The sequence below is a fragment of the Mesorhizobium sp. A556 genome (assembly GCF_054489545.1).
The window spans coordinates 112,303-168,638 of record NZ_JBTMXA010000009.1; the positions used below are offsets into that span (position 1 = coordinate 112,303).

A 56,336-nucleotide genomic window follows, 5' to 3' on the forward strand; every position below is an offset into this window, starting at 1 on the left:
GTCGTCGGCCGGGCGGACGCCATCGCCACAAGCCCCGACCGGCAAAGCGTGACTGTCGCGGAATTCGGCGATGTGAGCGCGCGGCTGGTCGTGCTGGCGACCGGCATGGGCGACATGCTGCGCCGCACGGTCGGCATCGAGCGCCAGGTCATCCACCAGCGGCAGTCGCTTACCTTCGGCTTCGATGTCAGATCGCTGGCCGACAGCGGCTTCAGGCACCCCGCCTTGACCTATTATGGCGAACAGGTTTCCGACGGCATCGATTATCTCAGCCTGTTTCCCGTGGGCGGCGCAACCCGCGCGAACCTGTTCACCTTCCGCGAGGTCGGCGACCCCTGGGTAAAGGCGTTCCGGCAGAACCCGAAGGAGACGCTGGCCGCAACCCTGCCCGGATTGGCTGGCGTTTTCGGCGATTTCGAGATCGTTTCCCCGGTGCAGAACTGGCTGATGGACATAGCCGTGTCGGAAAATTGCCGGCAGGACGGCATCGTCCTGATCGGAGACGCCTACCAGACATCCTGTCCGGCCGCCGGCACCGGCGTGGCGCGCCTGCTCAACGACGTCGAACGGCTGTGCACGGCCTGCGTCCCGGTCTGGTTGTCGACGCCTGGAATGCCGGCCGCCAAGATCGGCGAATTCTACGACGACGAGCAAAAGCGCGGGGCTGACGCCCACTCCCTGGAGCTGGCGCAATACCGCAGGAGCCTGACCACCGAAACGAACCTTCGCTGGCGCGCGCGCCGGCTGATGTCGTTTTCGAAACGCCGGACATTCTCCGGCCTGGAACGCTACGTTCCATCTGTGGTGGCGGCTCTGGTGGCGGTCCTGCAAAATGTTCGCGGTGAACGTTTCATCTGATTGTCTTTGCGCCGGCAGGCCGGAAAAGAACGCTCAGTCCGCCGACGGGGCGCGGTTGAAGATGCGGCGCGCAAGCTTCTTGACCGCCGGCAATCTCTCTACCGCCAGGCCCGCGGCATAGCCGAGCAGGCTGCCGTGGCGGGAAATCTGCCACATGGCCGATGGTTCCGAGCCGAAAGTGAGCTTGTAGGGTTCGTCGCCGATGGTGAAATCGAGGAAGCTCTCACCCCGCTCGATGCAGTCCCGGGCAACCTGTTCGAACATCAGGCTTCCGATCGACATGTTCTTGAAGTCGAAATCGAAACCGCCAAGGATGACGAGCAGCGAGTTGCGGTGCGCGAGGCCAAGCGCGACGGCGATGGGCTTTTCATCGAGCCACATCGCATAAGTGCGCGCCGAGCCGTCGCGTCCCGCCATGGCGACGGCAGTATAGAAATCGTAATAGGGCGGCAATTGCAGCAGGTCGCCGGTGCCGTCGCGGTACTTGAACCGCTCTCCGCGATAGACGCGCATCGCCTGGAACGCTGTCGCCATGGCATCCGGGTCGGTGACGCATTCGAAGCGAACCTCGCCGCGACGATGCAACTGCCGGGATTTCTTGGCGATTTCCTTGCCGTAGGACTGCGTTATCCGTTTTTCCCGCCATTCGGGAAACGATGCTTCGAGCTTCGAGGCGTAGGCGCTCATGCCCATGTCTTCGCGCGCGTCGATGCCGAGCAGCTTTTCCAAGCGGAGCGAGCAGTCGGCCAGTTTGCCGATCCGCAGCAGGTCGTAGGGTTTCAGCAGGCGCTGGATGGCCGCGACGCTGGCACTATCGGCGACAATCGCGTCGAATGTCTTGGCATCGGCCACGGGCGAGGCGTAGTCCGACACGCGCAAATCCGCGAACTCGATGACCCGCAGCCCGGCGTAGCGCCGCCGCACAAGCGGCAACACCAGCGCCAGACGCTTGTCTGCCTGAATGCGGACAACGATGATCAACGGGGCAGCCGAATTCGGCCCCATCAGCTTTGCGTAGAGCGATGAAAGCCAGTGCGGGTGCTGAAAGGCCGAAGCCTCTGATTCATCGAACAGTTTTCGATATTCCGAAGACTGGAAATCGAATGAATTTTCAACGGCTACTTCGAACATGATCTACCCGGCGCTTCTCAAGTGAGATGGTCTCCCAACCGACCTCTTACCCCTTGTCCTATGCGTATCAATGGTTTGTTACTAAATTCGCCCTAGTCTGGAGGCGGTGAGGGGAAATAACAGTGACGGCAGTTGAAGTAATCGTTCCGCACCCCGGACCGAGGCTGTGGCACCGCATCGTGATCGAACGGTTGCGGACGGATGGGCATGGCGTGTCGGTCGTACACCAGCCCGGTGCCGGCCAATGGCCGCCGTCGATGAAGGCTGCGTTGCGCTTCGAACGACGCCTCTTTCGCAGGCACGAACCGGGATTGGCTTCCATCCTGCCGGAAATTTCCGAAATGTCATCGGCTACTGCACCGAACCTGCGCGTAGACCTGTCGGGCGCAGCACCTAACGGTTCCATACCGACGCTCCGGCTGGCGTTTGACGGAGCCTGTTCGGACGCTGCCATGGTCGTCGCCATTGCCAATGGCCGCTTGCCGGAAATCGAAGCCGTGCTGGACGCTGACCGCGTGGTCGGCAGAGCATTTCCGATGCTGGACAAGCGCGAGTCCACCGCGCTCGGCTCCGACGACGTGCTTGCCCGCGCCGTGACGCTGGTTCTGTCGATGGTCAAGCGCTTCGATGGTGGCTGGAGCGCCGATACCGGCAAGGCTCGCCCGCGTATCCTCGGCACCGCAGGCGATTTGCGTTTCATGTCGGCTTACGCCTGCAAGGCCTTGCCGCGGCTTGGCCGCGAAGCCCTGCGGCGTAGCCGCTACCGCCACGCGCATTGGCGCGTCGGCTACCGCTTTATCGACGGCCCCGGCATCGCCCAAACCGGCGCGTTGGGAACCGGATGGGCGCGGATTGCCGATCGGGGTGATCGTTTCTATGCCGATCCGTTCGCTTTCGAATGGCAGGGAAAGCCCTATATTTTCGTCGAAGACTACCCGCACGCCACTAAAAAGGCGGTGATCTCGGTCGCGGAATTCGATGCCGGCGGCGTTGCGCAAACTCCCGACCCCGTGCTGGAGGAGCCTTTTCATCTTTCCTATCCGCAGGTCTTCCACTGGGAAGGCGAGGTCTGGATGCTGCCGGAGGGGAGCGCCGGCGGCGGGCTGACGCTTTACCGCGCGGCGGAATTTCCGCGACGCTGGGAAGCCCATTCCACGCTGCTCGAGGGTGAGATTTCGGACGCCACCCTGCTGGAGCACCAGGGGCGCTGGTGGCTTTTCGCTACACAACGCGACGGCCATGGCAGCACCTCCGATACGCTGGTCGTTTTCCAGGCGCCCGAGCCTGTCGGGCCGTGGACGCCGCACCGGTTGAACCCGATCCTCATCGACCGCCGCACGGCGCGGCCCGGCGGCGCGTTCATTCGCACGGACGGCAAGCTTCTGCTGCCGGTGCAGGATGGCACGCTTGGCTATGGCGGTGGTCTTGGCCTGGTCGAGCTTCTTGAACTGAACGACGAAAATGTCCGGCTTTCCGCGCCGGCCGCGATCTCGGAAACCGGCGATTGGCCCTATCCGCAAATCCACACGCTCAACCGCGCCGGCCGTCTGGAAGTCATCGACGGCATCGCCGCCGTGCGGAAATAATCAAGAACCGAGAAGCAGGTTCTCGTAGCCGACGCACATGGTCATCGGGGAATAGCGGTCGCCAAGACCACGCCCCGTCACTGAAAGTCTTTCGGCAAGGCCGGGCTCATCCATGACGCGGGCAAGTGCCGCGACGACATTTTGGGGCGCGGTTGCATCGACAAACAAGGCTGCCGGCTCGCCGTCGTCGGCCGTCAGCACCTCGCGCAGCACGGGAAGCCCGTTGGCGATAATCGGCAAGCCGGCCATCGCGGCTTCGACCGCAGCCAGGCCGAACGTTTCGTTGACCGACGGGAAGACATAGGCATCGCCCGTCGCCAGGAATTCGAAGATTTGCGTGGGCAATATTTCGCCGACGAGATGCAGGCGCGCCGTCGTGCCTTGTTTGGCGGCCAGCGACAGGAGCGCCTCGCGTTCAGGTCCGGCCCCGGCGATGGCGACATGCAGCGATGGCAGTTGGCCAAGCGCTGCTACCAGCGCGCGATGGTTCTTCTGTTCGCTCAGGCGCCCGGTGCTTATCGCGATGAAGGCATCGCCGGGTAGTCCGAACCGTACGCGCGCGGCCATTTTGGCGTAGGGCCGGTCCGGGCTCGCCACGCCATGGTCGATGCGCCGTATGCGCCGCCGGTAGGCCGCCGGATAGGCTGCGAATTGCGCTTCGGTCCAGCCGGAATTGACGACGTTCCATTGATAGGCGCCGACGGTGCCCATTGCCTTGTCGATCCGGCTGAGCATGCCCATCACGCCGCTCGATTGCGGTGCGCCGCTCTGGTTGGCGACAATGTGGTGAACACCGGCAAGGCGCGCGCCCAGCGTGCCGAAGATATTACCGTAGTGCTGGTAGGATATGACGGCGTCCGGGCGCGCCCTTCGCAGGTAGCGTATCAGCCCGAATGCCGCCATGGCTTGGCCGGAAAGCCCGCGCGGCCGATCCTTCAGGACGAAATCGGCGTGGGCGTCACGGTCGTATATGTCGGTCTTGCGGTACATGAACACGGTGCGCACGTCGTGACCGCGCGCCCGCAGCCCTTCGCCGACCATGTCCGAAACGCGTTGCGCTCCGCCTGCTTCCGCCTGGGTCTGAACCTGAACGATCTTCATGCGGCGGTCTGGCTGGCGGGATCGATTCCCGAAGGGTGGCGTCCGGCAAACAGTCCCATGATCGACGGGTTGATGCCGATGGCGCGCCATGAGATCGAAACGCCGATGATGTTCCAGGTGATGACGGTGCCGGTTATGCCCACCGCCGACCCGACCGGGCCGAACAGATAGGTCATCGCGGCAGTTACGGCCAGGCCCACCACATTGACCACGATCAAAAGCTTGAGCAGCGAATTCTGCAAGCCCGTCAACTGCATCAACAGTTCCAGCGGCCCGCAGGACGCCACCACCGTTACCCCGATGCCGAAGACAATAAGCACGGTGTGCATGGTCGGCGTGGCATAGGCATGATCGAAGATGCCGAGGAGTTGCGCCCCGAAGACGAAGAACACGGCAACGGTGGCGATTGCGACGGCGCTGCTGGCCAATGCCGTCAAGCTGGTCGTGCGTTGGACGTGCGCCTTGTCGCCGCCATAAAAGGCGCTTGATATTTCGGGCGCAAGCGCCTGGTTGATGCCGCTCAGCGCCAACGCGGCCAGCCGGGTGGTGCGGTCGGCGACGAACACCGCGCCGGCGATTTCCGGACCGAGGATCGCCGCGACCAGAAGCGTGCTGACTTGCCCCAGCGCCGGCGGCAGCGAGGTTACGCCCCATAGACCGAGCGTCACGCTGGTGAATTCGGATTTCTGCGCCTGTGAAAGCGGCTGCCGCTCTGCCCCCAGCGTGTCGCGCAGCAGCACCGCCGTTTGCGGCAGCACCACCAGGATGAGCAGGACGGCCGTTATCAGCGTCGCGGAAACCGCAGTCAGCCCCACGTCGAGATACCACAGCAAACCGACGGCTGCGATGGTCGCTGCGCGCCAGATCACGTCCCTGGGCAGCAGGCCCGAAATAAGCGCGCCTTTCGCCCGGAAGGCGCCGGAAGCGAACTCCGACCAGGCAAGCGCCAGCGAAAGCAGGGCCGCCGATGCGCATAGCGGCAGCCATTCGGGCGTGCCACTGCCGACATAGGGCGCGAAGCCGACCGCAAGCACCAACAGGCTGGATACGATGACGCCGGCCAGGGCAACGAAAATGGCGCGGTGCATCAGACCATGGGCGGAAGACAGGTCGTTGGCTTCGGCATATTGCGGCCAGAACCGCAGGACCGTGCTTTGCTGGCCGACACTGGCAAAGAACGAGACGAGGCTCGCGCCCGCATAGGTCGTGCTGTAGAGGCCGAACTGGCGCGCGTCGGTGATCGTTGCGATGATGACGAACATCAGGAAGGACAGGCCGGCGCTGCTAAGCTTGATGGCACCCGCAATCGCGCCGCTTCGGGCCAGCACCGCAATCGACATGCGGCCTGTGCCGTTGGTATCGGCGGCCGGCAGGGGAGAGGTTTCTCGGTCTTTCATCGGTCCGGTGCCGGAGGCTCTGGAAAAATACATGCGGGCGTCCTGTCGACGGCATCGCCGCTGCGTCGCCTGTGGCCTGCCACGGGATGAACGCGCCCACCCATAGTCCAAACACGCGGGCTTGCGCCACAAGGAACCGCGACCATGGTTAGCACCTGGATACTGCCCCCAAATCTCCGCCTTGACTGCATCCATATAGGGCCGCGCCGCTGCCGGCACGATTAAGGCCGACATTAAAATTCCGATAACCTTAACCAACTGCTAACGTTGATTGCGCATGGTGTGTTTCTAAGATCGGGCTCGCGTGCCCTCGATAAGGAACCTTGCTCGATGAGCCCAGCCATCGCAGACGATCGCGATCTTCCGCCCTTGTTCGATATCGGCGCTGTGCTGAAGACCCTGTGGGATCGCCGTATCCTGATCCTGGTTACCGTCGGCGCTGCCGTCATGGTGGCCGCGCTTTATCTTGCCGTCACCAAGCCGGTCTACACGGCTACCGCTTCGATCCTCGTCGACCCGCGTGATTCGCGCGCGACCAGTTTCGACAATGTCTTGCCGGGCATCGGCGCGGACAGCGCGGCAATCGCCAGTCAGGTTGCCGTCATCAATTCGACCGACCTGCTCAATTCCGTGTTCGACTCCGAGGGCCTGAAAGACGACCCGGAATTTTCGGGCGGCGGCCTGTTTTCGTTGTTTCGGGCGAGCCGGCCTCTGGACCGGGACGCTATTTTCCAGCGCTTCCGCGGCAATGTTTCCGTCGATCGCGAAGGGCTGACCTACGTCATCGATATCAGCTTCAAATCGGAAGATCCTGAAAAGGCGGCGCGCATCGTCAAGGCTATCGTCGCGCGCTACAAGGCCAGCCGTTCCGGCGAAAAGGAAACGGCAAACAGCGAAGCCAATACGATGCTGACCGACAAGATCGGTGGCATGCAGACCGCCGTCAGCAACGCCGAGCGCGCGATCCAGGATTTCAAGTTCGAGAACAATATCTTCGACGCCAATGCGGGCGGCACGCTGCAATCGCAGATCGACCAGTTCAGTTCGCAGCTTGTCGCCGCACAGGATCTGGCCGATCAGGCGCAGAGCCGCTACGATCAGGCGGTGGCCGCCGGAACGTCGCCTGAGGGCTTGAGCAGGCTTTCCGCGATCCTGAGTTCCAGCACGGCGGAAAAGCTGAGGCAGGATTATAACGATCGCGCCGCCAGCCTTGCCAGCGCCCAGGCCGACCTCGGCCCGAAGCATCCCACGATCGCCCGGCTTTCGGCTGAACTCGCCAAGATGCACAGCCTGATGGTCAGGGAAGCCCAGCGCATCACCCAGGAACTGAAGGCCAGCCGCGACATCGCTGCCAAGAATGTCAGCCAGTTGCGGGCCAAGCTCAATGGCCTGCGCGGCAATTCCAACGAATCCAATCTCGCGCAGGTGCAGTTGCGCCAATTGCAGCGCAACGCGGACGCGGCGCGCGCCGTGCTCGACGATTTCCTGAAGCGCTCACAGGAAACGCTTCATATGCAGGGCATGCAGATTTCGCAGGTGCGCGAGATCTCAGAAGCGGTGCCACCCCTGCAGCCGACCTGGCCGAAGCCCAAGCTGCTGCTGGCGGTAAGCGGGGTTCTGGGGCTGATCATCGGTTGCGCGCTTGCGCTGATGCTGGGGCCGGTGAAAGTGGGCTCGAAAGGCTTGCTCTCGCGCGCCCACAAGGCGCCGGATAACAAGAATCCGGGCGGTTCGCCGAAATTCGGGAGGCGTCCTACCGTCGCCAGGGCGTCGGGCCTTGTCGATTTGGGCGCCTATGCGGTGCCTGCGACGCCGGACGGGACCGCGCGGGGCGGGGTTCATGCCATTGCGCTCAAGGTGCGGCAGTTCGACAGCACGCCGTTTTTGCTTTCCATGCAGCACGTGCTGGTCCAGGTCACCAATCGCTTGAGCGAGCACCCGAAGCCCTACGTGCTGTTTTTCTCTTCGATCCAAAAGGGCAGCGAGCGCAATCTTGCCGCCGCGCTGATCGGCATCGGGCTTCAGCACATAAAGGAGCGGGTGCTTGTCATCGAAATCGCCGGACAGTCGCGCCAACTGCCGGCCTTGCGCAGCAGAAGGCCGATGATCGACCCGGCCAGCGGCCTGCCGACAGTGCTGGTGGACGCGACCGTCATGGGCAAGAACGGCCCGATGGACAATTCGGGTGCGATCTCCGCCATATTGGCCGAGCAGCGGGGCGCTTTCGATTTCGCGCTGGTTGTCGGTCGTCCGATGGCCGATCCGCTCTACAGCCCGGCTCTGGCGAACGGCGCCGATATGGCGATTTTTGCGCTGACGCCTGCCCAGCGTGGCAACGGCGCGGCGTGGTTGCGGCAAAGGCTTGCCCCCCCAAATGTCGCCCGGACGGCAACGCTGGTGATCGAGCAGGTCCGCGATCGTCCAGCGATGGGCGGCGCGCAAGCTCGACCCGTCGCCGCCAACGAAAGTCCGCGCCGGAAAACCGTCGCGGCGCAGGGGTGACGAAGCGTGTCCGGTCGCGAGCGCCAGCAAACGACTTTGCCATCGGCGATAACGCGTCGCCAGCTAGGCAGCGGATTGGCCGCAATCCTTGCCGCGCAATCCTTGCCGGCCTTCGCCTCGCAAGGCGCCGAACCTGTCGCGCCGAGCCGCGGCTTCAATCTACCCGGCTGGGTCGATCGCGAGGACGGTGCGGCTCCGGCCAGGGCGACACTCGAAAAGCTTCAAGGGCTGGGGTTTGAGACGGTCCGCCTGCCGGTCGCCGCCGATCCTCTTTTGTCGGGAATCTCGGCGCGTGCGGTCATGCTCGGACGGATCGCCAGCGCCGTTTCGCAAATGACCGCCCTGGGTTTTTCGGTGATTGTCGACCTGCATCCGGCCGACAAGTTCGCATCCGCATTGCGCAGCGGTTCACCTGAAGGCGAGCAGCAGGCAGTCGAGGCGTGGGAAGCGCTTGCGCCGATGCTGGCGGATACGCCGGCCGGCAAGGTCTATGCGGAACTGTTGAACGAACCGCCGATGGAGCCGGCTTCATGGCTGCGCCTGCGCGACCGGCTTGCGCAAACCGTTCGCGCCAGATGCCCCCGCCACACGATCGTCTGGGGGACGGCTCCGTATCAGGGCATATGGGAACTGGCCGATACGCCAAGGCTTGCCGACGACAACGCCGTCGTTGCGGTGCATTACTACACGCCGATGGGCTTTACCCATCAATGCGAGAATTGGGACGCCTCGCCGCTTGGCCGTCTCGCCAATCTGCCGTTTCCAGCCACCGTGGATACGCCGCAGGTCAAGGCGCTTTTCGACAAGCTTGGCCAGTCCGGCGACGAGGCAGCAACCGCCTTCCTGAAGGAGCAATTTTCCCACCCGTGGACGACCGCGAGCATCGCCGCCGATTTCGCCACGCTCGGTCAATGGTCGGCCAGCAACCGCTGCCCGGCAATTGTTGATGAATTCGGCGTTCTCGATTTCTGCGTCGATCCGAAGAGCCGCGCGACCTGGGTGCGGGCGGTGCGGCAGGCAGCCCAGGCGAACGGCATCGGCTGGGTCTATTGGGAACTGGACCAGGGTTTCGGCTTCATCAAGGACCGGACGAGCACGCAAGGCTTCGATCTTTCGATGATCGAAGCCTTGACGGGAGCTTAGATGGCGTCGCTGGCCGCATCCCTTGGCACGAATCCGGCACGCCGCATGCCTCAGCCGGGCGCGGAAGCGGCCTTGCATATCGTCGTGGCGCTGCTTCTCATCGGCGCGTCCGTATCGAGCTTCGCGGTGTCGACGATCTTCGGCGCCGCCGCCGCCTTCGTGCTGACCCTGCTAGTTTCCACCGCCCTTCCTGCCAGCGTGCCCACCGCCATTGCCTGCGCCTTCCTGTTCCAGAACATGATCGTGGCCTGGTTCACGCCCTACATACCCGACAACAATGCCTTCGATGCGCTGCGCGGCGCCAATTTCGTGGTGCTGATGACGGCCTATGGCGCGTTCCTGGCCGCTTCGTTCCAGGTGCGCCTGCGCGCTGTCACGCAGGCGCGGCCCTGGCTGTTGTGGGGAATGGCGCTGGCCGGCCTTATTGTCTTCTACATGCTGCTGGGCGCGGTACGCGGCGCGCCGAAGGATTCCATCATCTACTTCCGCAACACCATCACGCCGCTGGCCTGTTTTCACATCGGGCTGGTGTCGGCGAGCCTCTACCGGATCGATCTGCGCAAAACCCTGTTTTGGCTGGGCGCGGGCATCATCGTCTATGGCTATTGCGAGCTTACGTTTACGATGGACTTCCTGGGTCTGTTCAACGGCGACCTTTATATCGTGCGCGGCATGCATCGCCAGATCGATACGGGGTACTGGGAAAAAACCATGCAGCAGACGGGCTTCGTGCTGCGCGGCCTGCAAGACGTGATGACCACCACCTTTTTCAACACGCCGTTGTTTGCGGATCTGTTTCCACCGGTCTTTCGCATCGGCGGGCCTAATTTCCACCCGATCTCCTATGCCTATGCGCTCGGCGTGCTTTCGGTCTGGCTGTTGTTCAAGGGGCGCTGGCTGCTGCCGCTTGCCGCCCTGCCGCTGTTGCTGGTCATCGGCTCAAAGGGTGCGATGTTCATGGTTGCGCTGGCGTTTTTCGTACGCTTCGCGCAGCGCCCGCTGGGCCTGAGGCTGACCCTGCTCGGCGTCCTGGTTGCTGCCGGAACCTGGATCGCCGCGGCGATCGGCTACGGCATTACTCATGGCGACTATCACGTGCTTGGCCTTGTCGCCGGCGTGCGGGGTTTCCTTGGCAATCCGCTCGGGCAGGGGCTGGGCATAGGCGGCAATCTGTCAAGCACCAGCTTCAATCTCGACTGGGATCGTGCGCAGGCGGCCGGTGTCGCCGCCGTCCCGGTCGAAAGTGCTGTGGGCGTGATGCTCTACCAGATGGGCGTCGGCAGCGTCGTGTTCTTCGGTTTTCTGGCCGCCCTTGCCAACACCGCGCGAAAACTGCTTTTGAAAACAGGCAACCCGGAATTCATGTTCGCCTTTGTCGGCATCGTCACCATTTCCACCAATGCCGTCCTGCAGGAAGAAGCGTTCTATTCGCCGCTGGCTCTCGGCTTCTGCCTGCTGCTGGTCGGCACCGCATTCGGCACGCATTGGCGTGAGGAAAGCTTTGCCGCGCGGTTCAGGCCGCCACCGCCCGCTGCTTTCGCGCGCCCCCCGATCCGTGGTTAAGTGCCGGTATGGCGTTTTCGATCCGGCAGTTGCAGTTTTTCGTCGCGGTGGCCGAGCAGGGCACGGTATCGGGCGCTGCCCAGAACCTTTCCATCTCGCAATCGTCGGTGACCGAAGCGATCAAGGAACTGGAGTACGACCTAGGCGTCGAACTGTTCGAGCGCCATTCGCGCGGCCTGAACATCACCCACAAGGGCCACCAGTTCCTGCGCCACGCGACGAAAATCCTGGCGGATGTCTCGGATGCGCGGCGCGCCTTTTCCGACGAGCAGGTGGCCGCTGGCGGCAAGTTGCACCTCGGCGTGACATCTCTCGTCGCCGGTTACGTCCTGTCCGACCTCCTGGCGCGCTACCGCCGAGCCTATCCCGGCGTCGAGGTTTCGGCCATCGAGGACAATGGCGATTACCTCGAACATTTGCTGATCGGCGGCAAGTTGGACATCGCGGTGATGGTCACCACCAATTTGCGCGACCGCATGGCGCTGCAATCCGAAATCCTCGAAGTCTCGGCCTACCGGTTGTGGTTGCCGCTCGGTCACCGGCTGACCTCGACCGAGATCATCGGCATCGGCGACCTTGCAGGCGAGCCGCTGATCATGCTGACCCTGGACGAAATCGAGGAAAGCACAGGCAAACTGCTGGCGGCAATCGGCGCCAAACCCAACGTCGCCTTTCGCACCCGCTCGGTGGAAGCCGTGCGCAGCCTGGTGGCGACGGGAGCCGGGCTGGCGTTGCTGCCGGACCTCGTCTACCGGCCGTGGTCGCTGGAAGGCGACCGCATCGAGAGCCGCGACATGTCCGGCTCCTTGCCGGTGGTGCAGGTGGGCATGGTGTGGCGGCGAGGTTCCGGTCTGCCGCAGGCGGCGCGCGATTTCATCGGCATCGCGCAATCGCAGCGCACGGTTCGGCAGCGCATCTGAGGCTTCTTGGTATCGGTAAAACCGATAGCGACGTTCTGATAAATGAATTTGCGAATGCGGCGATTTCACGACACCTTGTCGCACGCATCGGGCGGCAACGGGAGAGCGGCCGTCCACATGGGAGGATCGACCAATGAATTCATTCCTGAAGTCGTGTACGGCATTTACCATCGCGCTGACCTTCGCCGGGCAGGCCACCGCGCAGGAAATGCTCAAGGAACTGGGCAAGGGCGAGGGCGCGGTCAGCATCGTCGCGTGGCCGGGCTATGTCGAGCGCGGCGAGAGCGACAAGGCCTATGACTGGGTCACCGATTTCGAAAAGAAGACCGGCTGCATGGTGACGGCCAAGACGGCGGCGACTTCCGACGAGATGGTCGCGCTGATGAACGAGGGCGGCTTCGACCTCGTCACCGCTTCGGGCGATTCCTCGCTGCGCATGGTTGCCGGCAAGCGCGTGCAGCCGATCAACACTGATCTCATTCCAAGCTGGAAAACGGTCGACGAGCGGCTGCAGAATGCGCCGTGGTTCACCGTCAACGACGTCCATTACGGTGTGCCCTATCAGTGGGGGCCGAACGTTTTGATGTACAACACCAACGTCTTCAAGGAAGCGCCGAAAAGCTGGAACGTCGTGTTCGAGCCAATGGATTTCCCGGACGGCAAGCCCAACAAGGGCCGCGTCCAGGCTTATGACGGCGCCATCCATATCGCCGACGCCGCCAACTATCTGATGGCCCACAAGCCGGAACTCGGCATCAAGGACCCCTATGAGCTGAACGAAGACCAGTACAAGGCGGCCCTCGACTTGTTGCGCGTGCAGCGCACGCTGGTCGGCCGCTACTGGCACGACGCCATGATCCAGGTTGACGACTTTAAGAACGAGGGCGTCGTCGCCTCCGGCTCGTGGCCGTTCCAGGTCAACCTCTTGGCCAGCGAGAAGCAGCCCGTCGCTTCCACTATCCCTGAAGAAGGGGCGACCGGCTGGGCCGACACCACCATGATGCATGTCGATGCCGCCCATCCGAACTGCGCCTACATGTGGATGGAGCATTCGCTGTCGTCCAAGCTGCAGGGTGACCTCGCCGCCTGGTTCGGCTCCAACCCCGCCGTCCCCGCCGCCTGTAAGGGCAACGAGCTTTTGACCGACGAAGGCTGCAAGACCAACGGCTTCGAGGATTTTGAGAAGATCAAGTTCTGGAAGACGCCGGTGACCCAATGCGCCAGCCAGGACAACCAGTGCGTGCCTTATTACCGCTGGGTGTCCGATTACATCGGCGTTATCGGCGGCCGCTGAGGCCTAGGGCGATGGGATACAGGACGCTACGTCCTGCATCTCCCTCTCCGCCTCGCTTTGCTCGGCACCTCTCCCCCTAAAGGGGCGAGGAACCCAAGCTGGGGAAGCTCGGCATTGCGGCAGCGCTTCCTCGCTCTGCGAAGCGAGGCGGATAGGAGTGTTCGCTGCATCAAATCCTACAGCGTTGAATCGGTAGAAAACTGAACCCATGACCGCAGCCGTATCCTTCCGACAAGTCTCTCGCCATTTCGGCAGCGTGCGCGCCGTCGATGCGGTCGACCTCGACGTCGCGCCCGGCGAGTTCTTCGCCATGCTCGGGCCGTCTGGCTCCGGCAAGACCACCTGCCTGCGCCTGATCGCCGGCTTCGAGCAGCCGACCGCCGGCTCGATCTCGATCTTCGGCGAGCGTGCCGAAGGCGTCCCGCCTTACCGGCGCAACGTCAACACAGTGTTTCAGGATTACGCCCTGTTTCCGCATCTGAGCGTGCTCGACAACGTTGCCTACGGGCTGATGGTCAAGGGTGTCGGCAAGGCGGAGCGTCACAAGGCGGCCGAGGACACCTTGGCGCTTGTCCAGCTTCCCGGCTACGGTGCGCGCCGCCCCGGCCAGCTTTCCGGTGGTCAGCGCCAGCGCGTGGCGCTCGCCCGTGCCCTGGTCAACCAGCCCAAGGTGCTGCTGCTGGACGAACCGCTCGGCGCGCTTGATCTCAAGCTGCGGGAAAATATGCAGGAAGAGCTGAAGGCGCTGCAAAGGGCGCTCGGCATCACTTTCGTCTTCGTCACCCACGACCAGGGCGAGGCGCTGTCGATGGCCGACCGCGTCGCCGTCTTCAACGACGGTAAGATCATGCAGGTCGGCTCTCCGGAAGACATTTATCAACGCCCGGCGACGCGCTTCGTCGCCGATTTCGTCGGCTCGTCCAACGTCCTGCCACCGGATTTCGTCAAGCGCTGGTCGGGCCAGCATCGCTGGGGCAGCCTCAGGCCGGAATCCATCCGCATTGCCCGCACGTCAACGGGCGACGGCGTGCCCGCGCGTCTCATTTCCACCAACTATCTCGGCGCCACCACCAAGCTTCTGCTCGATGTCGAAGGGTTGCAACTGCACGCCACGGTGCCCGCCGGCGCCGCCTTGCCGGAAGCGGGCGAGGCGGTGATGCTCACTTTCAACCGCGAGCATTTGCACCTGATGGATGAGGCGTCATGACCGCCGCCACCATCCCCGCAAACGCCGCGCCCGCCGTTCTGCCCGGCAGCGGTGGCATGCGCGGCGCTCTGTCTGACCTTTTCTGGCGCAGGCCGAAATTTTTGCTGATGCTGATGCTGTTGCCGCCGGTGCTGTGGCTGGGCATCGTCTATATCGGGTCGCTCATTGCACTCCTGGCGCAAAGCTTCTTTTCCATCGACGAGTTTTCCGGCCTCATCAATTATCAGTTCACGTTGAAGACCTATGGCGACCTGTTCCGGCCAGCCAATCTCGACATCATCCTGCGCACGGTGACGATGGCTGCCTGCGTCACGCTGGCCTCTGTCGTGGTCGCGTTCCCCATCGCCTACTACGCTGCCCGCTATGCGCAAGGCCGCTGGAAGGTGCTGTTCTATCTTGGCGTCATGCTGCCGCTGTGGTCAAGCTATCTGGTGAAAATCTACGCCTGGAAGCTCATCCTCGCCAAGGAAGGCATTTTGACCTGGGTGCTGGCAAAGCTGCATCTGCTGTGGGTACTCGACGCCTGGCTGTCGCTGCCCTATGTCGGCGGAAACTCGCTGTCGGTGTCCTTCACCGGCACCTTCATCGTCTTCGTCTATGTCTGGCTGCCCTTCATGATCCTGCCGATGCAGGCGGCACTGGAGCGCGTACCCCGCAATCTGGTAGAGGCATCTTCCGACCTCGGCGCATCGCCCGGCCAGACCTTCCGCAACGTTTTGTTTCCCCTTGCGTTGCCCGGCATCGTCGCCGGCTCCATCTTCACCTTCTCGCTGACGCTCGGTGACTACATCATCCCGCAGATCATCGGCACGTCGCGCCTGTTCATCGGTCAGGCGGTCTATGCCCAGCAGGGCACCGCCGGCAACATTCCGCTCGCCGCCGCCTTCACCGTGGTGCCCATCGTCATCATGGGTTTCTATCTGTGGGGCGCCAAGCGCTTGGGGGCCTTCGATGCGCTCTGACCGTTCTCAACGCACGCCGCTTGGCCTGAAAATCGCCGCCGGTTGCGGGCTTTCGTTCCTGCACCTGCCGATCCTGCTGATCTTCGTCTATGCCTTCACCACCGAGGAAAAGAGTTTTGCGTGGCCGCCGCCCGGCCTGACGACGCAATGGTTCGCCGTTACCTGGAACCGGCCTGACGTATGGCAGGCGCTGTCGCTGTCGGTGCGGGTGGCCAGCATTTCGACGCTGATCGCGCTGGTGCTCGGCACGCTCTGCTCCGCCGCCGTCAGCCGTACCAAATTCTTCGGTCGCGAAACGATTTCGCTGCTGGTCATCCTGCCGATCGCGCTGCCCGGCATCATCACCGGCATCGCGTTGCGCTCGGCCTTTTCGCTGGCCGAGATCCCGTTCTCGTTCTGGACGATCGTGCTCGGCCACGCCACCTTCTGCGTTGTCGTGGTCTACAACAACGCCGTCGCCCGCTTCCGGCGCACTTCCGGTTCGATGATCGAGGCGTCGATGGATCTCGGCGCGGACGGTTTCCAGACCTTTCGCCATGTCGTGCTGCCCAATATCGCGACGGCGCTTCTTGCCGGCGGCATGCTTGCCTTCGCGCTGTCCTTTGACGAGGTCATCGTCACCACCTTCACCGCCGGCCAGCAGCAGACGCTGCCGATCTGGATGCTGGAGGAACTGATCCGCCCGCGCCAGCGCCCGGTCACCAATGTCGTCGCCATGGTCGTGGTGCTGGTGACGCTGCTGCCGATCCTTGCCGCCTATTACCTGACCCGCGACGGCGACCAGATCGCCGGTTCGGGCAAATGAAACGAGAAGGTGCATCCTTCAAGGCTCGGCTATCGCCTCACGCCTCAGGATGAGGAAGGCAGCACCAACTCCCTCATCCTGAGGTGCCCGCGAAGCGGGCCTCGAAGGACGCACTGGATCACCGTAGGAGGAAGATAAATGGACACCGAGATGCTGATTGGCTCGAAGTTCGAGAAGGGCACGGAATCCGAGGAGGCCGTCCTCAATCCGAAGACCGGCGAAACCATTTTCAACCTGCCGGAAGCCGGCCCCGCTCAGATCGAGGCGGCGGTGGCCGCCGCCGAAAAGGCGTTCGTCACCTGGTCGCGCACCACGCCGGCGCAGCGCTCGGGCTACCTGTTGAAGATCGCCGACCGCATCGAAGCGGAGGCGGAAGGATTTGCAGCCCTTGAAGCGCTGAATTGCGGCAAGCCGATCAACGCCGTTCTCAACGACGAAATCCCGGCTATTGTCGATTGCTGGCGCTTCTTTGCCGGCGCGGTGCGCTCCATGCCCGGCGTCGTTGCCGGCGAATACATCCCCGGCCACACCTCGATGGTGCGCCGCGACCCGATCGGCATCGTCGCCTCCATCGCGCCGTGGAACTACCCTCTGATGATGATGGCGTGGAAACTGGCGCCAGCGATTGCCGGAGGCAACACGGTCGTCTTCAAGCCTTCGGAACAGACGCCGCTGACGGCGCTGAAGCTGGCCAGGATTTTTGCCGAAGTTTTGCCCGAAGGCGTGGTCAGTGTCGTTCTCGGCCGTGGCGAAAGCGTCGGCAGCCCGCTGATCAACCACCCGAAGGTCAACATGATCTCGATCACCGGTGATGTCGCCACCGGCAAGAAGGTGCTTCAGGCGGCCGCGAAATCGGTCAAGCGCACGCATCTGGAACTGGGCGGCAAGGCACCTGTCATTGTCTTCGACGATGCCGATCTTGATGCCGTGGTCAGCGGCCTGCGCGCCTTCGGCTACTACAATGCCGGGCAGGACTGCACCGCCGCCTGCCGCATCTATGCCGGTAAGAAGATTTACGACAAGCTCGTCGCCGACCTGTCGTCGGCGGTCTCGACCATCAAATACAATCGGCCCGACGACACGGAAAACGAGATCGGCCCGCTGATCTCGATGCGCCAGCGCGACCGCGTCGCAAGCTTCGTCGAGCGCGCCTCGGAACTGAAGCACATCGAAATCACCACCGGCGGCAAGCCGGGCGACGGCTCCGGCTTCTTCTACCAGCCGACCGTGGTTGCCGGTGCTCTGCAGGAAGACGAGATCGTGCGCCGTGAGGTGTTCGGGCCGGTCGTCTCCGTCACGCGCTTTTCGGACACGGACGAGGCGGTCAACTGGGCCAATGACAGCGACTATGGGCTCGCTTCCTCTATCTGGACCAAGGACGTCTCGCGCGCCATGGCGACCGCTGCCCGGCTGCAATATGGCTGCACCTGGATCAACACGCACTTCATGCTGACCAACGAGATGCCGCATGGCGGGCTGAAACAGTCCGGCTACGGCAAGGATATGTCGCTCTATGCGCTGGAGGATTATACGGCCGTCCGCCACGTCATGGTCGCGCATGGGTAAGTCCATGTAGCCTCACTCGCTCGCGTCGTCCTCCGCGATCACCTGCCGGCGTTGTTCCCAGGTGCCGGCGGTCTGCGGCTTGACGAACAGGCTGGTGATCTCCGGCACGTCCGCCTTGAGCCGGGCTTCCAGCCGCTCCACGCACGCCTCGATCTCGGGCGCGGCAAGGCGGTCCTCGAACTCGATGCTGAGGCCGGCGACGATCTCCTGCGGCCCCATATGCACGGTGAGAACGCCGTTGGCCCGCTGCACGGCGGGGTCCTGCTGGACGATTTTCAGGATCTTTTTCTGCATGGCTGGTGATGCGGGCTCGCCCATCAACAGGCTCTTGCTTTCGCGGGCGAGGAAGATCGCGGTTGCACCGAGAATGAGCGCGATCCCTATCGAGGCGACGCCGTCTAGTTCCGGCATGTCCAGCAGTTCGGCGGCCAGGATGCCGGCGAAGGCGACGACAAGGCCGAGAAGCGCCGCACTGTCCTCGAACAGGATGGTGTAGACGCTGGGGTCCTTGCTCACATGAACGGCCTTGAACCAGCCGAGCTTGCCCTTGGTCTTGTGGAATTCCTTCAGTGCGATCCACCATGTACTGCCTTCGAACAGGAAGGACAGACCGAGCACAATATAGTTCACCTTGGGATTGGAGACCGGTTCGGGCGTCATGATGTGGGTGACGCCTTCGTAGAAAGAGACCCCCGCACCCAGCGCGAAAACCAGAAGTGCTACGATAAAGCTCCAGAAATAGAGCTCGCGGCCGTGACCGAGCGGATGCATGCGGTCTGCGGGCCGGGCTGCGCGGTGCATGCCATAGAGCAGCAGGCCGCCATTGCCGGTGTCGACCAGCGAGTGCACGCCTTCCGAAAGCATCGCCGAACTGCCGGTAAAGAAAGCGGCGGCGAATTTTGTCAGCGCGATGGCCAGATTGCCCACAAGCGCCGCGTAGATAACGACTTTTGACCCGCTATGTGCCGCCATTGTCACTCCATGAAAGCAGATCAACGCTACATAGTGCCGCCGCTGGAAGCGCCCAGTTTTTCATCGCTCGGCTTTTCATGGGCCTTGCGGACGCGTCAAACTATTGGTTCTATCCAATCTAGCCAACCGCAGGAGCGAATCATGGCCAAAGGTGCGATGAAGGCAGGCAAGGAAGCCCGCAAACCGAAGAAGGATGCCAAGAAGCCGGCGCCAGAACCGGCGCTGAAAGCGCCGCCGGTCAAGGCGACGCGGCTGAAGGACAAATAGCGCACGATCCACCGCCCAGGGAACGGGTTGTCGGCGGCGATTTTCGCTATCCTGAACTAGTCGAGATTTCGATCGTGCGTCGGCGCTGGTGCGACTGCCGATCCGATTTGCTATTCCTGCAGGGACGACCCTGCGGTCTTATGAACAGTCAGCCGGGACGACCCGCCAAATCGACGGAGTTCTTCGATGGCGTGGACCATTCTGTTTATTGCCGGCCTGTTTGAAATCGGCTGGGCAATCGGCTTGAAATACACGGACGGTTTTACCCGACCGCTGCCGACGTTCCTTACCGTAGTATCGATGATTATCAGCATGGCCATGCTCGGCCTCGCGCTGAAGACGCTGCCGGTCGGAACGGGCTATGCCGTGTGGACCGGGGTCGGCACCGTGGGAACGGCACTGCTCGGCATCTGGCTGCTGGGCGAGCCGGCGACTGCAATCAGGCTTGGCTGCATCGCGCTGATCGTTTGCGGCATCCTTGGGTTGAAACTGGCGGCCTGACGTTTTCACAGAGCATCGGAACAACCGAATACCGGACCAGGCTTTTCGGTCCGATGCTCTTGAAACATGTGAAGCCAAAAATCGGCGGCTACAACGCGTCACACCTGAATGGGACCATGCGGTGCGTTTCAAGCCCTTGTTTTGATGCATGTCGTTGCCCCGAAACCGGTTCCCACTTTCAGGCGACATGCATTGAAAACCGGCGAAACGCCAAAAACCGGCATTGCCGCGAGGGCATGCCGGTTTTTCAATTTGGATGCTTACGGCCGGAGCCGGATGCGTCAGCGCGCCGTAAAGCCTGGAGGCGTCCGCCCGCCACGCTGCTTGCGCGCTGCGTAGCGTGCATCGCGCTTGGCCTTGCGTTCCGCGTCGTCCGACAGGAGGCGAGCGATACGCTCGGTCTCTTCTGCCTCGCGAAGCTTGGCTTCGGCCTGCGCTTCTTCTTCCGCAACGATCCGCGCCGCTTCCGCCGCAGCCTCGCGTTCGGCTTTCTCTGCCGCCTCGCGTGCCAGTTTTTCCTGCTTCAGCCTTGCCTTTTCGGCTTCGCGTATCGTGCGGGCTTCCAAAATGGCCTTGCGTTCCGCCTGCCGCGCCAGCACTGCGGGATCATCCGCCGCCGGTTTTGCCTTGAAGCGCTCCAGAAGCGCCTTTTTTGCCTCGTTTGCAGCATTACGCCGCTCGAAAACGTCTTTTTCCCTATAGATAGCCAAGTCCACTTCCTTGAAGTCAATTCGCGTCGCTTACATACGCGCGGAATGCGAGAATTCAAGCGACAATCCCGCATAACTGGCATGAAATTCCGGGGTGTTGCCGTGAAAATACACCCTTTTTCGGGTTGAATCGGGCGCGGAACGGCCAGACTCGCACATTCGGGCACCCCTTGGGCGGCCGCACTTGATCCTTGGACGGGTCAGTCTTCGCCCTCGACCACTCTCAGGCGAAGCTGCCCGGTCTTCGAATCGGCGGCCCGCATGGCCGGCTTGGGCGGCGGCGCGTCGGTATCCTCCTTCGCGTCATCGGGCGGAGTGCCGAATTCCAGCGCCTCGATCTTCTGGCCGCGCTTCGTAACCTTCGACGTCGAGACCAGAATGTCCTCGATATCCCTGGCGGACTGGCCGAAATGCGTTTGCAGCTTGCGCACGCGCTCGTCGACGCGCGCCACATCCTCCATCAGCCGGATTACCTCGCCCTGGATCAGATGCGCCTGTTCGCGCATCCGCGCATCCTTGAGGATCGCCTGGATGACCTGGATCGACAGCATCAGCAGCGAGGGCGAGACGATGACGATGCGGGCACGGTGCGCCTTGTGGACGATGGCCTCGAAATTCTCGTGGATCTCGGCAAAGACCGATTCCGAGGGTACGAACATGAAGGCCGTGTCCTGCGTCTCGCCCTGGATCAGGTATTTTTCCGAAATATCGCGAACATGCACTTCGATGTCGCGCCGGAACGCCTGCGCCGCGACCTTCTGCAGGTCCGGACCGTCGGCCGCGCGAATGGCGTTCCACGCTTCCAGCGGAAATTTCGCGTCGATGGCGAGCGCCGGCGCGCCGTTCGGCATTTTTATCAGGCAATCGGGCCGGCTGCCGTTGGACAGCGTCGCCTGGAACTCGAACGACCCCATCGGCAGGCCGTCGGCGACGATCGCCTCCATGCGCGATTGTCCGAACGCGCCGCGCGTCTGCTTGTTGGACAGGATCGCCTGCAACTGCACCACCTGGCCGGCCAGCGACTGGATGTTGTTTTGCGCGGTATCGATGACGGCAAGCCGCTCCTGCAACCGGGCAAGGCTCTCATGGGTGGATTTCGTCTGTTCGGTCATCGTTTGGCCGAGCCGCCCGGTCATGGCGTCCAGACGTTGCCCGATGGATTGTGTCAGTTCGGCCTGGCGTGCGCCAAATACGTCGGCGATGGCCCCCATGCGCCCCTGCATCTCGGCCTGGGATTGCAGGATGCCGGCCATGCGGGCTTCCGCGTCGCGGGCGTGCTCGGCAGCCTCAGCGGCCGCAGCCGCACGCGCCTTGGCCGAGCGCCACAGGGCGATCACAAGCGCCGCAAGTAGAAGAAAAAATACGACGCCGCCAAAAACCAGCATCTGGCCAAGCGTAATCGTCGTCGCGCCGAGCCGGATTATCGGTTCGGAAAAGGCAGCACTTGTCTCATTCATGGGGACAGCATAGCCGATTCGACCGATCGCGTCAGATCAAAACGTGAACAATAAGCTTGCGGGCGTTGACGCTGTTTGTGTGAGGTCTTAGGTGAGGCGAATGTCGATAAAGCCGCTCATCATCCTGCCCGATCCGGTCCTGCGTCAGGTTTCCAAACCCGTCGAACGGGTCGACGCGCCGTTGCGCAAACTGGCCGACGATATGCTGGAGACGATGTACGACGCGCCGGGCATCGGCCTTGCGGCAATCCAGGTGGGCGAGCCGCTGCGCGTGCTGGTCATCGACCTCGCCAAGGAAGGCGACGACCCCGCGCCGCACGTCTTCATCAACCCCGAAATTCTGGCTCGCACCGACGACCGCTCGGTCTACGAAGAGGGTTGTTTGTCGATCCCGGATTATTACGCCGAGGTCGAGCGCCCGGCGTCGGTGCGGGTGAAATATCTCGACCGCCGTGGCGCCAGCCAGGAGATCGAGGCGGAAGGCTTGATGGCGACCTGCCTGCAGCATGAGATCGACCACCTCGACGGCGTCCTGTTCATCGACCATATTTCCAAGCTCAAGCGCGATATTGTCATCCGCCGGTTCAAGAAGATCGCCAAGGAACAGCAACCGGGCAAGCTGAGGGCATAAAAATGCCGCTCCGCATCGTCTTCATGGGCACGCCGGATTTCTCCGTGCCGACGCTCCGTGCGCTGGCGCAGGCCGGGCATGAGATCGTCGCCGTCTATACGCAGCCGCCGCGCGCAGCGGGCCGCCGCGGGCTGGAATTGACGCCGTCGCCCATCCAGCGCGAAGCCGAGCGGTTGGGGCTGGAGGTGCGAACGCCGACATCGCTGAAGGCCGAGGCCGAGCAGGCGGCTTTTCACGCCTTGAATGCCGATGTTGGTGTTGTCGTCGCCTACGGACTGCTCTTGCCGCAGGCCATCCTCGATGCGCCGCGCCTTGGTTGCCTCAATGGGCATGCCTCGCTTTTGCCGCGCTGGCGCGGTGCCGCCCCCATCCAGCGCGCCATCATGGCTGGCGACACGGAAACCGGCATGATGGTAATGAAGATGGAGGCCGGCCTGGATACCGGACCGGTGGCGATGGTCGACAAGGTCGCGATCGGCCCGGATATGACCGCCAGCGCACTGCACGACGCCTTGATGGAGCGCGCCGCAGGGTTAATGGTCGAGGCGGTGGCGCGGCTGGAAGCGGGAGAACTCGGCTTTGCGCCTCAAGCGGCCGAAGGGGTGACCTACGCCAGAAAGATCGATAAAGGGGAAACCCGCGTCGATTGGACGCTTCCCGCGGATGAGGTGCACAACCATATTCGCGGCCTGTCGCAATTTCCGGGCGCATGGTGCGAAGTGGAAATCGGCGGCCGCATGGAGCGGCTGAAATTGCTGCGTTCGGGGCTTGCCGAAGGCACTGGCGAGCCGGGGTGCCTGCTGGACGATCAGTTGACTGTCGCCTGTGGCATAGGTTCCGTCCGGCTGGTCGAAGTGCAACGGGCAGGAAGCCGGGCCGTTGCCGCATCGGAGTTCCGGCGCGGCACACGAATGGAAAAAGGAATGAAATTGTCATGAGCATGATGTCGATACGGGCGGCAACGCCACGCGACCGCGATGCAATCCGCCGGGTTGAGAAAAACGCGTTCGGCCAACAGCAGGAAGCTGGGCTGGTCGACGCCCTGGTCGCCGATGGCGACGCCATCGTGGAACTGATTGCCGAAGAAGACGGACAGGTCGTCGGCCATATCCTGTTTTCGCGGCTGTTCGTGCACGAGAGCGGCAAGGATTTCGCTGCCGTCGCGCTTGCGCCGCTGGCGGTCGATCACTCGTTCCACGGCACCGGCATCGGCGGCGCGCTGGTCCGCGAGGCGCATATCAGGCTGAAAGCCGCCGGCGAACAGCTTTCCATCGTGCTGGGCGATCCGGCCTATTACGGCCGCTTCGGCTATTCCCATGCACGCGCGGCAGCGTTCGAGAGCCCGTATCAGGGACCGGCATTGCAGGCGCTGGCATGGGGCGAAGCGCCGGAAATCGGCCTGCTCGTTTATGCCACGGCCTTCGAATCGCTGGCCGCCTGATCCTGTTGCCGGGGGATGCCGCGCTTTCGCCTCGACATCGAATATGACGGCGCGGCCTATGCCGGCTGGCAGCGGCAGGCCGACCAGCCCTCGGTACAGCAGGCGATAGAGACCGCGATCCTGAAATTCAGCGGGGACGCCATCGCGTTGCGCGGCGCTGGCCGCACCGATGCCGGCGTCCATGCCACCGGGCAGGTGGCGCATGCCGACCTGACGAAAGACTGGACCGGCGACAAGGTGCGCGATGCCGTCAACGCGCATTTGCAGATGGCAGGCGAACGGGTTTCCATCCTGAAGGCTACCCCGGTTTCCGATGAATTCGACGCCCGCTTTTCGGCGCTTGGCCGTCATTACCTTTACCGCATCCTCAATCGGCGCGCGCCAGCAGCGCTCGAAATGGGCAAGGTGTGGTGGGTGCCGAAGCCGCTCGACGCGGCTGCCATGCACGAGGCCGCCAAAGTGCTGCTCGGGCGGCATGATTTCACCACCTTCCGCTCGACCCAATGCCAGGCCAAAAGCCCGGTTCGGACGCTGGAGCGTCTGGAAGTTACGCGCAGCGGCGATGTCATCGAAATTCGCGCATCGGCGCGCTCGTTCCTGCACAACCAAGTGCGCTCGATCGCCGGTTCGCTGAAGCGGGTCGGCGACGGCGCATGGACGGCCGACAGGCTGAAGGCGGCGCTCGACGCGCGCGACCGTGCCGCCTGCGGACAGGTTGCGCCGCCGGATGGGCTTTTTCTGACGAAGGTCGACTATCCGGAAATGCTTTAGGCGGTTTCCGGCACGGTGATGCCGAGCATCGCCTGCAGCGCAAACACCACCACGAGCGAAATCACGAACATGCCGACGAAAACGGCGGTGCCGATGGCCGCACCCTTGCCGACCACGGCGTTGGTCATGCGCCAGGTAAGAACCATCGACAGCAGAAAGCAGAACAGCGATAAGAAACCGGCGGTCGGGTCGCTGGCGGGAAGAAACAGCCGGATAAGCGCTGGGGGCAGCATCAGCCACGCGATGATGGCGGAAGCCCAGTTGCTGGCCACCACATAAGCGACAAAACGTTCACCGATGCCGGCGCGCGGCGCGACCAGGGCAAGGCCGATCAGCGGCAGTACCCAGGCGCCGAAATCTACCGCCGCCAGGCCAAACAGCATTGCGAGGCGCCCGGCAAAGACATCCGGGTCGCCGATTTCATTGGCGATGCCGACCCAGCCGACGATAAGGGCAGGCACGGCGAAAACCATCGCATAGAAGGAATTCCAGAAGCCGTCGGCGGAAAGGTCGAGCAGGCGCAGGCCGTCAGGCTTGCCCAGCATCAATCGCCAGGCGCCCGTGAGCGAAGCCTGTGTTTCATCCGCCGAGAGCAGCATCGACTTGTCCCTCAGCCTTGCTTGAACCAGTCTTCGAGAAAACGCTCATAGATTTGGGTCAGTTGCTCGAGATCGGCAAGGGCAACCCGCTCGTCCACCATATGCATGGTCTTGCCGACCAGCCCGAATTCGACCACGGGACAATAGTCCTTGATGAAACGGGCGTCGGAGGTGCCGCCGGATGTGGACAGGGCAGGGGTTTTACCGGTCACCGAATTGATGGAGCCGCTCAGCGTCTGGACCAGCTTGTCGTCGCGGGTCAAAAAGACATGGCTTGGCCGGTCGCGCCAGACCAGTTCGTAGTCCACGGGCTCGCTTCGCCCGGCGCGATACTTCTTGCGCCGCGCCGCCCGATCGAGCCGGTTGTGAATTTCCGCCTGGATAGTTTCGGCGTTCCAGGTGTCGTTGGAGCGGATGTTGAAGGTGGCCGTCGCCTTGGCGGCAATGACGTTGGTGGCCGTGTTGCCGACATCGATGGTGGTGATTTCCAGGTTGGTCGGCTGGAAATCCTTCGTGCCCTTGTCGAAGACCGGCAAAAGCAGCGCGTCGATCAGGCTCATCAGGCCCCGCACCGGATTGTCGGCCAAGTGCGGATAGGCGACATGACCCTGGCGGCCGTTGACGGTGATGGTGCCGGACAGCGACCCCCGCCGGCCGATCTTGATGCCATCGCCCAGCGTGTCCGGGTTGGTCGGTTCGCCGACGATGGCCGCATCCCAGGTCTCGCCCTTGGCTGCTGCCCAGTCGAGCAGCTTGGTGGTGCCGTTGATGGCCGGTCCTTCCTCGTCGCCGGTAATCAGCAGCGAGATCGAACCCTTCGGCCCGCCGTGCTTTTCGACATGGCGCGCGACTGCGGCGATGAAACAGGCGATGCCGCCCTTCATGTCGACCGCGCCGCGACCGTACATTTCGCCATTGGCAATTTCGGCGGAAAAGGGCGGATGCATCCACGCCGCCTCGTCGCCGACCGGCACGACGTCGGTATGGCCGGCAAACATCAGATGCGGTCCGTTGCCGGAGCGGCGGGCATAAAGGTTTTCGACGGAAGGCGTGCCGTCCTCGGAAAAGACCGGGCGCTCGACCGCAAAGCCGAGCGGCTCCAGCATGGCTTGGAGCACCGATAACGCCCCGCCTTCGGCAGGGGTGACGGAGGGGCAGCGGATCAGGGCTGCAAGGTTTTCAGCGGGATCGAGAGGCATCATCATGGCGCCAAGCGATAGTCGAAAGCCGGCGGCCTGTCATCAGCCGACATTTGCGCCAGAGGCCTCTGAGGCTCAATCCGGCGCGTTGGTCTGGCGGCCATAGCGATTGGCTTCGGGATCGCCCGGAAACAGGCAGAGCACGAACAAGGCGATGAACGAGACGATCGGCACGAACAGCAACAGCGCCGCCAATCCCGGCTTGCCGAAATCGTGCAGCCGCTTCACGGCCAGCGCGATGTTCGACCAGAGCGAGCTAAGGAAGGCGACCATGAAAAGGGCGGCCCAGATTTCGCTCTCGGTCGTGCCTTCCGGCGTCAGGGTGAAGCGATAGAGCGGAAATACCTGGGCCAGCGCAATCAGCAGCCCGCCAAGGAAATAGACCATCCGGCTGACGCGGCCCGATGTCCTGAAGAACAGCCAGATGAGTTCCGATTTTCCGGGCAAGGCATTCCATTCCGTAGTGGCTGGGGCTTGAAGGCCCAAAGGGAGGCCGAAGGGGGCGACGGGTTTGATTGCCGCCCTTGGAGGTGCGCGTTTCAGCGCGAAATCAGTCCCGCAGCAATTCGTTGATCGAGGTCTTGGAGCGTGTCTTTGCATCGACCCGCTTGACGATGACCGCGCAATAGAGGTTCGGGCCGGGTTCGCCATTGGGCAGCGGTTTGCCGGGCAGGGATCCCGCGACGACGACGGAATTGGCTGGGACTTCGCCGTAGAACACTTCGCCGGTGGCGCGGTCGATGATCTTGGTCGATTGGCCGATGAAGACGCCCATGCCGAGCACGGAGCCTTCGCGAACGATGCAGCCTTCGACGACCTCGGAGCGCGCGCCGATGAAGCAATTATCCTCGATGATGGTCGGCCCGGACTGCATCGGCTCCAACACGCCGCCGATGCCGACGCCGCCCGACAGGTGCACGTTCTTGCCGATCTGCGCGCAGGAACCGACCGAGGCCCAGGTGTCGACCATGGTGCCGCTATCGACATAGGAACCGACATTGACGAAGGACGGCATCAAAACGACGCCCGGCGCCACATAGGCCGAACGCCGCACGACCGCCGGCGGCACGGCGCGAAAGCCGGCCTTTTCGAAGTCGACCGCACCCCAGCCGTCGAATTTCGACGGCACCTTGTCCCACCACACGGCCTGGCCGGGGCCGCCGCCGATAATATCCATCGGGCTGAGCCGGAAGGACAGGAGGACGGCTTTCTTCAGCCACTGATTGACATGCCATGTGCCGTCGGCCTGGCGTTCCGCAACGCGGGCGGTTCCCTTGTCGAGCAAGTTCAGAGCCGACTCGATGGCCTCGCGGACTTCGCCGCGTGTGTCGGTGGAAATGCCGTCGCGCGCCTCGAACGCCTTGTCGATGGTCTTTTCGAGACTGGCCAGATCGGGCTTCGGCATGCGGGCGGCTCCATTTCCATGCTGTTAAGGGCTGGCCCTTAACCTGTTCCAAAATCGCGCGGACCCTATGTTAAGGTCCGGGGTCGGTCAATCAGCACGGCGCCGTGGCGTGCGCCAAACAGGCAGCATTTGGGGATTTTGGGCATGAACACCGAGGAAAAAGCGAGCTGGACGCCGCTTCCGCATTCGGACGAGGATCTGGAACGGGCAAAAAGCGTGCCCGATACGCCGCAGACGCGCGCGCCGACCTATCGCCTGGCCTGGAACGACGAGGATTTCATGACTCGGCGCGAACTGCGCGCCGTGCGGCTGCAACTCGAATTGCTGAAGCCGGAGATGATCCTGGCCGAGCGCGGCATCCGCTCGACGGTGATCCTGTTCGGGGGCGCGCGCATCCCTGAACCGGGCGGCGACGCATGGGCGGCGAAGAATGAGACGCAGAGGAAAAATCTCGAAGAAAACAGCAAATATTACGAGGAGGCGCGCAAATTCGCTCGCCTGTGCTCGCAACAATCGGCCACCTCCTACTACCGCGAATTCGTGGTGGTGACGGGCGGCGGTCCCGGCGTGATGGAGGCGGGCAATCGCGGCGCCGCCGACGTTGGCGCGCCGTCCATCGGCCTCAACATCGTGTTGCCGCACGAACAGGCGCCCAACATCTATGTGACGCCGGAGCTATGCTTCAATTTCCACTATTTCGCGATCCGCAAGATGCACTTCGTCATGCGCGCAAAGGCGGTTGCCGTATTCCCCGGCGGTTTCGGCACCATGGACGAATTCTTCGAGACGCTGACGCTGATCCAGACCGGCCGCATGGAGCGCGTTCCGGTGATCCTGTTCGGCAAGGCCTTCTGGAGCCGCGCGCTCGATCTGGACTTCCTGGCCGAGCAAGGCACCATCACGCCCGGCGACCAGGACATCATCGACTATGTCGATACCGCCGACGAAGCATGGGACATCGTCAGAAGATTCTACAAGCTGGGAATAGGGAATAGGGAATAGGGAATAGGGAATAGGGAATAGGGAATAGGGAAGCCATTCCCTGCTATCAATTATCTTGTCCCTACTCCCGCATTCGCGCTCACGATCGCGTTCAGGAATCCCGACAGATCGTCGGTAACGAAATCGACATCGTCCTCATGGGCGGGATCGCTTTCCCATATTTCGGAAAAAGTCGGCTCGAAATTGTTCGGCACGACCAGCACGGTCGTCATCCCCAGCGCTTTCGGCACCGAAAGATTGCGCGCAAGATCCTCGAACATCGCCGTGGCCTGACCGGTGACGGCGTGGAGTTCGACGAATTTCTCATAGGTCTGGCGCGCCGGCTTTGGCGTCAGCCCGGCGGCGACGATGTCGAAGATGGCATCGAAATTGTCGAGGATGCCGAGTTGGCGCGCGGCGCGCTCGGCATGGCGGCGGTCGCCATTGGTGAAAATGAACTTGCGGCCCGGCAGTTGATGGATTGCCGTTCCCAGCACCGGATCCGGCACCAGCCACGAATAATCGATGTCGTGGACCTTTTGCAGAAAATCGTCCGGGTCGATGCCATGCAACTCCATCAGCCCGTTCAGCGTGGTGCCGTATTGAAGGTACAGTTCCTTTTGCAGCTTGCGCGCATCCTCGCGCGGAAGCGCCAGCAGTTCCGCCACATAGGCCGTCATCCGCACATCGATCTGCGAGAACAGGTTCGAATGGTGCGGATAAAGTGTGTTGTCGAGGTCGAATACCCAATCGGTGACATGGGCAAAGCGGGTAGGGTCGGGCAGGTTTGTCATGCGGCCCTTATGCCATGGATTGGGGTTTGGAGAAGGGGCAATTCGCAAACTTTAGCGCCTCAGGTGAGGCCGTCGTAGATCAGCTTGATCGAGATGACCGCGAGAACGATCTTCACCGCGCGGAAGAAGAGAAGATCGGGGATGATTCTCGTCGCGTGCGCGCCGACATAGGCGCCCACTATGGATACCGGTAGCAGCCACAATGTAATTCGCGTGTTGTTCGCCGATAGCTCGCCAAGCGCCCAGTAGGGCAGGAGCTTTGCGACATTGATGACCGCGAAGAGAATTGTCGATGTGCCCGCAAAGACCAGCTTTTCGAGCTTTTGCGGCAGCACATAGACCTGAAACGGCCCGCCGCCGGAATGCGCGACGAAACTGCTGAGGCCCGAGAGCGTGCCCCAAACCAGGCCCGGCGCGACCGCAGCCTTGCTGGGCGCCCGATCCGGTTTTGCGAGAAAGCTGCTGACGCAATAGAAAAGCCCGACCGCGCCGACCAGCAGCATGACGTGGTCGCTCGATACGAATTCGGCCGTCAGCCAGCCGAAAAACACGCCGGCAAGCCCGGCCGGAATGAGGATTGTCAGATTGCGCCGGCTGAAATGCCGCCGGTACAGCCATAGGCCGATCAGGTCCGAACCCACATAAATCGGCAACAGCATGCCGGCGGCCACGACCGGCGAAATCGACAGGGTCAACAAGGGAACTGCGAGCGAACCGACCACCGGCAGCCCGCCTTTCGAAAGCCCTACGGAGAATGCGGCCAGGACTGCCAGAGAGACAAAGAACGGATCGGAGAGGCTCATTCATTTCCTTGTCAAACGAAGTCCATCGATATCAAGGCTTTGCACACGCCCCGGCGAGGCGGCAAGACAAGTCAGGGACTGTCCACGCTCAAATTCGACGCAACATTCGGGTGCCTGCGACCCTGTCGGCGCTTGACTGGGCGGCCGTGGTTGGCGAGGAAGCCGTGTTAGAGGATATGACCCGGTGAGAAGTGCGCATCAGCTTTGAGAAATGTAAGATCTGTGTCAACACAGCGAAGCGCGCTGCGGGCGTCCAGTCGGGGCGTCGTGGCAGACAGACGTCGGCGTTGAGGACGAATAGACCTTCATTCATCGGGCGTTGCGTATGAACAGCGAAGAGACCCCTTCACGGACCGCGGTCGGGAAACTGCATCGCATGTTCTTATGGCGGCGGGCCATCGATCCGGTTCTTCTATCCATCGCCATTGCCTGCATCCCGGTCAAGCTGGGCCTGGATATTCTTATCCTCGGCCTGATCCTCTGCGGCGGCATCTTCCTGATAATCCTGCGACACCGGTCGATGCGCCTGATCGATCCCTACTACGCGCTGGCGGCGCTGGCCTATTCGCTCGTAGCCCTGGCGATCGGCCTTTATCATGGTGAGTTCGCGGCAGACATACGCTGGATCACCTTGTCCTTGTACTTCGCGCTCGGCATTCCCCTGTTCACCGGCTTCGCCCTGATTCGTGACCCGTTGCGGCAAATGGCGATCGGCGCGCGGGTCGGCCTCATCGTGACCTTGGTGGTGGCCATTTTCGAAGGCTTGAACGGCCAGGTTCGAATCGGCCTCGGCGGCAACGCCGCCAATGCGGCCTTCGTGATCTGCATGATGGCCGTGATGGCGCGGTTCCAGGCGAGCGAAGCGCCTCGCTATCTGCCCAATAGCCGGCTGTGGTTTTATCTGGCGCTGGTTCCGGAGTTGATGACGGGAACGAGGAGCGTGCTGCCGATTTTTGTTTTCGCCGCGCTGATCGACGTCGTCGAACTGCGCGAGGTTATTCTCGTCAAGGTGCGTGAAGCGGGTGCCCGGCGGTTGATCGGCTTCAGTCTGGCCGGCCTGGTCGCGCTTTCTGCGGTAGCCTACCAGACAAGCGATATCGTCATGGAGCGCGCCGTCTATACGGCAAAGGAAGTCGACAGTCTGGTGCTTCCCGCCGACAAGGACGTCACCGGTATCGGAATACGCATAACGCTTTGGAAAGGCGCGATAAAAATCTTCCAGGAACACCCATTGCTGGGGCTGGGCGGCGAGGAAAGCATGCGCCAGATAAAACAGGGAATACCCGAAGCCCAGCGCGGGATCTACGCCCTCTACAGCCATGTTCATTTCTTCGTGCTCGATGAACTGCGCACCAGAGGGCTGGTTGGTCTTGTTTTCCTGATTGGCCTTTTTGCGGTCGCCTTCACGCGGATCTTCGGCATCAAGGATCACGACATCCGGGTCAATGCGCTCATTTTCCTGGGGTTCCTGCTGTTCTACGGATCTTTGCACGGGCTATTGCTGGGCGACAGGAATGTCGCCGTGACCATTCTGCTCTTGACGGCGCTGCTTGCCAGGCGCCGGAAAGACGAGATCGGCTGCCGCGCGGCTCTCAGGAAATAGCGGGACGGATCAAGGCGCCGACGAAGCGTCTTGCATAATCGGCAGCCCTGAAAAATGCCGCCGGAATTCTCATCGGCAACGCAAGTTTCGTGGCCTTGTAGACCGATCTGCCGCCTATCGTGGTCGTGCGTTGATCGGCTTCCGACACGAGGAACCGGCGTGTCTCGAAGACGGGGACGCCATGGCTCCAGTCTCTTTCCAGCGCAACATCGTAGGGCAAAAACATCGGCAACAGGCGCTGCCGCAAGCGTTGCGCGGCTTGCCTGCTTACCACATAGGCCATCGACGACCCCAGTGGTCCATGCAGGCAAGAGCCGATCTCGTCGCCTGCCGCCGTGGTTGCCTTGCGGCGAAATCCCTTGAGGCGGTGGTTGTAGAGCTTGACCACGCCAAGCCGATTGCCGCCTGCCTCCCTGTCCAGTTTCACGATGGAATCCGTGCGCGCGACGAAATCGTCGGCAAGCAAGGCATCGTCTTCCAGGATGATGGCATAGGGGTGGCCTCCCGCCACGATCATGTCCATGGCGCGCAGATGGCTCATATAGCAGCCATATTCGGCGGCAAGCGCCGTCCGGCCATGGCAGAGGCGAAACCGGACCTCACTGAACCCTTCCAGCACCGATCTGTCCAGGAGGCGGCCGTCTATGGCCGGGACGCGGGTGATGGCCAGGCCAAGCTGCTCCGCTCTCGCGGAGAGGGTGGTCCAGCGGTCGACCGAACTGTCGAGGTTGATGACAAAAATGGGCAGCGGCATCGAGTCAAGTTCTCCGGCCTCGGCAACAGCATCGGACCGCAGGCTTTGCATTCTTTTCGTCAAGCAATCCCCGGCGGCAATGGCCAGGCTCGAGCGCGGCTATGCGTCGTGGTGAAGCGCCAGGCTGTTGATCGCGGCTTTTTGCCTGAGCGCCGTCAATTCCTCCATGCATGGGCGAAGCCCCCGCAGGTAAAGCGCGCAGGTCGTACGCAGCATCGACGCGAAATTCTGGATTTCGCCATTGATGTCGATAGCCTCGTCATACAGCTTGGAAATGAATTTCGGCGTGCTCAGGTTCTGGCTTTCGGCAATCTCGTCGAGCAATTCCCAGAAGGTGGCCTCCAACTGGATACTGGTCGAATGGCCGTCAATGCGGATCGAGCGATTGATCTGCCGATAGCCGTCCGGGTCCTGGCCAGCAAAAACCTTGCACATCTCGAAACCTCCTGGTCGCCTTTGATCGTGGGAAGGATAGTGCTCGCCCGGCGGTCACAATCGCTCCAATAGCATTCTTCATTCAAAAAGACGGAAACGGCAACCCGGCTTTCGCCCTTCTGGCGCTGCGGCAATTTGCGCGTGGTAACGGGCTGCCACCATCTTTGCTGCGGCAACGCCATAATCGCTCCCGAACGACGAAGCGGAGTTTCGATTTGGCGAAGGCGATCCACACCATGATCCGGGTTCTCGATGAGGCCCGATCCACCGATTTCTATCAGAAGGCGTTCGGCCTCTCCGTGGCCGAGCGGCTTGATTTCGACACCTTTACGCTGATTTATCTCTCCAATGACGAAGCGGCATTCGAGGTCGAACTGACCGTCAACAAGGGCCGCACCGAGCCTTATGCACTTGGCGACGGCTACGGGCATCTTGCGGTTTCGGTGAACGATCTCGATGGCGAGCATGACCGGTTGGGCGCGCTCGGGTTCAACCCGAAGAACATTGTCGAGTTCAAGAACGACGGCGTCCTGCTCGCCCGCTTCTTCTTCATCGAAGACCCCGATGGCTACAAGATCGAAGTCCTGCAGCGTCACGGTCGCTTCAAATAGGAGAAATGCTCGCAAGCCGAGCCAGCAACGGCGCCGATAGCGCCCATAGCAAGCCAGGGAGGAAAATATGGTCACGATTTACGATGGAAAGCCGAAGTCTTCGGACGGAAAAGGGCTTTCGCGCCGCGACTTGCTGAAACGCGGTGGCGTCGGCGCGCTACTGGTGATTTCCGGCAGCGCCGTCATCAGCCCCGAGCATGCCTGGGGGCTTGAAACCTCCGCGCTCAAGCCGGAAACCATGGCGACGCTGATCCAGATGGCGCGCGACATCTATCCGCACGACCAAGTTGCGGACAAATATTATGCCATCGCCGTCAAGGGCCATGACGAGCAGGCCGGCAAGGATCCCGCCCACAAGGATCTCATTGAAAACGGCATAGCCGACCTTGACCAGAAGGCGGGCGAGGGCGGCTATACCGGCCTTGGCTGGGAAGAGCAGCGCATCGCCGTGCTGAAGCAGATCGAGACAACGCCGTTCTTCCAGGCGATTCGTGGCGGGTTGGTCGTCGGCCTCTACAACCAGAAGGAGATCTGGCCGATCTTCGGCTACGAGGGCGAGTCCTATTCGAAGGGCGGCTACATCGAGCGTGGCTTCGACGACATTGAGTGGCTCTGAGCCCTTTTCCGCATCACAAGAATTAGCACTCATGGGAGGAATCCATGGCAGCACCATTTGATCTGAACAACGACGGCGTGGTCGTCATCGTAGGCTCGGGAGCCGGCGGCGGTACGCTGGGCAACGAACTGGCCCAGAAGGGCATCGACGTCGTCATCCTCGAGGCCGGCGCGCGTCACGAATATGAGGACTTCATCAACGACGAATGGGATTCGTTTGCGCAACTCGCCTGGACGGACAAGCGCACGACTTCCGGCAGCTGGCGCGTGGCGAAGGACTTTCCCAACCTGCCGGCCTGGATCGTCAAGGCGGTCGGCGGCTCGACCGTGCACTGGGCGGGCGCGTCGCTACGCTTTCAGGAGCATGAGTTCAAGACGCTCACCAACTATGGCAAACTGGAAGGGGCGAACCTGCTCGACTGGCCGATCACGCTGGCCGAACTCGAACCCTACTACGCCAGGGCCGAGGACAAGATGGGCGTCACGCGCACCAATGGCATTGCCGGCCTGCCGGGCAACAACAATTTCAAGATAATGAAGGCTGGAGCCGACAAGCTCGGCTACAAGGAATGTCACACCGGCAACATGGCGATCAATTCCGAAGAGCGCGACGGCCGCATGGCCTGCCAGCAGACCGGCTTTTGCTTCCAGGGCTGCAAATGGGGCGCAAAATGGTCGACGCTCTATACGGAAATTCCCAAGGGCGAAGCCACCGGCCATCTCGAAGTCCGGCCGAACGCGATGGTCATCAAGATCAATCACGACGCCAGCGGCAAGGTCACCGGCGTGGTCTATGCCGATAAGGACGGCAAGCAGCACGAGCAGAAGGCACGCATCGTCGCCGTTGCCGGCAACTCGATAGAAAGCCCGCGCCTGCTGCTCAATTCGCAATCGAGCCAGTTCCCCGACGGCCTCGCCAATTCGTCCGGGCAAGTGGGCAAGAACTACATGCGCCACACCACGGGGTCGGTCTATGCGATCTTCGACAAGCCGGTGCACATGTATCGCGGCACCACCATGGCCGGCATCATCCGCGACGAGGCGCGGCACGATCCCTCGCGCGGCTTCGTTGGCGGCTACGAGCTTGAAACGGTGTCGATTGGCATACCGTTCACCGCGGCGTTTCTCGATCCGGGCGCCTGGGGGCGTTCCTTCACCACCGCAATCGACCATTACGACCACATGGCCGGCTTGTGGATCGTGGGCGAGGACATGGCTCGCGAGGAAAACCGCATCACGCTGCACGCCGACGAAAAGGATGCGCACGGCATGCCGATCGCCGACGTGCATTTCGACGACCATCCCAACGACACCGCCATGCGCAACCACGCCTACAAGCAGTCGATCGCGCTCTACGACGCGGTCGGCGCAACGCGCACCCTACCGACCCCGCCCTATCCTTCGACGCACAATCTGGGCACGAACCGGATGAGCGAGAAACCGCAGGACGGTGTCGTCAACAAACATGGACAGGCACACGACATCAAGAACCTGTTCGTGTCCGATGGCAGCCAGTTCACCTCGGGCGGCGCAGAAAATCCGACCCTGACCATCGTTAGCCTGGCGATCCGGCAGGCCGAATATATCGCCAAGGAGATGGCGGCCAAGAACATCTGAACATCACAGCGACAGCCCGCGCCACGACAAAAGAAGTGGCGCGGGCGGCCAATCCACCTAGATGCCAAGACAAGCCGGAGCGCTTCAGCCGGGCTTGCGGTCGGCCGCGATAAGGTCGAGCGGCTGGATGATCGGCCGCTCTCCGGCTTCGCCGAAATAGGCTTCGACGCGGTAGACCGAGCGCAGCCTAGCTGCCGTCAAGACCTCGCGGGGCGGACCGTCCGCGACCACGACGCCATTGTCGAGCAGGATCAGCCGCGAGCACCAGCGCGCGGCAAGGCCGAGATCGTGCATCGAGGCGACAACGCCGTTCCCCTCGCTGGCAAGCGTTGCGAAGGTTTTCATCAGCGCGATCTGGTGCGACGGATCGAGACCGGCGGCCGGCTCATCGGCCAGAAGCAGCGGCGCGTCCTGCGCCAAGGCGCGGGCAATCAGCACCCGCGCCTTTTCGCCGCCCGAAAGTTCCATTGCCGATCGATCGCGAAATCCGTCTATTTCCATGCGTCGCATGGCGCGCTCTACGATTTCCCTGTCGGCGCCATTGGCTGCCGCAAGGGCTGGCCGGTGTGCGAAGCGCCCGAGCGCAACGACCGTCTCGACGGAAACCGGCCAGGCGATGTCGCGCTCCTGCGGCAGATAAGCGACGTGGCGTGCGCGCTCGCGTGCACTCAAAGTGGCTGCGTCGTGCCCGTTGACGGCAACGCTGCCCTGATGCGGAATGAAACCGAGGATGGTACGCAGCAGCGTCGATTTTCCCGCGCCGTTCGGCCCGATCAAGCCGACGAACTCGCCCGCGGCGACCTCGAACGACAGGTTTTTCAGCACCGGCTTGCCGCCGAGCGAAGCATGGAGGTTCTTGACCGAAAGCAGGCTCACAGCATCTGGCTCCGTGTCCTGTAAACCAGCCATAGGAAGAACGGCGCGCCGACGATGGCGGTCAGCACGCCGAGCTTGAGGTCACGCTCGGGCGCGATGACGCGCACCAGCGTGTCGGCCGCCAGAAGCACGCAGGCGCCGCCAAGCGCGCTGGCCGGCAAAAGACGCGACGGCCGCGAGCCGACCAGCGGACGCAGCATATGCGGCACGACCAGCCCGACGAAGCCGATGACGCCGGCCACGGCCGTTGCCGCCCCGACGCAAGCCGCCGTGCCGAACACGGCCAAGAACTGCACCCGGCGCATGTCGACGCCCATGCTTGCGGCCGCATCGCCGCCCAGCGTCAGCGCATCGAGCGAGCGGCCGAGGCTTGCCAGCATTGCCCATCCCGCCAGCATGAACGGGCCGGCCAGCCACACATGCGTCATCGAGCGGTCGGTCAGCGAGCCGAGCATCCAGAACATGATTTCAAGGGCCGCGAACGGATTGGGCGACAGGTTGAGCGCAAGTGCTGTCATGGCGCTGGCAAGGCTCGACACGGCAATACCGGCGAGGATGACGGTGAGCGCGCCGCCGCGCAGGCCGGCCATCGCCTGCACCACCAGCACGGCGGCAACCGCACCCGCCAGCGCCGCCAGCGGCAGCCCGAGCGGAAACAGGGCGGACAAGCCCGTATAGATCGCGATCACCGCGCCCAGCGACGCGGAGGCGCTGACGCCGAGCAGCGCCGGTTCGGCCAGCGGGTTGCGCAGCCAGCCTTGCAGTGTCGCCCCCGACAGGCCGAGCGTTGCGCCGATCATCAGCCCCAGAATAGCGCGCGGCAGTCGGATTTCCTGCATGATCAGCGCAATCGTGCCGCCGTTCGTGGAAAACAGCGCCCGTATGCTGTCGCCGAACGCCACCGCCGCCGGCCCGACCGTCAGCGACAGGAAGAACAAAGCGAGCGTGAGCACGCCAAGGGCTGCCAGCACCAGCTTGAAGCGCAGGGCGTCGCTCATTGCGCGTCGCTGCCTTGGCCAAGCGCGGCGCGCTGGAGCATGCGCGAGGCTTCCAGCGTAAACGGCGCGCCGCAGATCGTGTATTTATCAGGTATGGGCACGACCCGGCCCGAAAGCGCGGTGAAGGCAGGATGGACAAAATTCTCCTTGGCCAGCACCGGCGCGCTGTATTGGCTGTCGCCCTCGATGATGATGTCCGGGTTGGCGAATATCAGAAGTTCCAGCGGCATCCGCGTCATGCCCTTGAAGCCGAGCGTCTCGCCCATATTGGTCAGCCCCGCCGCCTTGACGATGGCGTCGGCCAGCGTGCCGGAGCCGGAGGTATAGCTGTTGGCGTAGTAGAAGGCGGCATTTGTGGCCGGCACCTTTTGCGCGGCAAGGTCGGCCAGTCCCTTGTCCAGTTCCGCGACCAGTTCGGCGGCGCGCTGTTCACGGCCAAGCAATGCGCCCATGCGGATCAGGCTTTCCCGCACGTCCTCGAAAGAGGAAGCCGGTTCGAATTGCTCGACCCGGAAGCCGAGTTCCTCGAGCAGGCCAACCGTTGCCTTGGCGGTGTAGGTGCCGGCCAGCACCAGGTCGGGCCGCATCAGGAATATCTCCTCGGCCTGCCCATGGTTGAGCCGGTAATGGGCGGCCTCGTCGACCATCATCGAGGTGCCCTTCTCGATAGCAAGGAAGGACACCGACCGAAGCTGGCCAGGCCCGGCCATCAGCATCGCCAACTGGTCGGTGCACAAATTGATCGAAACGACGCGCTGCGGCCCAGGTTCGGCGGCGACCGCCGCGGAGACAAGCGACATCATGACCGCCGCCAGGGCAGTTCCGAAAAGGCGGCACCGCGACGGGGAGGCGGTCATGATGGCCAAGGCTCCTAGAACGACCGGGTGAAGCTCAGGTCGATCGTCCGCCCCGGAGCCCGGTAGTCCTGTTTGGTCTGATATTGCTCATCGAAGATATTAGCCACCGAGAACTTGAACTGCGACTGCTCGTCGAGCGCATAGAGCGCCGTGAAGTCCGCCGTCACATAGTCCGGCAATTTGACGAGGTTGGCGGCGTCGGCATAGCGCGCCCTGCCATAGATGACGGCGGCCGAAAGCTCGAGTTTCGTCGTCGGCTTGTAGGTCAGCCCGGCGGTGGCGTTGAAGCGGTCGCCATAGGCAACGTATTTGCCATGCACGCCGGGGCTTTTGTTGAGCGGCTCGCGAATGTCGATGCCCAGCCGGCCGCTCCACTCGGCGTTGAATTCATGCGCCATGGTCGCCTCAAAACCGGTTATCTGCACCTGATCGATGTTGTCCGGGTGCCACGGCCCCCACGCGTCGTTGGGGTCGATGGGCGCCCAGTTGATCTGGTCTTTCACCTGCGTGCGATAGACCGCCATGTCGAGGCTTGTCTGGGTCGTGGCCTGCCAGTTCAAGCCGATTTCGTAGGACCGCGACCGCTCCGGCTTCAGGTCCGGGTTACCCGACAGATAGGGGTCGGGATAATAGAGGTCGTTGAAGGTCGGGGCGCGAAAGCCGGTGGCGTAGGAGGTGCGCGCCACCAGCCCGTCCGTCAGTTCGTAGCTTGCGCCGATATTGTAGGTGGTGGCGCTGCCGAATTGCTCGTCGTGATCGTAGCGCAGGCCGCTATCGACGGTAAGCGCCTCGTACTCGAACGAATATTGGCCGAAGACGCCCGTCAGGTCGCGTTCCGTCTTGGCATAAGCGACAGCGGAGATGGAACTGCCATCGACCGTATCGCGATAGGCTTCGACCCCGCCCGACAGCGTATGTTTCGCTTCACCGACCTCGAACGTTTTTTGCGTGGAGGCGAGAATGCCATAGCGCAGCGTGTCGAAATCGTCGCCTTTTTCGCTCGGCCCGAAGTTCGAGGCATAGTCGAGCGCGGTCATCAGTTCGACGGTGGACGACCAGCTATCGGAATGGTCGATACGCGCGCCGATACGGCCGGAGAAATTGCTGGTATCGGCCTCGTTCACCGGCTGGCGGTCGTATTGGTTGCGGCCACGCGCATAAAGCCCATCGGAATAGATGCGGCCCCAGTCCATGTCCTTCGACAGCGAGAAATTGAACGAGCCTTGCCGGAAACCGTCCTTGTCCGGCTCGTGCCCATAGGCGGAAGGCACGGTGAAGTCGTAGCCCTGCGTCCCCAGCACTTGGGCGCCGAAGGAATAGTTCGTGCCGTCTTCGCTCTGGCCTTGCAGATTGCCGGACAGATACCCACCCCAGGGATGTATGACGCCCACCGTGACCGTACCGCAGCTTTTGCTTCCGTCGGCGCAGATGCCGCCCTGCTTGGTGATGATGTTGATGATGCCGCCGATAGCGTCCGCGCCATATTGCGCGGAGTGACCGCCCTTGGCGATTTCGATGCGTTGGATCGAAGCCAGCGGGATGCCGGACAGGTTGACGGTTCCCGACGTTGCCGAGCCTGCGCGCACGCCATTGACGAGCACGAGCGTCTGCGCGGCGGTGGTTCCACGCAGCGAAATGCTCGAATCCGCGCCCATGCCGCCATTGGCGGTCACGGTGACGCCTGGATAGGCCTTCAACAGGGACAGCAGGTCGGAAGCCGCCGACTGCTTGATCTCTTCCTCGCTTACCACGGTCACCGATGACGTCGACCGTTCCAGCGACGATTCACGCCGCAAGGGCGTGGTGATGAGGATGCGGTCGAGCTTCGTTGCACCGGAAGCGTCCGTGCCTGCTTCCTGCGCCCCCGCGTGGCCTGTCAGCACCAGCGCCAACGCGCCGGCCACCCCGATTATCTTCTTCAATTCGACCCCCAGAACTTTGCAGGCGAAGCTGTTCGCCCCTGGCTCATTTCAAGCCGCGTTCTGGTTCCAGCGATTGGCGGGGTTGATCTTCCACCCCCTCGACCGTCCCGGCGCGCGGCAACACGTTATCGTGTCACCGCCACGGACGACCGCGCCTGAACACCCCTCGTGTTCGGGCATGGGTGACTGGAATGGCAGGTCTCCTGACTTCCGTGTCATTACCGGTCTTCCGCCTTCCCGAGCACGCGAGCGCGTTCAGTGGCCAATGGAAGAAGGCTCAACGGTTACAGTTGCGGGGGCAGTCTCGGTTTCGGCCGGTTTGCCGGCTTCACCGTGTTCCCTTTTAAACCACCTTGCGGCGGCACCAGTTCCAGCGCGGAAACTAGTCGGCGCGGGCAGGGGCGTCAATCGCTCAAGGGCCGAAGTTCCAAAACAATTCTGAAGGCTGCGCGCGGGCATCTTGCCGGCTGGCTTGAGCAATGAAAGAAGAGCCGGCATGAAAGCCTTTTCAGTTTCGTGCGCCAGCCCCATTCTCGTCGCGGAATTTGCCATTCCGCAGACCGTGCTGAGCTGGTCGCTTACCCGGCCGGGTTTCGTCACGGCACGCAAGGTCGCGTGGCTGCATGTTCGAAACGACGACCTGCCGCTGGGCGTCGATCCCGCCCGGTTGCTCGAAACGCGAATGGCGGCGGCAGGCCACGCGGATGCGGTCCACCTGATGACGTCGCGCTATGTGGAGCGCCATCATCTGGCAACGGCGGTATCCGGTGCCGCCACCGCGACCTGCCTTGCGACGGTCGGCCTGGGCAATGCCGCAAGGGTCGGCGCGCCGCCGCTGCTTGGCGCCGCCGTCGGCACCATCAACCTGCTCGCCCATGTCGACCGGCCGCTTTCTCAAGCGGCCCTGATCGAGGCGGTGTCGATCGCGACCGAGGCCCGGACCGCGGCCATCATCGATCTGGACTGGCGTCAGGGCGGCAAGCCCATCACCGGAACCGGGACCGATTGTATCGCCGTCGCAGCACCATCCATGGAAGGCGGCGAGAATTTTGCCGGGCTGCATACCGACATCGGCGCCGCGATCGGCCGCGCGGTGTATGACGCCGTCAGCCAGGGCGGCGCGCTCTGGGTCGAAGAAAGGCGGGAACTGATCTCGGTCGGGGTTCAGCCATAGGTAGTGTTGACGCGGTTCAGGTGGGGCCGGGCCTTACGGTTTCGCGCCAGACGATCGGTGCGGCAAAGGTCATGCGGCTGCTGGTATTGACGCCGTCTTGCGGCGACGAAACCAGTTCCGCCACATGCAAGGCTATGGCCTCGACCGGAGGGGCAAAAGTGGTGAGCCGATACGACGCCCAGCCGGCCTGTTCGATGTCGTCGAACCCGATGACGCAAAGGTCGCGCGGCACGTCCAGCTTGAATTCGTGGCGGGCGGTATCGAGAAAGCCGCAGGCGATCAGGTCCGTTACGCAAAAGGCCGCATCCGGGCGCATCTTGCCAGCAAACAATTGCCGCGCCCCCCGTACGCCCGTGTCGTAGGAGGTCCGGCCTTCCCGCCAGACGATAACATCCAGCCCATGGTTACGGGCCGCCGACACGAAGGCCTCTTCGCGCTTCAAGAGGCTCGGCGTTCCGGCCGCCGACGTTACCAGGGCGGGCCTTTTGCAGCCGGCGCGCACGAACGCATGAAGGGCTGCCTCCGCCGCCGCGGCACTGTCGACCTGAATGTTGTGCGGCCCGGAGAACCTGTCGTCCCGGTTGATCAGGATAAGACGCTGCCCGTTTTCAAGGCAACTGCGGATCAGCGATTGCGGCGGCGCTCCAGATAAGACGACCGTTGCATCGGCCCGGTAGTTGAATGTCTGCTTGAGGGCATGGTCTATGTCCTGGCTTGGGCCGGACGTGTTGAGGACCATGATAACCTTGCCCGCGTCGCGCAAATGCCGGGCCAACGCCTGCAGCATGCGCGCCTGATACGGCGTATCCGCTTCGGCAACCGCCAGACAGACGATGCCTGTGGAGGACCGCATCAGGCCGCGCGCCAGATGATTGACGTGATAGCCGAGTTGTTCGGCGGCCTGCATCACCCGTTCGCGCGTCTGGCTGGAGACGCTTGCTCCCGGCGTGAAGGTGCGCGATACCGCCGAACGCGAGACGCCCGCGAGTTCCGCGACCTGCTTGGCGCTTGAGAAGCTGTTTTGAGGCTTTGGAATTTTCAATTTCAGGCCATGGCCATGTGTCGGTCTCGATATTTTGCACACCATTGCAAACTCATCAATGAGCTTGATGGAAAGTCGGTGGATCTCGGGCCGATTGCAGGTACCAGCCTATCGGGAGAATGACGAGCGATACTCGCGGGGCGACATGCCGCGCAGCCGCCGGAACTGCCGGTTGAAATTGGCGAGCGATGCGTAGCCTACCTCGTCGGCGATATGCTGGATGGGCTGGTTCGTGCCTGAAAGGCGCGAGCACGCCTCGCCGATCCGCAGGCCGATCAGATAGTCCGAGATGCTCGCCTGCGTGTGCTTGCGGAACATGCGATGCAGGCCGGAGACGCTCAGCGAGGCAATCTCGGCCACTTCCGCCAGATGCAGCGGTTCAGGATAGTGCTGGTGGAGGTGCAGCAGGACGCGATCGATGCGCAGCCGGCTTCCTCCCACCGGCTGGGGCGCTCTGGTCGAGAGCGGCTGGCTGTCACCGGCATCCGCGATCCGCAAAAGAATGTCGAGGAGCCCCATGAGGCGTTGCGCCGGCGGTTGCGCATAGATCACCTGGAAATTTGCTGCAAGCGCTCTGCCTAGTCCGTTTCCAAAGGCCAATCCCGTCGAGGCGCCGGCGATGAGCCGTTCGATGGGCCGGAACTCAACGGTGCCGTCGATCAGGCCCTCGATCCATTCCTTCCGAAACCAGAAGACCAGCGCCATATGCGGCTCGGCCGGGTCGAGCTTTTCGCGGGAAGCCCATGTGTGCGGAAGATTGGGCCCGACGAGCACAAGGTCGCCATGGTCGTAATTGCCCACATGATCGCCGATGAAACGTTGCCCGCGCGAATTGAGCGTCAGGGTCAGTTCGAACTCGGGATGATGGTGCCACTGGAACGGAATGGCGTCGGGGAGCCGGCGGTTCAGCATGCTCCAGGACGCATCCGGCGGTACCGGCAAATGTTCCAGCAATGGTCGCATCGGGCACCAATCCGGTTTATCACGCCATAATAGTATCAGAACTTGCCAGTCTCCGGCAACATGGCGCGGCTTACGCGCGTATTCTGCCCTCATGTCCTGATATTCAGGGAGGCCAAGATGGGAGACCGACATGCAGACCGCTACCGCACTCAAGCGCGACAGCCATCCGACGACCGCCGCCACGATCCAGCTCAAGGATATCCAGAAGACCTTGCCGCTGCGTGTTCTGTCGCAGGCGGACTGGCAGCATTGGACGACGAAGGGATACGTCATCGTCCGGGGCGCGGTGCCTGCGGCCAATGTGGAGCGGCTTGCCGACCTGCTCTGGCAGTTTGACGAAAAGAACCCGGCGGACGCTTCCACCTGGTACGCGCCGCAGCGGCGCGACCACAAGATGAAGGAGCTGAACAATACGGGGATGCTGGAAATCTACAATCACCAGTACCTTTGGGACAACCGCATGGAACAGCGCGTCTATGATGTCTTCGTCGACATCTGGGACCGGGAGGACCTTTGGGTCACGATCGACCGCGCCAATCTCAATCCGCCCAAAAAGGTCAAGGGCAACCCCAACGGTTTCATTCACTGGGACGTGGACACCTCCATCCGGCCGCTGCCGATCGGCGTTCAAGGCGTGCTCAGCCTGCAGAAGCAGGACGGCGATGTCGGCGGCTTCCAGTGCGTCCCCTACCTCTTCGAGCATTTCGAGGAATGGGTGAAGACCCAGCCGGAAGACCGCGATCCGATGCATCCCGATATGACGGGGCAAAAAGCGGTCAATATCGACATGGAACCGGGCGACCTAATGATCTTCAACTCGCTGCTGGCTCACGGCGTCCGCCCTAACCATTCGGACAACCGGGTGCGCATGGCGCAATATGTGTCCATGCATCCGGCGGAATGGGAAGACGAGGCGGTGCGGCAGGAACGCATCCGGCTCTGGCGCGAACTGGATCACCCCAAGCGCGATGCTTTCCCGGGCGACCCTCGCGAGTGGGAAAAGCACAACGCCAAAACCGCGTCGCTCTCGCCCCTTGGCGAAAAACTGCTCGGTCTCACGCGCTGGTAGCGTGGTGCAAAGGTGGCCGCTCCGACCGCCTTTGCCTCGGATGATGTAGCGCCGTGGCCGAATTCCGGCCATGGCGAAAGCTCCGGTTCAGACAAAACGACAAGCCTGCCTATTGACACACCGGTCCGGATGAAACAGTTTTGCACACGAGTGCAAGACTGTTTGTGCATGGAGAGGCACCGGATGAACGCTGCGAGATGAATGCCACCGTCACTCAGCTGTCGGTTGCCGATCTGGACCGCCGCGAAGCGGTCTGCCGCGAATTGCTGGTGTCGGCCGGTCGCATCGCCATGGCAGGATTTGCGCAGTTTGGCGCGGGTGCAGCAGTCTCGTTGAAAGGCCCGCAGGATTTCCTGACCAGGACCGACGGTGAGGTCGAGGCGCATGTGCGCGGCGCTCTTGCGCAGGCGTTTCCTGATGACGGCTTTCTGGGCGAGGAGACCGGCGGTGTCGCGTCCTCGCGCATCTGGGTGGTCGATCCGATAGACGGCACGGCGAATTTCATGCGGGGCATTCCGCATTTCTGCATTTCCATCGCCTTTGTCGAAGACGGACGCGTGATGATTGGCGGCTTGGCTAATCCGGCAAATGGCGAGGTCTATTTCGCCAGGCGCGGGCAAGGCGCGAAGCGGAACGGCCAGGCGATCCACGTCGCTGCCACGCATGAATTTGAAAGGGCAACCGTCGAGTTCGGCTGGTCGCCCCGTATCCCCAACCAAGCCTATATCGACAAGGTCGCGGCATTGCTTTCGCTGGGCGCCAATGTGCGCCGTTCGGGGTCCGGGGCGCTGGGCCTCGCTTACGTCGCCGACGGTCGCACCGATGCCTATGGCGAGTTGCACATAAATTCGTGGGATTGCCTGGCGGGATTGCTGCTGGTTCGGGAGGCCGGCGGACGGGTCAACGCCTTTCTGGATGGCCAGGGCCTGATGCACGGCAACCCGGTGCTGGCGGCTGCTCCGGGCATAGCCGAAAGCGTCAGCGCTGCCCTTGGCATCCCCTTGGGCGCCCAAGAGGTTTGACGCGAGGTTTTGACAGCGACCGTAACGAAAACATCGAAGGGAGGAATAGCAATGAACAAGAACGAATTTGCCGGCCGACAGAGGTCCGGCCCATGGTTGGCGCTCGCAGCCGTGGTCGCTGTGTTCGGCGTTTCAGGCGAAGCCCGCGCGGCCGATCGTAATCTGGTCATGTATTGCGGCGTCGACGAAGCCTGGTGCCGCGCCATGGCGACGACCTACCAGAAGAATACCGGCGTCGACGTCGATATGACGCGCATGAGCGCCGGCGAAATCTACGCAAGACTGCGCGCCGAAAAGGAGAATCCACAGGCCGACATCTGGTGGGGTGGCACCGGCGACCCGCATCTGCAGGCGGCCGAAGAGGGGCTGTCGCAGGAATACAAGTCGCCGCAGCTCGCGAACCTGCGCGACTGGGCGCAAAAACAGGCCGAACGCTCCAAATACCGCACCGTCGGCATTTATCTTGGCGCACTCGGCTACGGCTACAATGAAGACGATCTCAAGCAGCGCAACCTGACGGCCCCGAGCTGCTGGGCCGACCTGATCAAGCCGGAGTTCGAGGGCGAAGTCGAAATGGCCGATCCCAATTCGTCGGGAACCGCCTGGACGATGCTGGCCACGATGGTCCAGTTGATGGGCGAGGACAAGGGGTTCGACTATTTCAAGCAGCTTAACAAGAACATGGCCGAATATACCAAGGCGGGTGCTGCTCCCGCATTGGCCGTCGGCAAGGGCGAGACGCTGGTCGGCATCGCTTTCCAGCACGATGTCATCAACGCCGCCAAGCATAACCCGGCGGTGAAGGTGGTGTCGCCTTGCGAAGGCACAGGCTACGAGATCGGCTCGATGAGCATCGTTACCGGCGCCAAGCATCTGGACGAGGCGAAAAAATTCTACGACTGGGCACTTAGCCCCGACGCGCAGAAGCTCGCCGCCCCGAATGGCAGCTACCAGATCCCGTCCAACAACGACACGCCCGTACCGCCGGAGGCTCCCGATCTCAGCAAGATCAAGTTGATCGACTATGATTTCGCAAAATATGGATCGACCGAGGTACGTACGCGGCTGCTGAAGCGCTTCACCGACGAAGTGCGCAACGGCGGCTGACCGAATAAGCGGCCCGCTCCCTCGGGGGCCGGCCGCTTATTCCCGGCGCAAGCCTCCCATCGATAGCCGAAGTTTTCGAGCCGACCTTGCAGAAAGGACAGACCATGGCGCGCCCGTCGCCCTTATCTGCTGCCGATGCTACCCGTGGCGCTGTCTGGTGGCTCGTCGCCGGCTGGGCCGGCTTCGTGCTGCTGCCCTGGTACAAGGTCGAGGGCGGGTTCTTCTCTCTGGACTGGCTTGCCAATCCGGCCGGCGCCAGCCCGGCGATCATGTTCGGCCTCAGCGATCGGCCCTGGCTGCTGCCCCTGGCATTGCCGTTGCTGCTGGCCAGTTGGCAGGTGCTCCGCCACCGTACTCAAGGTCTGGCGGTAGCAGGCGTTCTAGGTCTGGTCTGGCTCTCGCTGCAGGGACTGGCGATCATCCATTCCGGGTGGAGCTTTGAGTGGCTCGCCAATCTTGCCCAAACACCGGGACCGACGCAGCCCGGCCTCGGCTGGGGCGCCGTCGCCTATGCGCTTTCCATGCTGATGTTCATCGCCGCTTTCCTGGCCAAGCGCGGCTGGTGCAAAGGCGACCGCTTCGTCATAGGCTCCCTGCTCGTCATCATAAGCTCGCTGGTGCTTTTCGTCGCCTATCCGCTGCTGAACATCCTTGCCTCGGCCGTGAAGGACAATGCGGGAACGGTCGCTCCATCGCTGTTCGTTGAAAAGCTGTTCAGCGCCAATATCTGGAGCCTGAACTGCCTCGTCGGAGGCAACGTCTGTGGCGTGGCCTGGAACACCGTTGCCGTGGCGCTTCTCGTCGGCCTGTTGTCGACGGCGCTCGGGCTTGGCCTGGCGCTGATTGCGCTTCGTACCGACCTGCCGGCCAAGTGGTTGCTGCGCGGCCTGTCGATCCTGCCCATCATCACGCCGCCCTTCGTCATTGGCCTGGCGCTTATCCTGCTGTTCGGGCGCTCGGGCATGGTCACGAATTTCTTGTCGCTGCATCTGGGCATTCCACGCAGCCGCTGGATTTACGGCATGGCCGGCATCACCATCGCGCAGGTGCTGGCCTTTACCCCGATAGCGTTTCTCGTCATCGTCGGCGTGTTGCAGGGCGTCAGCCCGAGCATGGAAGAGGCATCGCAGACGCTGCGGGCCAACCGTTGGCGCACCTTTTCCACCATTACCTGGCCGCTGATCCGGCCGGGGCTTGCCAGCGCCTTTCTGATTGCCTTCATCGAAAGCATGGCCGATTTCGCCAATCCGCTGGTCATCGGCGGCAATTTCAACGTTTTGTCGACCGACATCTTCTTTGCTGTGGTCGGCGCGGCGCACGATCAGGGGCGCGCCGCCGTGCTGGCCATCGTGCTTTTGGCGTTCACGCTTGCCGCCTTTGTCATCCAGCGCCGCTGGGTCGGCAACCGCAGCTATGTGACGGTATCGGGAAAAGGCGACGGCGGCGTTCCCGCACCCTTGCCGGCCGGCTTGCGCATCGGCTGTTTTGCCGTGGCGGCTCCGTGGCTGCTGCTGACCGTGGTGGTCTACGCGATCATCCTTGGCGGCGGCTTCGTGCAGTCGATCGGCCGCGACAACACGCCGACGCTGCAATATTTCCTGACCGCCTTTTCCGTCGAGAAGGGCGTCGACGGCTGGTTCCTCAGCGGTTCGGCCTGGCCCTCGCTGACCATGACGATCGGGCTTGCCCTGCTTGCCATGCCGTTCACGGCGGCACTCGGCATCCTGACGGCCTACCTGCTCGACCGGCAGAATTTCGCCGGCCGCAGCCTGTTCGAATTTTTAGCCATGATGAGCTTCGCCATTCCGGGCACCGTCATCGGCATCAGCTACATCCTGGCCTTCAACGTGCCGCCGATGCAATTGACCGGGACCGGGTTGATCATCGTCATCTCGTTCGTGTTCCGCAACATGCCCGTGGCGATCCGGGCAGGCCTCGCCAATCTCGGCCAGATCGACAAGAGCTTGGACGAGGCGTCGCTGACGCTCGGCGCCAGTTCGTTCCAGACGCTGCGCCGGGTCATCCTGCCGATCCTGAAACCGGCCATCATCACCGCCATGATCTACAGTTTCGTGCGCGCGGTAACGGCCGTCAGCGCCGTCATCTTCCTGGCCACCGGACGTCTCAACCTCGCCACCGTCTATATCGTGGGCCGTGCCGATGTCGGCGAATACGGCATTGCCATCGTCTATGCGGCGGTACTGATCGTGGTGATGCTGGTCATTCTCATCGGTATTCAACTGCTGGTCGGGGAGCGTCGGCTGGGCCGGCGACGGGCAGGCGGCGAAGCGATTGCGGCGCAGATTTAAGCGGGAAAACGAAAATGAGCGATAACACCAGCGCCGCGACAACCATTCCCACAGGCGAGCCGGCCGTGCGTTTCGACGTGGTGACCAAAAAATATGGCAACGTCGTTGCCGTCGATCGGGTCTCCTTCGATATTGCGCCGGCCAGCCTCGTCACGCTGCTCGGGCCGTCTGGCTGCGGCAAGACGACGACCCTGCGGCTGATCGCCGGCCTGGAACAGGCGAGCGGCGGCCGCATCCGCATCGGCGGCGTGGACGTGACCACGTTTTCGGCGGCGGAGCGCGACGTCAGCATGGTGTTCCAGTCCTATGCTCTGTTCCCGCACATGACGGTCATGGAAAACGTCAGCTACGGGCTGCGCTCCATGGGACTGAAGAAAGCCGAAGCGGCTGAGCGCGCCGCCGAGAAACTCAAGCTGGTAGGCTTGACCGGGTACGAGTTGCGCCAGCCGAGCGAACTCTCCGGCGGGCAGCAGCAACGCGTCGCGGTGGCCCGCGCCATCGTGCTTGAGCCGAAGGTACTGCTGTTCGACGAGCCGCTGTCCAACCTGGACGCCAAGCTGAGGCGGCAGGTTCGCGAGGAAATCCGGGGCCTGCAGCAGGACCTTTCACTGACCGTCGTCTATGTGACGCACGATCAGGAGGAAGCCCTGGCGGTGTCGGACCGGATCATCGTCATGCATGCGGCGCGCATCGCGCAGGACGGAACCCCGCGCGAACTCTATAATGCGCCGGCAAACCGCTTCATCGCCGATTTCATGGGCGACGCCAATCTGCTCGATGTTGCGGTGACCGGCCTCGATGGCGCGCACGCACTTGTCAGCGCCGGGCCGCTGCACTTGCGGCTGCCGCATCGCGGTATCGGCAAGGGCATGGCCAGCCTGGCGGTGCGGCCGCATGGCGTGCACGTTGCAGCGCGCGAGGCAAAGCAGGGCGAAATCCAGGGGCGCGTGCTGAAAAGCGCCTATCTCGGGGACCATATGGAATACAGGATCGCGACCGCCGATCCGGACGCGGAATTTTTCGCCATTGCCGCCGATGTCAAGACGCCGCTGGCGGTCGGCTCGACGGTTGCCGTGTCGTTCAGTCTGGACGATGCGGTGTTGGTGCCTGCCGCCGATAAAGGCAAGGACGGCCCCGCCTGATCGGTATCGCCGATTTCCTTCTGGCCGCTCCGTTTCGCTAAGCTGGCACGGGTGCATCCTGCGCAACGATTTCGGTGAGCGCGGCAAGCGTGCGCTCGATCTCTTCCATTGTGTTGTAGTGGGCGACGCCCAGCCGCACGACGCCCTCGTCTTCATCAAGGCCCAACAGGCGCGCTGGTTCCAGCGCATAATTATGGCCCGACCATGCGTAAATGTTCCGCTCGCCGAGTGCTGCGGCGATGGCGTGTGTGGAAAGGTGGGAATGCGTGAAGGAAATCGTCGGCACGCGATGCGCCATGGAAGCCGGATCGGTGATGCCGTGAATGGAGATGTCGGGAAGCTGCAGCAGCCCCTCGATCAAGCGCCGGGAAAGCACGTTTTCATAGGCCTCGGCGCTCTGGTAGGCGCCCAGCAGTTTCTGCCTTCGCGTGCCCTGGTGGCCCGTGGCTTCGCCCAGCCATTCGAGATAATCGACCGTGGCGGCAAGACCGGCGAGCAGTTCTGTCTGCGGGGTTCCCGTCTCGAACCGTCCGGGCAAGTCGTCGCTGGCGCAGCGCAACTTGTAGGGTTCCAGTTCGGCCAGAAGGCTCTCGCGCCCCCAAACCATGCCGAGATGCGGGCCGAAGAACTTGTAAGACGAGCAGGCCAGGAAATCGCAGCCCAGCGCCTGCACGTCCGGGAGCCGGTGCGGCAGCAGCTGAACGGCATCGACATAGACCAGCGCGCCGGCCTGCTTGGCCATGGCGGTGAGGGCCGCGACATCGTTGACGGATCCCGTCATGTTGCTGGAATAGTTGAGCGCGAGCAGGCGCGTCCGCTCGCTGAGCAGCGGCTTCAGGTCGACCGGTTCGATGCGCCAGCTTTCGCGATTGAAAGGCAGCCATTTGACCGTCAGGCCGAGGTCCTGCGCGAGCAGCAGCCACGGCGAAACATTGCCTTCGTGATCCATCCGCGTGACGATGATCTCGTCGCCCGGTTGCAGCCGCCTGCCGATCGAGCGGGAAAGATGCAGCGTCAGCGTCGTCATGTTCTGCGCGATGACGATTTCGCGCTCGGAAGCAGCGCCCAGCAGGTCGGCTGCCGCCCGATGCGCGCCAAGCCAGATGGCTTCCGCCCGCTTCGAGACGGCAAAGAACCCGCCCAGATTGCTGCTGGCGCCGGCCATCGCCTCGCCCACGGCATCGATCACCTGTTGCGGCACCAGCGTTCCGGCCGGGTTGTCCAGATAAATCGGCGGATTGGCGGTCCTGGAAAGTGCCGGAAAACGGCTACGCACGATCTGGATGGGAAACGCGTTGGAAGTGTCGTGCAGGGTCATGGCTTGCCTCGTGGTCAGATGCGGCTGATCGCTAATCACAATGCTACATGACTGTACCCTGACCAGGGTGCAAGCAACCTCTCGGGGAATAACTATTGGCCCATCGCATCGGCAGCGCGGCTTCAGGTTCCGCCAAGCGCCTTGTCGACGATTGTCTGCGCTTCGGTCAGGATGGCGTGGAGATGGTCTTTCCCGCGAAAACTTTCGCCGTAAATCTTGTAGATGTCTTCCGTGCCTGATGGGCGCGCGGCAAACCAGCCGCTTTCCGTGGTCACGCGCACGCCGCCGATTTCCGCATTGTTGCCCGGTGCGCGGCTGAGCACCGTCTGGATCGGTTCTCCGGCCAAGGTCTTCGACGTGATTTCATGCGGGGAAAGTTTTGACAGCTTTGCCTTTTGCGCCGGCGTCGCGGTCGCCTGTATCCGGTCGGCGACCGGGTCGCCCAGTTCCTTCGTCAGGTCGCGGTAGACCTCACCGGGGTTCTTGCCCATCCTCGCCGTGATTTCGGCCGAAAGCAGCGCCGGAACGATGCCGTCCTTGTCGGTTGTCCAGACGGCGCCGTCGCGGCGCATGAACGTTGCGCCGGCGCTTTCCTCGCCGCAAAAGCCGAGCGAGCCGTCCTGAAGACCCTGCGCGAACCATTTGAAGCCCACCGGAACTTCATACAGCTTGCGTTTCAGCCGGGCGGTAACACGGTCGATCATCTGGCTGCTCACTACCGTCTTGCCGATGGCGGCATCGTTGCGCCATTCGGGCCGATGCTGGAGCAGATAGTGGATGGCGGCCGACATATAATGGTTCGGCGGCAAGAGGCCGTTTGTCCGGGTAACGATCCCATGCCGGTCGTGGTCCGTATCGCAGGCGAAGGCGATGTCGAAACGATCCTTCATGTCGATCAGCCCCTGCATGGCGTAGGGCGAAGACGGGTCCATGCGGATCTGGCCGTCCCAATCGACCGTCATGAAACGGAAGGTGGCATCGACCTGCCGGTTGACGATGGTCAGGTCGAGTTTGTAGCGCTCGCCAATGGCGGGCCAGTAGTGGACCCCGGCGCCGCCGAGCGGATCGACGCCCATGCGGATATGGGCGCCGCGAATGGCGTCCATGTCGATGACATTGCCGAGATCGTTCACATAGGCGTTCAGGAAATCATGGTCATGGGTGGTCGGGGCCTTGAGCGCCTTTTCAAGCGGCATCCGCCGCACGTCCTTCAGGCCACCGACGAGCAGTTCATTGGCCTGCTTTTCGATCCAGCCGGTGACGTCGGTATCCGCCGGCCCGCCATTGGGCGGATTGTACTTGAAGCCGCCGTCGCGCGGCGGATTGTGCGACGGCGTGATGACGATGCCGTCGGCCAGCCCGGTCTTGCGGTCGCGATTATAGGTGAGGATCGCATGCGAAACGGCCGGGGTCGGCGTGTATTCACTGCGCGCCGCCATCATCACCTCGACGCCGTTGGCGGCCAGCACTTCCAGCGCGCTGGCAAAGGCCGGTTCCGAAAGGGCATGGGTGTCGATGCCGATGAAGACCGGGCCGTCGATGCCCTTCTTCTTACGATACAGGCAGATCGCCTGGCTGATCGCCAGCACATGCGCTTCGTTGAACGTGTTGTCGAAGGAAGAGCCGCGATGCCCGGACGTCCCGAACGCCACCCGCTGCAGGGCAACCGAAGGGTCCGGCGTCTGGCTGTAATAGGCCGTGACGAGCCTGGCGACATTGACCAGCAGGTCGGGCGTGGCGGGCTTGCCTGCCAATGGGCTGATTTTCATGGCCATGCTGATTGCCTTATGCTTTGGAGATCAAAGTGCGTTTGGGGTCGGACACCTAAGTGGCGGTTGCGGTTTCGCCGAACAGGGGATCATGCCAGCCGCCGTCGCCTGCGGTGAGGGAAGCTGCTTTCACAGGTCCCCAGCTTTGCGGCTCATAGGGTTGGATCGGGACGGTATTGCCAAGAACCGGTTCCACGGTGCGCCAGGCGGCTTCGATGCTGTCATAGCGGGCAAACAGCGAGGCATCTCCGACAAGGGCTTCGCCCAGCAAGCGGTCATACGGGGTTTCCACGCCGCGCTCATGGCGTTGGGCGACAAGTTCCACGGTTTCGCCGATCATGGCTTCGCCGGGGGTCTTTACCTGCGCGTCGATCGAAATGAAGACATCGGGGCTGATCCGGAACCGGACGGCGTTCGGCGGTGCCGGTTCGAACAGGGCATGGGACGGCGGCTTCAGCCTCACCGTGACTTCGGTCGCGGTACCGGGCATCTGCTTGCCGGCGCGGATGTAGAACGGCACGCCGGTCCAGCGGTCGTTGTCGATATGAAGGCGCAGGGCAACGAACGTCTCGACCTCGGAACTGGCGCTCACGCCGGGCTCCTTGCGGTAGCCCGCGAACTGGCCGCGCACCACATCGTCGGGAGAGAGCGGGCGCATCGCCTTGAACAGCTTGTGCTTGGCGTCGCGCATGGCATCGGACCGTTGGTCGGCCGGCGCGTCCATCGCCAGCAGCGAAACCACCTGGAGCAGATGGTTCTGCACGACATCGCGGATCGCTCCCGCACTTTCGTAGAAGCTCCCGCGCCCCTTTATGCCGAACGCTTCGGCCATCGTGATCTGGACGCTATCGATATAAATGCGGTTCCAGATCGGCTCGAGGAAACTATTGGCGAACCGGAAATAGAGCAGGTTCTGGACCGGCTCCTTGCCTAGATAGTGGTCGATGCGAAAGACGGCCTTGTCCGGGAAGAATTCCAGCAGCGTGCGGTTGAGCGCCCTCGCCGATGCCAGGTCGCGCCCGAACGGTTTTTCGACGATGATTCGCGCGCCTTCGGCGCAACCCGAGCCGGACAGTCCCTTGACCACGGTCCCGAACATTTCCGGCGGAATGGCGAGATAGTGCAGGGGCCGGACGTCGGCGTTTCCAAGAACCGTGCGCAGCCGCGTGAAAGTGGCATTGTCGCCGTAGTCGCCGCTTATATACTGGAGACGGGCGGCCAGCTTGGCGAACGCCTCACTGTCCATGACGCCGTGCGTTTCAATACTGTCGCGGGCCCGGGCAACCAGTTGGTCACAGGACCAGTCGGATTTGCTTATGCCGATGACCGGCATGTCGAGCTGGCCGTCTCTGGTCAGGGCCAGCAAGGCCGGAAAGACCTGTTTGTAAGCCAGATCGCCGGTCGCGCCGAAAAACACGAATGCGTTCGATGGGGCAGGGAGCATGCCTTAGCCGACCATCGAAGAGCACATTTCGGGTGGAAAAAAACGATAAATCACCGGATGCCGCGCCACTTTGCTATCCCCTCATTCTTTCGATCGTTCTGGCGCAACCAAGCTGCGCTATGGGGCGCCGATCCTGGCCCCGATAAGGCTGCATCTGCAAGACAATCCCTGCAGGCAAACGGCCGCTCTCCCACCACGTTCCTTCACAAAGGCGTGTGGCCGCCTTGCGTGGTCCCGATTTCAAGTCGTTCATTTGCTGGCGACGGCATCGATGATGGATATTTAAGCGGTTTCGAGCCGTCCTTGGGATACCAATCCTTTGCCGGAAGGGGCTAGATGCCTATATTCTCGCAATGAACGGAGATTGCCATGGGTCTTCCGGAATTTCGGGAAGAGTTTGAAGCGTTCAAGAAGACGCTGCCCGATCCGGGGGTGATCAATTGGCACCCCAACGGGTTCAGCCTCCCCGATCCTGACCTCGCCCTCGATCGCACCGAACTCATGTTCTACCAGTGGTGGGCGGCCATGGCTGGCGCCCGCGACCAATATCGGTCCATGGTTCAGCGGCAGGAAGGGGACGCGCTGCGCTACGGCCTTGACGTTGGTGTGCCGTGCCTTCTCGAGCATATCGATTGGGTTCTTGCTTTTCTGGAAGGGCTACCGGCCGTGCCGGACTGGAATGCTTCGAACATGAATATCGGGCAACGGGTCGAACTCATGGATTTTGCCAAGCGGTATGTCCCATCCATCCAGCGGTGGCTTTCCCTCACGAGAAGCCTGCGAGATTCCGTCCAGTCTATGGTGCGGGATTTTGACTCCGGCCGGGTCTCGTTTTTGAACGAGTAGGCCGAAGCCGGCCGATTAAGTCCCGACCAGGGACAAGCGGTGGAGCTTGCAAACCCCACGCTTGATGTGGGCGATGCTTGTGACGCATCAGGAAGGCGCAGGGACAGCCATGCGCCCGCCGCGTCGTGCCAAAAAGAAAGTTGACTTCCGACTTCTTCTCGACAATCTGCCGGACCGGGTCCGGCATTGAACGCGGGTGGCGAGTTCGTAGAGAACGGTCGGTGACAAATGTGAAATCGTTTCGCCTTGCCGTACCTAGCCTGCCGTTTCGCCTGAA

The 56,336-nt window shown here is 62.6% G+C and carries 52 protein-coding genes and 1 riboswitch (1 of these 53 running past the window's edge); of the genes, 29 read left to right on the forward strand and 23 right to left on the reverse strand.

Annotation, left to right across the window (positions count from 1 at the left end):
- On the forward strand, window positions 1-858 hold the 3' portion of the coding sequence (locus ACX3P0_RS17780) for an FAD-dependent oxidoreductase (protein WP_459090497.1). 369 nt of this gene lie to the left of the window's left edge; the window shows 858 of its 1,227 coding nt (coding positions 370-1,227); its start codon lies beyond the left edge, outside the window; the stop codon is at window positions 856-858.
- Between the two features lie 33 nt (window positions 859-891).
- Here the strand turns inward: ACX3P0_RS17780 and ACX3P0_RS17785 are convergent, their stop codons facing one another.
- Entirely contained in the window at window positions 892-1,989 is a 1,098-nt protein-coding gene (locus ACX3P0_RS17785; RefSeq protein WP_459090499.1) for a GNAT family N-acetyltransferase, read from the reverse strand.
- 122 nt (window positions 1,990-2,111) lie between these two features.
- Between ACX3P0_RS17785 and ACX3P0_RS17790 the strand changes: the two genes are divergently transcribed.
- The gene (locus ACX3P0_RS17790) at window positions 2,112-3,575 is read left to right on the forward strand and encodes a glucosamine inositolphosphorylceramide transferase family protein (protein ID WP_459090501.1); all 1,464 of its coding nucleotides are present in this window, start codon (window positions 2,112-2,114) and stop codon (window positions 3,573-3,575) included.
- Here ACX3P0_RS17790 and ACX3P0_RS17795 read toward each other — a convergent pair whose 3' ends face one another.
- Window positions 3,576-4,676, reverse strand: coding sequence for a glycosyltransferase family 4 protein (locus ACX3P0_RS17795; protein ID WP_459090503.1), 1,101 nt, complete (start codon window positions 4,674-4,676; stop codon window positions 3,576-3,578). It lies immediately after the preceding gene.
- Window positions 4,673-6,106, reverse strand: coding sequence for a lipopolysaccharide biosynthesis protein (locus ACX3P0_RS17800; protein ID WP_459090505.1), 1,434 nt, complete (start codon window positions 6,104-6,106; stop codon window positions 4,673-4,675). The genes ACX3P0_RS17795 and ACX3P0_RS17800 overlap by 4 nt, the downstream gene beginning before the upstream one ends.
- Window positions 6,107-6,403: 297 nt before the next feature.
- On the opposite strand from ACX3P0_RS17800, the gene ACX3P0_RS17805 reads away from it, so the two are divergent.
- The 9 genes from ACX3P0_RS17805 to ACX3P0_RS17845 all read left to right on the forward strand — a co-directional run bounded on the left by ACX3P0_RS17805 (window position 6,404) and on the right by ACX3P0_RS17845 (window position 18,035).
- Window positions 6,404-8,575: a GumC family protein gene (locus ACX3P0_RS17805; protein WP_459090507.1), complete on the forward strand. Its 2,172-nt coding sequence runs from the start codon at window positions 6,404-6,406 to the stop codon at window positions 8,573-8,575.
- A gap of 75 nt (window positions 8,576-8,650) precedes the next feature.
- Complete coding sequence (locus tag ACX3P0_RS17810) at window positions 8,651-9,718, forward strand: glycoside hydrolase family 5 protein (protein ID WP_459090508.1); 1,068 nt, start codon at window positions 8,651-8,653, stop codon at window positions 9,716-9,718.
- A complete protein-coding gene (locus ACX3P0_RS17815) occupies window positions 9,719-11,281 on the forward strand; it encodes a hypothetical protein (RefSeq protein WP_459090510.1) in 1,563 nt (520 codons plus the stop codon).
- An 8-nt stretch (window positions 11,282-11,289) separates the two neighbouring features.
- Window positions 11,290-12,201, forward strand: coding sequence for a LysR family transcriptional regulator (locus ACX3P0_RS17820; protein WP_459080261.1), 912 nt, complete (start codon window positions 11,290-11,292; stop codon window positions 12,199-12,201).
- 133 nt (window positions 12,202-12,334) lie between these two features.
- Window positions 12,335-13,495, forward strand: a complete 1,161-nt coding sequence (locus tag ACX3P0_RS17825; protein ID WP_459090512.1) for an ABC transporter substrate-binding protein — start codon at window positions 12,335-12,337, stop codon at window positions 13,493-13,495.
- Between the two features lie 208 nt (window positions 13,496-13,703).
- On the forward strand, window positions 13,704-14,702 hold the full coding sequence (locus tag ACX3P0_RS17830) for an ABC transporter ATP-binding protein (RefSeq protein WP_459090514.1): 999 nt from the start codon (window positions 13,704-13,706) through the stop codon (window positions 14,700-14,702).
- Window positions 14,699-15,664: an ABC transporter permease gene (locus ACX3P0_RS17835; protein ID WP_459090516.1), complete on the forward strand. Its 966-nt coding sequence runs from the start codon at window positions 14,699-14,701 to the stop codon at window positions 15,662-15,664. Before ACX3P0_RS17830 ends, ACX3P0_RS17835 begins: the two co-directional genes overlap by 4 nt.
- Complete coding sequence (locus ACX3P0_RS17840; RefSeq protein ID WP_459080257.1) at window positions 15,654-16,469, forward strand: ABC transporter permease; 816 nt, start codon at window positions 15,654-15,656, stop codon at window positions 16,467-16,469. Before ACX3P0_RS17835 ends, ACX3P0_RS17840 begins: the two co-directional genes overlap by 11 nt.
- Before the next feature lie 138 nt (window positions 16,470-16,607).
- Window positions 16,608-18,035 (forward strand): gamma-aminobutyraldehyde dehydrogenase, encoded by a 1,428-nt coding sequence (locus ACX3P0_RS17845; RefSeq protein ID WP_459080256.1) that lies wholly within the window; start codon window positions 16,608-16,610, stop codon window positions 18,033-18,035.
- Between the two features lie 12 nt (window positions 18,036-18,047).
- Here the strand turns inward: ACX3P0_RS17845 and ACX3P0_RS17850 are convergent, their stop codons facing one another.
- The gene (locus ACX3P0_RS17850; protein WP_459080255.1) at window positions 18,048-19,007 is read right to left on the reverse strand and encodes a cation diffusion facilitator family transporter; all 960 of its coding nucleotides are present in this window, start codon (window positions 19,005-19,007) and stop codon (window positions 18,048-18,050) included.
- A gap of 141 nt (window positions 19,008-19,148) precedes the next feature.
- Here ACX3P0_RS17850 and ACX3P0_RS17855 point away from each other — a divergent pair, with 141 nt between their 5' ends.
- Together ACX3P0_RS17855 and sugE are read left to right on the forward strand one after the other, a co-directional pair.
- The gene (locus tag ACX3P0_RS17855) at window positions 19,149-19,274 is read left to right on the forward strand and encodes a hypothetical protein (protein ID WP_459090518.1); all 126 of its coding nucleotides are present in this window, start codon (window positions 19,149-19,151) and stop codon (window positions 19,272-19,274) included.
- A 186-nt stretch (window positions 19,275-19,460) separates the two neighbouring features.
- Window positions 19,461-19,775, forward strand: coding sequence for a quaternary ammonium compound efflux SMR transporter SugE (gene sugE / locus ACX3P0_RS17860; RefSeq protein WP_459090520.1), 315 nt, complete (start codon window positions 19,461-19,463; stop codon window positions 19,773-19,775).
- 281 nt (window positions 19,776-20,056) lie between these two features.
- On the opposite strand, the gene ACX3P0_RS17865 is transcribed toward sugE, so the two are convergent.
- Window positions 20,057-20,485, reverse strand: a complete 429-nt coding sequence (locus ACX3P0_RS17865; protein WP_459090522.1) for a DUF6481 family protein — start codon at window positions 20,483-20,485, stop codon at window positions 20,057-20,059.
- 200 nt (window positions 20,486-20,685) lie between these two features.
- Entirely contained in the window at window positions 20,686-21,942 is a 1,257-nt protein-coding gene (locus ACX3P0_RS17870; RefSeq protein WP_459080252.1) for a DNA recombination protein RmuC, read from the reverse strand.
- Window positions 21,943-22,042: 100 nt separating this feature from the next.
- Between ACX3P0_RS17870 and def the strand changes: the two genes are divergently transcribed.
- Genes def through truA form a run of 4 tightly spaced genes read left to right on the forward strand, consistent with a single transcriptional unit; the run spans window position 22,043 to window position 24,785 of the window.
- Window positions 22,043-22,573, forward strand: a complete 531-nt coding sequence (gene def, locus ACX3P0_RS17875; RefSeq protein WP_459090524.1) for a peptide deformylase — start codon at window positions 22,043-22,045, stop codon at window positions 22,571-22,573.
- A 2-nt stretch (window positions 22,574-22,575) separates the two neighbouring features.
- On the forward strand, window positions 22,576-23,511 hold the full coding sequence (gene fmt, locus ACX3P0_RS17880; RefSeq protein ID WP_459090526.1) for a methionyl-tRNA formyltransferase: 936 nt from the start codon (window positions 22,576-22,578) through the stop codon (window positions 23,509-23,511).
- Window positions 23,508-24,014 carry a GNAT family N-acetyltransferase gene (locus ACX3P0_RS17885; RefSeq protein WP_459090528.1) on the forward strand — a complete coding sequence of 169 codons (507 nt, stop codon included), beginning with the start codon at window positions 23,508-23,510 and terminating at the stop codon, window positions 24,012-24,014. Before fmt ends, ACX3P0_RS17885 begins: the two co-directional genes overlap by 4 nt.
- A gap of 15 nt (window positions 24,015-24,029) precedes the next feature.
- The gene (truA, locus tag ACX3P0_RS17890) at window positions 24,030-24,785 is read left to right on the forward strand and encodes a tRNA pseudouridine(38-40) synthase TruA (RefSeq protein WP_459090530.1); all 756 of its coding nucleotides are present in this window, start codon (window positions 24,030-24,032) and stop codon (window positions 24,783-24,785) included.
- On the opposite strand, the gene ACX3P0_RS17895 is transcribed toward truA, so the two are convergent.
- The 4 genes from ACX3P0_RS17895 to dapD all read right to left on the reverse strand — a co-directional run bounded on the left by ACX3P0_RS17895 (window position 24,782) and on the right by dapD (window position 27,988).
- Window positions 24,782-25,381, reverse strand: a complete 600-nt coding sequence (locus ACX3P0_RS17895) for a transporter (protein ID WP_459080374.1) — start codon at window positions 25,379-25,381, stop codon at window positions 24,782-24,784. The two genes, truA and ACX3P0_RS17895, sit on opposite strands and share 4 nt — an antisense overlap.
- Before the next feature lie 14 nt (window positions 25,382-25,395).
- Window positions 25,396-26,589, reverse strand: a complete 1,194-nt coding sequence (gene dapE, locus ACX3P0_RS17900) for a succinyl-diaminopimelate desuccinylase (RefSeq protein ID WP_459090532.1) — start codon at window positions 26,587-26,589, stop codon at window positions 25,396-25,398.
- Window positions 26,590-26,658: 69 nt separating this feature from the next.
- A complete protein-coding gene (locus ACX3P0_RS17905) occupies window positions 26,659-27,030 on the reverse strand; it encodes a DUF805 domain-containing protein (RefSeq protein WP_459090534.1) in 372 nt (123 codons plus the stop codon).
- A gap of 103 nt (window positions 27,031-27,133) precedes the next feature.
- Entirely contained in the window at window positions 27,134-27,988 is an 855-nt protein-coding gene (gene dapD / locus ACX3P0_RS17910) for a 2,3,4,5-tetrahydropyridine-2,6-dicarboxylate N-succinyltransferase (RefSeq protein WP_459090536.1), read from the reverse strand.
- A gap of 144 nt (window positions 27,989-28,132) precedes the next feature.
- On the opposite strand from dapD, the gene ACX3P0_RS17915 reads away from it, so the two are divergent.
- Window positions 28,133-28,990, forward strand: a complete 858-nt coding sequence (locus ACX3P0_RS17915; RefSeq protein ID WP_459090538.1) for an LOG family protein — start codon at window positions 28,133-28,135, stop codon at window positions 28,988-28,990.
- Between the two features lie 50 nt (window positions 28,991-29,040).
- Here ACX3P0_RS17915 and ACX3P0_RS17920 read toward each other — a convergent pair whose 3' ends face one another.
- Together ACX3P0_RS17920 and ACX3P0_RS17925 are read right to left on the reverse strand one after the other, a co-directional pair.
- Window positions 29,041-29,763: a pyrimidine 5'-nucleotidase gene (locus ACX3P0_RS17920; protein ID WP_459090540.1), complete on the reverse strand. Its 723-nt coding sequence runs from the start codon at window positions 29,761-29,763 to the stop codon at window positions 29,041-29,043.
- Between the two features lie 59 nt (window positions 29,764-29,822).
- Entirely contained in the window at window positions 29,823-30,566 is a 744-nt protein-coding gene (locus ACX3P0_RS17925; protein WP_459090542.1) for a sulfite exporter TauE/SafE family protein, read from the reverse strand.
- Window positions 30,567-30,942: 376 nt separating this feature from the next.
- Here ACX3P0_RS17925 and ACX3P0_RS17930 point away from each other — a divergent pair, with 376 nt between their 5' ends.
- Window positions 30,943-32,169, forward strand: coding sequence for an O-antigen ligase family protein (locus ACX3P0_RS17930; RefSeq protein ID WP_459090544.1), 1,227 nt, complete (start codon window positions 30,943-30,945; stop codon window positions 32,167-32,169).
- Here ACX3P0_RS17930 and ACX3P0_RS17935 read toward each other — a convergent pair.
- Together ACX3P0_RS17935 and ACX3P0_RS17940 are read right to left on the reverse strand one after the other, a co-directional pair.
- Window positions 32,159-32,923: a glycosyltransferase family 25 protein gene (locus ACX3P0_RS17935; RefSeq protein ID WP_459090546.1), complete on the reverse strand. Its 765-nt coding sequence runs from the start codon at window positions 32,921-32,923 to the stop codon at window positions 32,159-32,161. The genes ACX3P0_RS17930 and ACX3P0_RS17935 overlap by 11 nt on opposite strands.
- A gap of 99 nt (window positions 32,924-33,022) precedes the next feature.
- A complete protein-coding gene (locus ACX3P0_RS17940) occupies window positions 33,023-33,358 on the reverse strand; it encodes a ribbon-helix-helix domain-containing protein (RefSeq protein WP_459080239.1) in 336 nt (111 codons plus the stop codon).
- Between the two features lie 215 nt (window positions 33,359-33,573).
- Between ACX3P0_RS17940 and ACX3P0_RS17945 the strand changes: the two genes are divergently transcribed.
- The 3 genes from ACX3P0_RS17945 (at window position 33,574) to ACX3P0_RS17955 (ending at window position 36,201) form a co-directional block, all read left to right on the forward strand.
- The gene (locus tag ACX3P0_RS17945) at window positions 33,574-33,969 is read left to right on the forward strand and encodes a VOC family protein (RefSeq protein ID WP_459090548.1); all 396 of its coding nucleotides are present in this window, start codon (window positions 33,574-33,576) and stop codon (window positions 33,967-33,969) included.
- A 67-nt stretch (window positions 33,970-34,036) separates the two neighbouring features.
- Complete coding sequence (locus ACX3P0_RS17950) at window positions 34,037-34,585, forward strand: twin-arginine translocation signal domain-containing protein (RefSeq protein WP_459090550.1); 549 nt, start codon at window positions 34,037-34,039, stop codon at window positions 34,583-34,585.
- A gap of 44 nt (window positions 34,586-34,629) precedes the next feature.
- Entirely contained in the window at window positions 34,630-36,201 is a 1,572-nt protein-coding gene (locus ACX3P0_RS17955) for a GMC family oxidoreductase (RefSeq protein WP_459090552.1), read from the forward strand.
- A gap of 84 nt (window positions 36,202-36,285) precedes the next feature.
- On the opposite strand, the gene ACX3P0_RS17960 is transcribed toward ACX3P0_RS17955, so the two are convergent.
- The 4 genes from ACX3P0_RS17960 to ACX3P0_RS17975 all read right to left on the reverse strand — a co-directional run bounded on the left by ACX3P0_RS17960 (window position 36,286) and on the right by ACX3P0_RS17975 (window position 40,854).
- Entirely contained in the window at window positions 36,286-37,077 is a 792-nt protein-coding gene (locus ACX3P0_RS17960) for an ABC transporter ATP-binding protein (RefSeq protein ID WP_459090554.1), read from the reverse strand.
- Window positions 37,074-38,075 carry a FecCD family ABC transporter permease gene (locus ACX3P0_RS17965; RefSeq protein ID WP_459090556.1) on the reverse strand — a complete coding sequence of 334 codons (1,002 nt, stop codon included), beginning with the start codon at window positions 38,073-38,075 and terminating at the stop codon, window positions 37,074-37,076. The genes ACX3P0_RS17960 and ACX3P0_RS17965 overlap by 4 nt, the downstream gene beginning before the upstream one ends.
- The gene (locus ACX3P0_RS17970) at window positions 38,072-38,878 is read right to left on the reverse strand and encodes an ABC transporter substrate-binding protein (protein ID WP_459090558.1); all 807 of its coding nucleotides are present in this window, start codon (window positions 38,876-38,878) and stop codon (window positions 38,072-38,074) included. The genes ACX3P0_RS17965 and ACX3P0_RS17970 overlap by 4 nt, the downstream gene beginning before the upstream one ends.
- A gap of 68 nt (window positions 38,879-38,946) precedes the next feature.
- Entirely contained in the window at window positions 38,947-40,854 is a 1,908-nt protein-coding gene (locus ACX3P0_RS17975) for a TonB-dependent receptor plug domain-containing protein (protein ID WP_459090560.1), read from the reverse strand.
- Window positions 40,855-41,030: 176 nt separating this feature from the next.
- Window positions 41,031-41,238: riboswitch (cobalamin riboswitch) on the reverse strand.
- Window positions 41,239-41,350: 112 nt separating this feature from the next.
- Here ACX3P0_RS17975 and ACX3P0_RS17980 point away from each other — a divergent pair.
- On the forward strand, window positions 41,351-42,028 hold the full coding sequence (locus ACX3P0_RS17980) for an adenosylcobinamide amidohydrolase (RefSeq protein WP_459090562.1): 678 nt from the start codon (window positions 41,351-41,353) through the stop codon (window positions 42,026-42,028).
- Window positions 42,029-42,044: 16 nt separating this feature from the next.
- Here ACX3P0_RS17980 and ACX3P0_RS17985 read toward each other — a convergent pair whose 3' ends face one another.
- The gene (locus ACX3P0_RS17985; RefSeq protein WP_459090564.1) at window positions 42,045-43,070 is read right to left on the reverse strand and encodes a LacI family DNA-binding transcriptional regulator; all 1,026 of its coding nucleotides are present in this window, start codon (window positions 43,068-43,070) and stop codon (window positions 42,045-42,047) included.
- A 108-nt stretch (window positions 43,071-43,178) separates the two neighbouring features.
- On the reverse strand, window positions 43,179-44,033 hold the full coding sequence (locus tag ACX3P0_RS17990) for a helix-turn-helix domain-containing protein (RefSeq protein WP_459090566.1): 855 nt from the start codon (window positions 44,031-44,033) through the stop codon (window positions 43,179-43,181).
- Between the two features lie 130 nt (window positions 44,034-44,163).
- On the opposite strand from ACX3P0_RS17990, the gene ACX3P0_RS17995 reads away from it, so the two are divergent.
- From ACX3P0_RS17995 to ACX3P0_RS18015, 5 genes are all read left to right on the forward strand, one after another.
- Window positions 44,164-45,102: a phytanoyl-CoA dioxygenase family protein gene (locus tag ACX3P0_RS17995; protein WP_459090568.1), complete on the forward strand. Its 939-nt coding sequence runs from the start codon at window positions 44,164-44,166 to the stop codon at window positions 45,100-45,102.
- A gap of 197 nt (window positions 45,103-45,299) precedes the next feature.
- Complete coding sequence (locus tag ACX3P0_RS18000; protein WP_459090570.1) at window positions 45,300-46,124, forward strand: inositol monophosphatase family protein; 825 nt, start codon at window positions 45,300-45,302, stop codon at window positions 46,122-46,124.
- Between the two features lie 51 nt (window positions 46,125-46,175).
- Window positions 46,176-47,231 carry an ABC transporter substrate-binding protein gene (locus ACX3P0_RS18005; RefSeq protein ID WP_459090572.1) on the forward strand — a complete coding sequence of 352 codons (1,056 nt, stop codon included), beginning with the start codon at window positions 46,176-46,178 and terminating at the stop codon, window positions 47,229-47,231.
- A 104-nt stretch (window positions 47,232-47,335) separates the two neighbouring features.
- Complete coding sequence (locus ACX3P0_RS18010; protein ID WP_459090574.1) at window positions 47,336-49,540, forward strand: ABC transporter permease; 2,205 nt, start codon at window positions 47,336-47,338, stop codon at window positions 49,538-49,540.
- 14 nt (window positions 49,541-49,554) lie between these two features.
- On the forward strand, window positions 49,555-50,682 hold the full coding sequence (locus tag ACX3P0_RS18015; RefSeq protein ID WP_459090576.1) for an ABC transporter ATP-binding protein: 1,128 nt from the start codon (window positions 49,555-49,557) through the stop codon (window positions 50,680-50,682).
- A 37-nt stretch (window positions 50,683-50,719) separates the two neighbouring features.
- Here ACX3P0_RS18015 and ACX3P0_RS18020 read toward each other — a convergent pair whose 3' ends face one another.
- From ACX3P0_RS18020 to zwf, 3 genes are all read right to left on the reverse strand, one after another.
- Window positions 50,720-52,000, reverse strand: a complete 1,281-nt coding sequence (locus tag ACX3P0_RS18020) for a cysteine desulfurase-like protein (RefSeq protein WP_459090578.1) — start codon at window positions 51,998-52,000, stop codon at window positions 50,720-50,722.
- A 122-nt stretch (window positions 52,001-52,122) separates the two neighbouring features.
- Window positions 52,123-53,775 carry a phosphoglucomutase (alpha-D-glucose-1,6-bisphosphate-dependent) gene (pgm, locus tag ACX3P0_RS18025; RefSeq protein ID WP_459090580.1) on the reverse strand — a complete coding sequence of 551 codons (1,653 nt, stop codon included), beginning with the start codon at window positions 53,773-53,775 and terminating at the stop codon, window positions 52,123-52,125.
- A 49-nt stretch (window positions 53,776-53,824) separates the two neighbouring features.
- The gene (gene zwf, locus ACX3P0_RS18030; protein ID WP_459090582.1) at window positions 53,825-55,213 is read right to left on the reverse strand and encodes a glucose-6-phosphate dehydrogenase; all 1,389 of its coding nucleotides are present in this window, start codon (window positions 55,211-55,213) and stop codon (window positions 53,825-53,827) included.
- 369 nt (window positions 55,214-55,582) lie between these two features.
- On the opposite strand from zwf, the gene ACX3P0_RS18035 reads away from it, so the two are divergent.
- Entirely contained in the window at window positions 55,583-56,059 is a 477-nt protein-coding gene (locus ACX3P0_RS18035; protein ID WP_459090584.1) for a hypothetical protein, read from the forward strand.
- Window positions 56,060-56,336 lie beyond the last annotated feature (277 nt).

Bases quoted from the DNA above. Each gene is read 5' to 3' on its own strand.
- ACX3P0_RS18015 (WP_459090576.1), top strand. From the start codon at position 49,555: ATGAGCGATAACACCAGCGCCGCGACAACCATTCCCACAGGCGAGCCG.
- ACX3P0_RS17815 (WP_459090510.1), top strand. From the start codon at position 9,719: ATGGCGTCGCTGGCCGCATCCCTTGGCACGAATCCGGCACGCCGCATG.
- dapE (WP_459090532.1), bottom strand. From the start codon at position 26,589: ATGATGATGCCTCTCGATCCCGCTGAAAACCTTGCAGCCCTGATCCGC.
- ACX3P0_RS17830 (WP_459090514.1), top strand. From the start codon at position 13,704: ATGACCGCAGCCGTATCCTTCCGACAAGTCTCTCGCCATTTCGGCAGC.
- ACX3P0_RS17800 (WP_459090505.1), bottom strand. From the start codon at position 6,106: ATGTATTTTTCCAGAGCCTCCGGCACCGGACCGATGAAAGACCGAGAA.
- ACX3P0_RS17990 (WP_459090566.1), bottom strand. From the start codon at position 44,033: ATGCGACCATTGCTGGAACATTTGCCGGTACCGCCGGATGCGTCCTGG.
- ACX3P0_RS17925 (WP_459090542.1), bottom strand. From the start codon at position 30,566: ATGAGCCTCTCCGATCCGTTCTTTGTCTCTCTGGCAGTCCTGGCCGCA.
- ACX3P0_RS17850 (WP_459080255.1), bottom strand. From the start codon at position 19,007: ATGGCGGCACATAGCGGGTCAAAAGTCGTTATCTACGCGGCGCTTGTG.
- ACX3P0_RS17995 (WP_459090568.1), top strand. From the start codon at position 44,164: ATGCAGACCGCTACCGCACTCAAGCGCGACAGCCATCCGACGACCGCC.
- ACX3P0_RS18000 (WP_459090570.1), top strand. From the start codon at position 45,300: ATGAATGCCACCGTCACTCAGCTGTCGGTTGCCGATCTGGACCGCCGC.
- ACX3P0_RS18005 (WP_459090572.1), top strand. From the start codon at position 46,176: ATGAACAAGAACGAATTTGCCGGCCGACAGAGGTCCGGCCCATGGTTG.
- ACX3P0_RS17795 (WP_459090503.1), bottom strand. From the start codon at position 4,676: ATGAAGATCGTTCAGGTTCAGACCCAGGCGGAAGCAGGCGGAGCGCAA.
- ACX3P0_RS17935 (WP_459090546.1), bottom strand. From the start codon at position 32,923: ATGCCGCTGCCCATTTTTGTCATCAACCTCGACAGTTCGGTCGACCGC.
- ACX3P0_RS17835 (WP_459090516.1), top strand. From the start codon at position 14,699: ATGACCGCCGCCACCATCCCCGCAAACGCCGCGCCCGCCGTTCTGCCC.
- ACX3P0_RS17805 (WP_459090507.1), top strand. From the start codon at position 6,404: ATGAGCCCAGCCATCGCAGACGATCGCGATCTTCCGCCCTTGTTCGAT.
- ACX3P0_RS18035 (WP_459090584.1), top strand. From the start codon at position 55,583: ATGGGTCTTCCGGAATTTCGGGAAGAGTTTGAAGCGTTCAAGAAGACG.
- ACX3P0_RS17940 (WP_459080239.1), bottom strand. From the start codon at position 33,358: ATGTGCAAGGTTTTTGCTGGCCAGGACCCGGACGGCTATCGGCAGATC.
- ACX3P0_RS17965 (WP_459090556.1), bottom strand. From the start codon at position 38,075: ATGAGCGACGCCCTGCGCTTCAAGCTGGTGCTGGCAGCCCTTGGCGTG.
- ACX3P0_RS18020 (WP_459090578.1), bottom strand. From the start codon at position 52,000: ATGACCCTGCACGACACTTCCAACGCGTTTCCCATCCAGATCGTGCGT.
- zwf (WP_459090582.1), bottom strand. From the start codon at position 55,213: ATGCTCCCTGCCCCATCGAACGCATTCGTGTTTTTCGGCGCGACCGGC.
- sugE (WP_459090520.1), top strand. From the start codon at position 19,461: ATGGCGTGGACCATTCTGTTTATTGCCGGCCTGTTTGAAATCGGCTGG.
- ACX3P0_RS17840 (WP_459080257.1), top strand. From the start codon at position 15,654: ATGCGCTCTGACCGTTCTCAACGCACGCCGCTTGGCCTGAAAATCGCC.
- ACX3P0_RS17785 (WP_459090499.1), bottom strand. From the start codon at position 1,989: ATGTTCGAAGTAGCCGTTGAAAATTCATTCGATTTCCAGTCTTCGGAA.
- dapD (WP_459090536.1), bottom strand. From the start codon at position 27,988: ATGCCGAAGCCCGATCTGGCCAGTCTCGAAAAGACCATCGACAAGGCG.
- ACX3P0_RS17930 (WP_459090544.1), top strand. From the start codon at position 30,943: ATGTTCTTATGGCGGCGGGCCATCGATCCGGTTCTTCTATCCATCGCC.
- ACX3P0_RS17920 (WP_459090540.1), bottom strand. From the start codon at position 29,763: ATGACAAACCTGCCCGACCCTACCCGCTTTGCCCATGTCACCGATTGG.
- ACX3P0_RS17950 (WP_459090550.1), top strand. From the start codon at position 34,037: ATGGTCACGATTTACGATGGAAAGCCGAAGTCTTCGGACGGAAAAGGG.
- ACX3P0_RS17955 (WP_459090552.1), top strand. From the start codon at position 34,630: ATGGCAGCACCATTTGATCTGAACAACGACGGCGTGGTCGTCATCGTA.
- fmt (WP_459090526.1), top strand. From the start codon at position 22,576: ATGCCGCTCCGCATCGTCTTCATGGGCACGCCGGATTTCTCCGTGCCG.
- ACX3P0_RS17980 (WP_459090562.1), top strand. From the start codon at position 41,351: ATGAAAGCCTTTTCAGTTTCGTGCGCCAGCCCCATTCTCGTCGCGGAA.
- truA (WP_459090530.1), top strand. From the start codon at position 24,030: ATGCCGCGCTTTCGCCTCGACATCGAATATGACGGCGCGGCCTATGCC.
- ACX3P0_RS17915 (WP_459090538.1), top strand. From the start codon at position 28,133: ATGAACACCGAGGAAAAAGCGAGCTGGACGCCGCTTCCGCATTCGGAC.
- ACX3P0_RS18010 (WP_459090574.1), top strand. From the start codon at position 47,336: ATGGCGCGCCCGTCGCCCTTATCTGCTGCCGATGCTACCCGTGGCGCT.
- pgm (WP_459090580.1), bottom strand. From the start codon at position 53,775: ATGGCCATGAAAATCAGCCCATTGGCAGGCAAGCCCGCCACGCCCGAC.
- ACX3P0_RS17870 (WP_459080252.1), bottom strand. From the start codon at position 21,942: ATGAATGAGACAAGTGCTGCCTTTTCCGAACCGATAATCCGGCTCGGC.
- ACX3P0_RS17825 (WP_459090512.1), top strand. From the start codon at position 12,335: ATGAATTCATTCCTGAAGTCGTGTACGGCATTTACCATCGCGCTGACC.
- ACX3P0_RS17845 (WP_459080256.1), top strand. From the start codon at position 16,608: ATGGACACCGAGATGCTGATTGGCTCGAAGTTCGAGAAGGGCACGGAA.
- ACX3P0_RS17970 (WP_459090558.1), bottom strand. From the start codon at position 38,878: ATGATGTCGCTTGTCTCCGCGGCGGTCGCCGCCGAACCTGGGCCGCAG.
- ACX3P0_RS17855 (WP_459090518.1), top strand. From the start codon at position 19,149: ATGGCCAAAGGTGCGATGAAGGCAGGCAAGGAAGCCCGCAAACCGAAG.
- ACX3P0_RS17885 (WP_459090528.1), top strand. From the start codon at position 23,508: ATGAGCATGATGTCGATACGGGCGGCAACGCCACGCGACCGCGATGCA.
- def (WP_459090524.1), top strand. From the start codon at position 22,043: ATGTCGATAAAGCCGCTCATCATCCTGCCCGATCCGGTCCTGCGTCAG.
- ACX3P0_RS17820 (WP_459080261.1), top strand. From the start codon at position 11,290: ATGGCGTTTTCGATCCGGCAGTTGCAGTTTTTCGTCGCGGTGGCCGAG.